42 protein-coding genes, 1 other RNA gene and 3 riboswitches (2 of these 46 cut by a window edge) are annotated in these 57671 nt (G+C 39.0%); of the genes, 15 read left to right on the top strand and 28 right to left on the bottom strand.

The window, feature by feature from the left end; translation table 11 throughout:
* On the top strand, positions 1-256 hold the final stretch of the coding sequence (katE2, locus tag AC27E9_RS15035; protein ID WP_487131560.1) for a catalase KatE2. It extends 1196 nt beyond the left edge of the window; 256 of the gene's 1452 nt are visible here — the last part of the coding sequence; its start codon lies off the left edge, out of view; its stop codon occupies positions 254-256.
* A gap of 141 nt (positions 257-397) precedes the next feature.
* Here katE2 and cobO read toward each other — a convergent pair whose 3' ends face one another.
* The 6 genes from cobO to AC27E9_RS15005 form a co-directional block, all read right to left on the bottom strand.
* Positions 398-1015, bottom strand: a complete 618-nt coding sequence (gene cobO, locus AC27E9_RS15030) for a cob(I)yrinic acid a,c-diamide adenosyltransferase (protein WP_487131558.1) — start codon at positions 1013-1015, stop codon at positions 398-400.
* Between the two features lie 14 nt (positions 1016-1029).
* Positions 1030-1359, bottom strand: coding sequence for a DUF2149 domain-containing protein (locus AC27E9_RS15025; RefSeq protein ID WP_487131556.1), 330 nt, complete (start codon positions 1357-1359; stop codon positions 1030-1032).
* Positions 1360-1368: 9 nt separating this feature from the next.
* Positions 1369-1884, bottom strand: a complete 516-nt coding sequence (locus AC27E9_RS15020) for a MotA/TolQ/ExbB proton channel family protein (protein ID WP_487131554.1) — start codon at positions 1882-1884, stop codon at positions 1369-1371.
* Position 1885: 1 nt separating this feature from the next.
* Entirely contained in the window at positions 1886-6454 is a 4569-nt protein-coding gene (locus tag AC27E9_RS15015; RefSeq protein ID WP_487131552.1) for a cobaltochelatase subunit CobN, read from the bottom strand.
* 107 nt (positions 6455-6561) lie between these two features.
* Complete coding sequence (locus AC27E9_RS15010) at positions 6562-8001, bottom strand: cobyrinic acid a,c-diamide synthase CobB (RefSeq protein WP_487131550.1); 1440 nt, start codon at positions 7999-8001, stop codon at positions 6562-6564.
* Between the two features lie 5 nt (positions 8002-8006).
* Positions 8007-8612, bottom strand: a complete 606-nt coding sequence (locus AC27E9_RS15005; RefSeq protein ID WP_487131548.1) for a hypothetical protein — start codon at positions 8610-8612, stop codon at positions 8007-8009.
* Positions 8613-8795: 183 nt separating this feature from the next.
* A riboswitch (cobalamin riboswitch) is annotated at positions 8796-9008 on the bottom strand.
* 205 nt (positions 9009-9213) lie between these two features.
* On the opposite strand from AC27E9_RS15005, the gene AC27E9_RS15000 reads away from it, so the two are divergent.
* Genes AC27E9_RS15000 through cobD form a run of 3 tightly spaced genes read left to right on the top strand, consistent with a single transcriptional unit; the run spans position 9214 to position 12016 of the window.
* Positions 9214-9804 carry a histidine phosphatase family protein gene (locus AC27E9_RS15000; RefSeq protein WP_487131546.1) on the top strand — a complete coding sequence of 197 codons (591 nt, stop codon included), beginning with the start codon at positions 9214-9216 and terminating at the stop codon, positions 9802-9804.
* A 59-nt stretch (positions 9805-9863) separates the two neighbouring features.
* Positions 9864-10898 (top strand): cobalamin biosynthesis protein CobD/CbiB, encoded by a 1035-nt coding sequence (locus tag AC27E9_RS14995; RefSeq protein WP_487131544.1) that lies wholly within the window; start codon positions 9864-9866, stop codon positions 10896-10898.
* A gap of 47 nt (positions 10899-10945) precedes the next feature.
* The gene (gene cobD, locus AC27E9_RS14990; protein ID WP_487131542.1) at positions 10946-12016 is read left to right on the top strand and encodes a threonine-phosphate decarboxylase CobD; all 1071 of its coding nucleotides are present in this window, start codon (positions 10946-10948) and stop codon (positions 12014-12016) included.
* 75 nt (positions 12017-12091) lie between these two features.
* On the opposite strand, the gene AC27E9_RS14985 is transcribed toward cobD, so the two are convergent.
* The 6 genes from AC27E9_RS14985 to AC27E9_RS14960 all read right to left on the bottom strand — a co-directional run bounded on the left by AC27E9_RS14985 (position 12092) and on the right by AC27E9_RS14960 (position 19440).
* Complete coding sequence (locus AC27E9_RS14985; protein ID WP_487131540.1) at positions 12092-13963, bottom strand: TonB-dependent receptor domain-containing protein; 1872 nt, start codon at positions 13961-13963, stop codon at positions 12092-12094.
* A gap of 51 nt (positions 13964-14014) precedes the next feature.
* Positions 14015-14167, bottom strand: a riboswitch (cobalamin riboswitch).
* Positions 14168-14250: 83 nt separating this feature from the next.
* Positions 14251-15774, bottom strand: a complete 1524-nt coding sequence (locus AC27E9_RS14980; protein WP_487131538.1) for a cobyric acid synthase — start codon at positions 15772-15774, stop codon at positions 14251-14253.
* A 4-nt stretch (positions 15775-15778) separates the two neighbouring features.
* A complete protein-coding gene (gene cobU, locus AC27E9_RS14975; protein WP_487131536.1) occupies positions 15779-16405 on the bottom strand; it encodes a bifunctional adenosylcobinamide kinase/adenosylcobinamide-phosphate guanylyltransferase in 627 nt (208 codons plus the stop codon).
* Positions 16405-17211, bottom strand: coding sequence for an adenosylcobinamide-GDP ribazoletransferase (locus tag AC27E9_RS14970; RefSeq protein ID WP_487131534.1), 807 nt, complete (start codon positions 17209-17211; stop codon positions 16405-16407). Before AC27E9_RS14970 ends, cobU begins: the two co-directional genes overlap by 1 nt.
* Positions 17201-18259 (bottom strand): nicotinate-nucleotide--dimethylbenzimidazole phosphoribosyltransferase, encoded by a 1059-nt coding sequence (gene cobT / locus AC27E9_RS14965; RefSeq protein ID WP_487131532.1) that lies wholly within the window; start codon positions 18257-18259, stop codon positions 17201-17203. Before cobT ends, AC27E9_RS14970 begins: the two co-directional genes overlap by 11 nt.
* Positions 18260-18419: 160 nt before the next feature.
* Positions 18420-18605: riboswitch (cobalamin riboswitch) on the bottom strand.
* A 193-nt stretch (positions 18606-18798) separates the two neighbouring features.
* On the bottom strand, positions 18799-19440 hold the full coding sequence (locus AC27E9_RS14960; RefSeq protein ID WP_487131531.1) for a histidine phosphatase family protein: 642 nt from the start codon (positions 19438-19440) through the stop codon (positions 18799-18801).
* Between the two features lie 229 nt (positions 19441-19669).
* On the opposite strand from AC27E9_RS14960, the gene AC27E9_RS14955 reads away from it, so the two are divergent.
* The 4 genes from AC27E9_RS14955 (at position 19670) to AC27E9_RS14940 (ending at position 27899) form a co-directional block, all read left to right on the top strand.
* Positions 19670-20488, top strand: coding sequence for a cobalamin-binding protein (locus AC27E9_RS14955; RefSeq protein ID WP_487131529.1), 819 nt, complete (start codon positions 19670-19672; stop codon positions 20486-20488).
* Positions 20489-20633: 145 nt separating this feature from the next.
* A complete protein-coding gene (locus AC27E9_RS14950; protein ID WP_487131527.1) occupies positions 20634-21674 on the top strand; it encodes an HD domain-containing phosphohydrolase in 1041 nt (346 codons plus the stop codon).
* 5 nt (positions 21675-21679) lie between these two features.
* Entirely contained in the window at positions 21680-27286 is a 5607-nt protein-coding gene (locus AC27E9_RS14945; RefSeq protein ID WP_487131525.1) for an ABC transporter substrate-binding protein, read from the top strand.
* 145 nt (positions 27287-27431) lie between these two features.
* Positions 27432-27899: a 2TM domain-containing protein gene (locus tag AC27E9_RS14940; RefSeq protein ID WP_487131523.1), complete on the top strand. Its 468-nt coding sequence runs from the start codon at positions 27432-27434 to the stop codon at positions 27897-27899.
* Between the two features lie 114 nt (positions 27900-28013).
* Here AC27E9_RS14940 and AC27E9_RS14935 read toward each other — a convergent pair whose 3' ends face one another.
* From AC27E9_RS14935 to AC27E9_RS14925, 3 genes are all read right to left on the bottom strand, one after another.
* A complete protein-coding gene (locus AC27E9_RS14935) occupies positions 28014-29735 on the bottom strand; it encodes an RluA family pseudouridine synthase (protein WP_487131521.1) in 1722 nt (573 codons plus the stop codon).
* A 307-nt stretch (positions 29736-30042) separates the two neighbouring features.
* Positions 30043-30876, bottom strand: coding sequence for a substrate-binding periplasmic protein (locus AC27E9_RS14930; RefSeq protein ID WP_487131519.1), 834 nt, complete (start codon positions 30874-30876; stop codon positions 30043-30045).
* Between the two features lie 18 nt (positions 30877-30894).
* Positions 30895-32064, bottom strand: a complete 1170-nt coding sequence (locus AC27E9_RS14925) for a porin (protein ID WP_487131517.1) — start codon at positions 32062-32064, stop codon at positions 30895-30897.
* 83 nt (positions 32065-32147) lie between these two features.
* Between AC27E9_RS14925 and AC27E9_RS14920 the strand changes: the two genes are divergently transcribed.
* On the top strand, positions 32148-34028 hold the full coding sequence (locus AC27E9_RS14920) for a methyl-accepting chemotaxis protein (RefSeq protein ID WP_487131515.1): 1881 nt from the start codon (positions 32148-32150) through the stop codon (positions 34026-34028).
* A gap of 9 nt (positions 34029-34037) precedes the next feature.
* Here AC27E9_RS14920 and AC27E9_RS14915 read toward each other — a convergent pair whose 3' ends face one another.
* The 9 genes from AC27E9_RS14915 to AC27E9_RS14875 form a co-directional block, all read right to left on the bottom strand.
* Positions 34038-35423 carry a sensor histidine kinase gene (locus AC27E9_RS14915; protein WP_487131513.1) on the bottom strand — a complete coding sequence of 462 codons (1386 nt, stop codon included), beginning with the start codon at positions 35421-35423 and terminating at the stop codon, positions 34038-34040.
* Positions 35410-36819, bottom strand: a complete 1410-nt coding sequence (locus AC27E9_RS14910; RefSeq protein WP_487131511.1) for a sigma-54-dependent transcriptional regulator — start codon at positions 36817-36819, stop codon at positions 35410-35412. The genes AC27E9_RS14915 and AC27E9_RS14910 overlap by 14 nt, the downstream gene beginning before the upstream one ends.
* Positions 36820-36921: 102 nt before the next feature.
* Entirely contained in the window at positions 36922-39345 is a 2424-nt protein-coding gene (locus AC27E9_RS14905; RefSeq protein WP_487131509.1) for an FtsX-like permease family protein, read from the bottom strand.
* 5 nt (positions 39346-39350) lie between these two features.
* A complete protein-coding gene (locus AC27E9_RS14900; protein ID WP_487131507.1) occupies positions 39351-40085 on the bottom strand; it encodes an ABC transporter ATP-binding protein in 735 nt (244 codons plus the stop codon).
* 40 nt (positions 40086-40125) lie between these two features.
* Positions 40126-41382 carry an efflux RND transporter periplasmic adaptor subunit gene (locus AC27E9_RS14895; protein WP_487131505.1) on the bottom strand — a complete coding sequence of 419 codons (1257 nt, stop codon included), beginning with the start codon at positions 41380-41382 and terminating at the stop codon, positions 40126-40128.
* Positions 41383-41986: 604 nt separating this feature from the next.
* Positions 41987-43150 (bottom strand): cytochrome-c peroxidase, encoded by a 1164-nt coding sequence (locus tag AC27E9_RS14890; protein ID WP_487131503.1) that lies wholly within the window; start codon positions 43148-43150, stop codon positions 41987-41989.
* Between the two features lie 2 nt (positions 43151-43152).
* Positions 43153-43389, bottom strand: a complete 237-nt coding sequence (locus tag AC27E9_RS14885) for a hypothetical protein (protein ID WP_487131501.1) — start codon at positions 43387-43389, stop codon at positions 43153-43155.
* Positions 43390-43397: 8 nt separating this feature from the next.
* Positions 43398-46145 (bottom strand): TonB-dependent receptor plug domain-containing protein, encoded by a 2748-nt coding sequence (locus AC27E9_RS14880; RefSeq protein ID WP_487131500.1) that lies wholly within the window; start codon positions 46143-46145, stop codon positions 43398-43400.
* Positions 46146-48941 (bottom strand): Ig-like domain-containing protein, encoded by a 2796-nt coding sequence (locus AC27E9_RS14875; RefSeq protein WP_487131498.1) that lies wholly within the window; start codon positions 48939-48941, stop codon positions 46146-46148. It lies immediately after the preceding gene.
* Between the two features lie 211 nt (positions 48942-49152).
* Between AC27E9_RS14875 and AC27E9_RS14870 the strand changes: the two genes are divergently transcribed.
* Together AC27E9_RS14870 and AC27E9_RS14865 are read left to right on the top strand one after the other, a co-directional pair.
* Positions 49153-49626, top strand: coding sequence for a DUF4920 domain-containing protein (locus tag AC27E9_RS14870; RefSeq protein WP_487131496.1), 474 nt, complete (start codon positions 49153-49155; stop codon positions 49624-49626).
* Positions 49626-50195: a PepSY-associated TM helix domain-containing protein gene (locus AC27E9_RS14865; protein ID WP_487131494.1), complete on the top strand. Its 570-nt coding sequence runs from the start codon at positions 49626-49628 to the stop codon at positions 50193-50195. The genes AC27E9_RS14870 and AC27E9_RS14865 overlap by 1 nt, the downstream gene beginning before the upstream one ends.
* Before the next feature lie 175 nt (positions 50196-50370).
* Here AC27E9_RS14865 and rnpB read toward each other — a convergent pair.
* Positions 50371-50754, bottom strand: an RNA gene (gene rnpB / locus AC27E9_RS14860) — RNase P RNA component class A.
* 63 nt (positions 50755-50817) lie between these two features.
* Positions 50818-51672: a 16S rRNA (cytidine(1402)-2'-O)-methyltransferase gene (gene rsmI / locus AC27E9_RS14855; protein ID WP_487131492.1), complete on the bottom strand. Its 855-nt coding sequence runs from the start codon at positions 51670-51672 to the stop codon at positions 50818-50820.
* A gap of 137 nt (positions 51673-51809) precedes the next feature.
* On the opposite strand from rsmI, the gene AC27E9_RS14850 reads away from it, so the two are divergent.
* The 4 genes from AC27E9_RS14850 to dolP are packed head-to-tail and all read left to right on the top strand — an operon-like array spanning position 51810 to position 55151.
* Positions 51810-53597 (top strand): penicillin-binding protein activator, encoded by a 1788-nt coding sequence (locus tag AC27E9_RS14850; RefSeq protein ID WP_487131491.1) that lies wholly within the window; start codon positions 51810-51812, stop codon positions 53595-53597.
* Positions 53584-53958 (top strand): YraN family protein, encoded by a 375-nt coding sequence (locus AC27E9_RS14845; protein WP_487131489.1) that lies wholly within the window; start codon positions 53584-53586, stop codon positions 53956-53958. The genes AC27E9_RS14850 and AC27E9_RS14845 overlap by 14 nt, the downstream gene beginning before the upstream one ends.
* A 28-nt stretch (positions 53959-53986) precedes the next feature.
* The gene (locus AC27E9_RS14840; RefSeq protein ID WP_487131487.1) at positions 53987-54577 is read left to right on the top strand and encodes a phosphoheptose isomerase; all 591 of its coding nucleotides are present in this window, start codon (positions 53987-53989) and stop codon (positions 54575-54577) included.
* Position 54578: 1 nt separating this feature from the next.
* Positions 54579-55151 carry a division/outer membrane stress-associated lipid-binding lipoprotein gene (dolP, locus tag AC27E9_RS14835; protein WP_487131485.1) on the top strand — a complete coding sequence of 191 codons (573 nt, stop codon included), beginning with the start codon at positions 54579-54581 and terminating at the stop codon, positions 55149-55151.
* Positions 55152-55380: 229 nt separating this feature from the next.
* Here dolP and AC27E9_RS14830 read toward each other — a convergent pair whose 3' ends face one another.
* Both AC27E9_RS14830 and mrcB read right to left on the bottom strand, forming a co-directional pair.
* Positions 55381-55812 carry a hypothetical protein gene (locus tag AC27E9_RS14830; protein WP_487131483.1) on the bottom strand — a complete coding sequence of 144 codons (432 nt, stop codon included), beginning with the start codon at positions 55810-55812 and terminating at the stop codon, positions 55381-55383.
* Between the two features lie 188 nt (positions 55813-56000).
* Positions 56001-57671 carry the 3' portion of a penicillin-binding protein 1B gene (mrcB, locus tag AC27E9_RS14825; RefSeq protein ID WP_487131481.1) on the bottom strand. 690 nt of this gene lie beyond the right edge of the window, so 1671 of the gene's 2361 nt are visible here — the last part of the coding sequence; its start codon lies beyond the right edge, outside the window — the gene reads right to left on this strand; it ends in the stop codon at positions 56001-56003.

The following is a 57671-nucleotide window of genomic DNA, read 5'->3' as shown; positions in this document are numbered from 1 at the left end:
TTTAAATTTAGATGGCGCAGCTGCGAACTGGGATCACCGTGAAGATGAAGACTACTTCTCACAGCCGGGTGATTTATTTCGCTTAATGACCACTGAGAAACAAAAAATCCTATTTGATAATACTGCGCGCAACTTGAATGGCGTTCCAAAAGAAATTCAATTACGTCACCTAAGGCACTGCTATAAGGCAGATCCTGCTTACGGTGAAGGCATAGGGAAATTACTTGATATTGATGTGAATGAATTTAACTCGTAATCAAAAAACCAATGGCAGATGACGACAATGGTCATCTGCTTTTTATTCTGTATTTTCTTATCGAATTTAAGAAAAAGTAAAAATGACAAATTTAAAAAAGCCGTTATTACTTAATAAGGTGAGTAACTTATTAAAACAACTTTACCAATCAAGGCCTTTTTGCGCTTTTACACCTGCTTTAAAAGCATGCTTTATCGGTTGAACTTCAGAAACCGTATCCGCTAATTCAATTAATCGACGGTGACAAGCACGCCCAGTGATCAGCACATGTTGCATTTTAGGGCGATTATTCAACGTCTCAATAATTTCATCAAGTTCAATATAGCCATACTTAACCATGTAGGTCATTTCGTCGAGTAGTACAATATCAAGCGTTTCATCGCTAAGCATTTCTTTGCTCTTTTGCCAAGCAACTTTTGCTGCGGCTTTATCGGTTTCAGTGCTTTGCGTTTCCCAAGTAAACCCTGTTCCCATGACATGATGTTTAACAGGAAATTGCTTTAAAATGTTCATTTCGCCACATTCCCATTTCGAGCCTTTGATAAACTGCACAATACCGGCTTTTTGGCCGTGACCAATAGCGCGTAAAACCGTACCAAAACCTGAAGTGCTTTTACCCTTACCGTTACCCGTTATTACCACTAAAACACCACGTTCTTCAGTCGCTTGAGCGACACGTTCAGCAACCTCAGCTTTAATTCTTTTTTGGCGCTCAACATGTTTTTGTTCTTTATTTGCCAATTTCTCTTCGTTGTTCATAACTTTACTCTTATTTATTCGTTACTAATTAAGATCAGTTTACCTGTTTCTGGGTCACGATAAACCTGTCCCATGGCTTGGTAACCTTCTTCGCTCTGTAATTTATTTTGTAATGTTTCTGGCGGCGAGGTCATTTCTTTACCAACCGAGTCAACAGGTTGAATCATGGCTTTATTATCTGCTTTATTCATTTGAAAGTGTTGTTCTAAATCCGGGCTTACCGCCACTAAAGCGGCAATTAAGCCACAGGCAAATACCAGCATAATATCAATCAAGTTAGCAAGCGGCCCTAACGGCTCTTGTTCTTGGCTGTCAAACTGGCTACTTCTCCATGCGTCACTCATTGGCATTCTCTAGGCTGTTTTTGCTGAAGCATTAACATCAACTGCTGGCGTTAGTTTAGCAGTATCGATAACAGCTTCTGTAATTTCTAATCGCTCTAATTCTCCAATCGCATTGTCGTACCAACGCCGGCGCATTCGTCCCAGTACAAAACCTATAACACCAGCAAATAAACCAATAATAGTGGTATCAAATGCGACCGTCATCGCGGTCGTCAAAATACTGATATCACCAGAGCCAAGTGCAGAAAGACCGGGCCCTAATGGAATAAGCGTGCCCATTAAACCTAACATAGGGGCAATGCGCGTGATAAAGTCGGCTCTTTCAATACGTTTTTTACCTTGGCTGATCAAGGCTTGCTTTTGCTTTGCTGCTTGTAATGCTGGTATCACCGAAAGCCGTTCACCTAATGCTAAGCCAAATTCATAAATCGCCAAGCCAGTAAAAAACAATAAGCCCCATACCACAGGCTGAAGCAACCAAGAGGTAATTAAATGCATAATATCTAATGAAAAACTATATAACATACTAACTTTCCTTCTCAACAACTGACAACTTAGGTAACTGACGTTGCGCTCGAATATAACCAAATAGTATTAGCAACAACACCACACTAATTAACCCAAGCATTAAAACTTTCTGCTCAAATGACTGAGCTTGTTCACCATCCTGACTAACAGTGCTTTCTTCAGTTGCAGGTGTACTATCGTTAGGTACAACTTCACTAGTTTTTAACGGCTTAGTTGTCGCGGTTATTTCTTGAATATGCTGAACACCAGAGCCTTGCTCCCCGGTAGGTGTGTGGTTTGCCGCAGCAAGCACCTGTTCGAGTTGCTTTTGTAACGGCGCAGATAGCATAGGTTTAATAAATGAATAAATAGGATGGTTGGCATGCGTATGGCCGCTGCCCGGAATACCATGTTTAACAATGTTTTGTGCAAATTGCTCAGCAAGTTCGGTTTGCGTTTGTTGGTTAGCTTGCCAAAAGCCTTTTTCAATAGCTACAAGCATCACTGCTAAAATATTACTTTGCACATGCACGTTATACTTTGCTTGTAAAAATTCATCAAGGCCAAGCGCTAAACTGTCATCAATATAAATGGCTTTTAGGTCTTGCCAAACCCAAGACTTAATAATTTCTGGGCTTGTTGCTTGCCAACCCCACAGGTTTTCAATGAACTCACTACCCATGGTTCTTGCGCCCGCATAACCTTGCTTCATCAGCGGTTGGATCCATTGTCGATTTAAAAAGCGCCCGCGTAACTCCGACAATAAAGCAGTTTGCAGAGGGTCTATCGACAACTGTTGATTATTTGCGTGCGATATAACAAAGCTATTAGGTTGTAGACCAGCAATGGTTTCAATCGCTAAATTTAAGCCACCTAAATAATCGTAGGCATCATTATTATCAATCAGGCCATACAAATTACTCGCACGCCCTAGGTAAGTATTATTAACATTAGCGAGTTGCTGGCGGAATAAACTTTGTACATTACTGCCCATCGCTGTATTTTCATTTGGCACTCCATAAGCATGACTCATACGCTTAATATACGCTTCGCCTAATTGCTTACGTTCCTGCCATGCGCCTGAGCGCTCTGCTAAACGGTTGATACCCGCACCATACGCACCCGGCGCAGTACCGAAAATTCGAAAACTTGCTTGACGGCCTAGTAGCTCAGCACTGATGCTGCTATTTGCTCGCAAGAGTGCTTGTGCTTCACGAAGCCAGTTACTAGCAACCATATTATCTTGTATGCTTTCGTCGAAGGGATGACTCTGTTGCGAAAGCATATGCTCAACCGGTGCTAATGCCGCATGCAAAGCACTGATGAGCGCGGGGTGATCACGTTCAATAACATTTTTACTGGCAGCTAATGCCAATAATACAGAACGATCTAACCACGCCAACTGCTGAGCATATAAATCTCGGAATAAACCAGAGGTGGTAAAAACGATATCTCGACGCTCTTTACGTGTTTTATCAAGCTCAATAAGTTTTAACGATTTTAAAATGCCGCGTCGATTCCAAACTGGTTGAACGCCAAGCATATCCATACCAAAAGCGATCATAGCCCCTTCATCACGTACCGCATCAGAAGCCCATAAAATTACTGCTTCTTTATGAGTTTTATCAATAATAGGGTTTTCTGCGCGCGCTTTAATTGCCAATTGTTGACCGGTATTAAAACCTAACTGAGACGGTATTAAACCGCCATCAAGCGCGTAAAAATTTCGTCCCGTTGGTAAGGCGTCAGGTGTTCTAATCGGATCATTACCTTTACCTGGCGCAACAAACCCGCCATTTAAGGCATTTAAAAACGCTGACATTTCACTGCTTGGTGATTTAATCAGGTTTTGCTCAATCTCATTACGTTTTTCATCGTCAAAGTCTAATTCGCCTTTTTCTATCGATGTCATCATGGTTTCAATAGCATCTTGTTGCCAGTCTTTACCATAAATATGCAAACCTAGCGGCATAAAGTCTTCTTGTAATTTGGTGAGATAATGCCCGACTTCATGCAGTAAAAAGTCATCATCAACCTCACCAAAACCAATGCCACGAACTTGCAACTCTTCATCCATACTGGCAACCAACTCATCGGTTAAATTCAGCACTTCAATTTTATGACGCAACGCTTTAATCGCTTTTTTCTTGGTATCGTCATTAGATGCTGCCTCAGCACTTTCAATGAGTTGACGTAACTGCAATAAGCCGTCATATAGCTCAGTGGTGGCCAAAGGTGGCGTTAAATGATCTAACATCACCGAAATACCGCGGCGCTTAGCTTGAATACCTTCACCGACGCCATCAACAATGTAAGGGTAAATACTTGGAATACTTTCGATAATTAGCGACGGGTAATCGCTTGCTGATAAGCCAACCGCACGTTTAGGTAAAAACTCGTAGGTTGAATGCCGGCCTAAATGCACTATGGCGTTGGCTTTAAAAAAGTCACGTAAATAATAATAAAAAGCCAAGTACTGATGCGGTGGTGGAAAAGTCATATTGGCATGTAACAATTCTTCATTTAACTCCCACCCTCTCGGCGGCTGAGGCCCTAAGAAAACATTACCAAACTGAACACCAGGTAATAGAATTTCATTATTCCACACCATGGTTTTCCCCGGCACATTTCCCCAACCACGAATGCCTTCAATTTGCATAGCAATGAGCGCATTTTTTAGTTTTTCTGCTGATTGCCATTGCTTAACGGCAATCTTGTTATTTGCCTGTTTTAATGAGATTAAATGACGGTATTGCTTGGTTAACTGTTCAAGTAAATTTAATGCGCGGGCACGCCCTTTGTGCCGAATTCCATCAAGTGCGTGATGTAAATCAACCGAGGTACTTTCAACATTGGCTAATAGCGCCTGCAAAACCTTATTACGCTCAACCGTTGAAAGCTGTGCTAGTTCAATTTGGCCTTGAGCAAAAAGATAAGTGTTAACTTGAGCATGTAAATGCCCTAACGGCCCCTCAATCATTTCAGCTTTAACAACATTAGGTAAGGTTTCGAAATACGCTTGGTAATCATTTACTGACATTTTATTGATCAGCGGTGACATTTTATTTAATGCTGTGGCATCTTGCGGTAAGTTCACCGCTTTTAATTGTAATATATCGAGCAGTTCTTCAGCTGAACCAGGGAAGTCAGCTTCAGCGCCCAAATCATAACCTTGCGCTTTTAATTGCTGCAATATTTGCCAAAGCGACTGTTGAACATCGAGGTTATCAGCACCTATATTGTGGCGACCCGGCGGATGATTATAATAAACAATGGCTACTTTTTTCTTCGCGTTTTCAGTTGTTCTTAGCGCTAGCCAAGCACTTACTCGAACTTGTAGTCGTGCAACTTCTTTTGTTAATACTTCACTTATAGATAAACTCGCACCGGTTAATGAGTCCAACTTAGCACTCGAAGCTAATGCCAATACATGTGGCTGTGAAACACCTTGTAGCTCAGGCATTGCCACCCGGTAATGTACACTGTCGCTCGGTAAACCTGTTGGCGAAAGTTGATATTCCAAAGTGCTCATTTCGGTTACTCGAATGCCTTTAAATATAGGAACGTTCAACTTTTCAAACTTCTGCGTAACTGGCTCGCGACCTTCACCACCACCAATAACAAAGTCTTGTAATGCGATAATAGCTAATGGCTGCGTAATTTTTAGATTACGCATTATTTCAATTGCTTGCTCACTCGGCTTCCCCCAACCAGCAAGCACAGAAACGCATTGCCATTGGCGCTGACATAATTGTTGATGTAGCTGCCATTGCCCAGGCTGATCACCGGTATCGTGATCAACAATAAACACTATGGGCTTATCTAAGTTTTTAGTTATATTATCTGCTAAATCAGCCTGACTGATCAGTTGCTCTTGCCAATAAAAACGTATCGGTTGCAAAGGCAGAATTTTTGGTGCTGCAGTTAAAACAGTTGAGTTAGCGTTTGCTTGAGTAATAGTTTCTAGCCAAGTAAATAAATGCCCTAAATTTTCTTTACCGCGATTTTGCCAATAAGCACGCGCTTGTAACCAATAAGCAAAGGCTGGCCATTGCTGTTGTTTAGCCTTGAGTGCAGACATGTAATCATTCTTATCCAAGGCCGCCATTAAACTTTGCAACTGTTGCTTTGACAAATTGGCGGTATTACCACCATTGGTATCTTGGTGTATTGCCATTAAACGTCGGTCGGTATTTAGCATCAACCGTGTTTGTCCTTCTGGGTAAGTTAACGCTAACAAACGTTCAACTGACTCGCCAAATACACCAGCAATAACTAACGCCTGATGTTGATTAATGAGCTGCTGTATTTCTTTGTTAGTCATAATATTTAACTGGCTAACACTGCGAATATTAATACTGCTAGATGTTTTATCGACACTTTGTGTCGCTAAAAACTGATGTCCACCCGCAACCATACTGGCAGCTGATCGATCAGACACCAACGCAAGCATTTTCATTTCATTGGCTTGTAAGCTGGCAGCACTTAAAAAGGTGGTTAGCCAAAAGGCCATCAAAAAAACTATATTTAAGTGACCTTTTTTAAGCAAAGGTTTTGTCGTGTGTTTGCTAACAATGGCGCTTGTCATGAGAACTCTCAAAAAACTAAATAAACTGTGCTCATTAAAAAATGCTAACTAAAGCATATTGGCGAAAATATTTTCATTTAATGAGCGATAGGTGCATTTTCAATCGATTAGAAACATCGATTTTTATTAAAAATACGTAAGGTTAAACCTGGGTTACTCGGGAAATACCAATGCATATAAGAGGCAAGTATATTGTTATGCTGATAAACATATTCGCCTGCTCGTTCGCTTGGATGATGGGTTGTTTGGCTAATCGGCGTTAAATCAATTTCGGCACAAGAATAATGAAAACTATGCCCGCGCATAATATTACTAGACATTTCACCTTGGTTTTCAGCAGAACTTTCAGGCTCAATGTTATCTTTATCTATCACAGATAAATCAACCCATTGCGAACCTATTGCCGAGAGCTTTTTCTGCATTGCGGCTTTACCTGGTATAAGGCCAAGCATTGCAATTTGTTGACCTGACATATCTGTTAGTTGCTCAAGTAAATACAGCATACCGCCACATTCAGCAATTATCGGTTTTTTACTGGCGGCAAAGTCTTTTACGTCATTGAGAAACGTATCATTGCTAACTAACTTTTCTGCGTACAACTCTGGATAGCCACCCGGAATATATAAAATATCTCCTTGCGGCAAATGAGCATCATTTAGTGCTGAACAGTAGATTATTTCCGCGCTAGCCTGTTCTAAAAAGGCAATGTTGGCAGCATAGATAAAACTAAAAGCATGATCACGCACAATAATAACGCGAGTGCCCACCAAAGCACGATGGATAAAGTCTTCTTGGCTGTCATGTTCCACAGCAAAAAACTCAACTTGTTCAGGTAATTCGGTCAAGTCAGTTTTAGCGATATGACTAGCAGCTTGGTCAAGTTGGCTATCTATATCAGCTAGCTCTTGTGCTTGCACTAAACCTAAATGGCGCTCAGGTAACGTGACACCGTCATCTTTTGGTAAACGTCCGTAAAAACGAAATTCTTCCGGCAAACTGGTGCTCAATAACTCAGCATGACGTTCGGTATTAACGCGATTGGCAATCACACCAGAAAACGGTAAATCCTCCCGTAGCTTAGCAAGGCCAAAGGTAACCGCAGCGAATGTTTGCGCCATGGCTTTGGCATCGATAACGCCAAGCACCGGAATATTAAAATATTGGGCCAAATCAGCACTACTTGGCGTGCCATCGAATAAGCCCATGACACCTTCAATAAGAATAAGATCAGACTCTAAAGCTGCACGATGAAGTAGTTCTTGGCAGCCCTTTTCACCAACTAACCATAAATCTAGTTGATAAACCAATTCACCACTGGCTTGGCGTAAAATCATAGGATCAATAAAATCAGGACCAACTTTAAACACCGTTACTTTACGTCCTTGATTACGATGATATCGAGCAAGCGCAGCGGTTACTGTGGTTTTCCCTGAGCCAGAGTGTGGCGCGGCAACAATTAAGGCTGAGCACATTGCACCACTGCCAGTTTGGCGCTCAAGTTTGCCATGAAAAGCAGGGATTGGTTTCGCTTTTTCTATCTGACTCATTGCCATTACACCTTATCTTGTGATGATTTGGCTAAACCTTTATCGGTCAAGAAGCGGCTGATGGTAAAATCAATCACAATTGCCGAAATCACATAAAATACCGGATTAGAAATTGAGCGGAAATAGTACTTATCAACACGCGTTGCATATTCAGCCCATGACAACTCTGGGAATTTTCCTGACAAGGCATAGTAACTGCCATTGGAAATGAAGAAGGCAATTGAACTAGCAACAAACAAGCCTAAAGCAACTTTAATAATGTTATTTTGCCATGCGCTTTGCTGCCAACTAGGTTTAGCGTAAAAGCCAGCCGAAAACATAACCCCATAACTCAATACTAGCGCAGGATAAGAGGTGGTAATACAGTCGCCAAATTGTCCGCGAAAATACGATGAGGCAAGGTCAATCACTAAGGTTAAGGTATAGAAAAACCAAAACGCTTTCATATTGCGTAAGTACATGCCCGCTAAAAAGAAAATAGCAATAGAAGCACTAGGTAAGTGATTTAAACTGGCAAAATGATGGGTGCGAGTTGCCAACATTAGCAAAGTTAATACTGCAAATATTGCAAAAAGTAAGCTAATTGGCGTTTTTTGGTTGACTGATTTCATAACATTCCCGTGTGCGATAAATATTTACGGAGTTGGAAATCAAAGTTGGTAAGTGCTTATAAAGTAAAAGTTTTACAGTAACAGCTAGGCTACTAAGTCATAAATCTTAAACTCATCACATTGTCTATTGGATAAGATAATGCAAAAAATCAGTTACTAAGCTCTGAATGACCGCCCACCGCAGTTGTCGAGTAATTTTAGGCCGGTCTCCGGACTCCTGTTCATCGCTTTTGCAACACCTTCCCATATTTATCAATACAGTGGTTTTGTTGCTGCTCACAGTTACCGTTGCGGGGGCAGTACTGGTTTCTCACCAGTTTCACGTTTCACCTTCAGTTCTTAAACTTCTCTCAAAAAGTAGAATAATGTGAAGACACCTAAATCAGCGCTGATGTTACGTGATGATGGCTATTTATTCAATCAATAACCAAATTATTAGCACTAAAGAACTAAGTGCGAGGTTTATACTCAATAAAGCAATTTCGACAACAACTTCATTTAATCATTTTTGCATTGAATCAGCGGAATGATTTGGTTATTCTGCGCTTCTACTTAACCACCCGTTTGTCAGCAACTTAGCGCAAACAGAGTAATATTAACAATGACTACACGCTTTTTTCTAGCTCGGCACGGACAAACACTGTGGAATAAAACGCAAAGGTTTCAAGGCCAGCTCGACAGCGAATTAACTGAGCAAGGCAAAATTCAAGCAACGAATATCGCCATAGCATTAGAAAATGAAAATATCGCTCGTATTATTTCGTCGCCGTTAGGCCGTGCAGTTAAAACTGCTGCTATTTGTCAAAACCATCTAGATGTTCCTGTCGATAACCACCCAGATTTAGCTGAGCGGAACTTGGGGAAATGGCAAGGAAAAAACGTAGAAAGTTTCAGCCAAGATGGAAGTTATCATGAGTTATTGCATCAGTTTACCCAACTCAAACCAGAAGGTGGAGAAAGCGCTATCGACTGTGGATTTAGGGTATATCAAGCATTAGAAAACTTTGCCAAGAAGTTCTCAAATCAAACCTTATTGGTAATATTTCATGGTGAAGCATTACGTTGCTTCTTAGCTAAATTAGGTGTGAATTCAGATAGTAATGCCTACGAGCTGTTCGACAACGGCTGCTTGTTTACTTTAAGCTACCAACAACAGCGCTTTCAACTTGAGAATCAGCAGGTGTCAGAATAAATATGAAAAGTAGTCATTTAATTTTCATACTTATTCTGGGCTAGGTTTTGGCAGCGGCAATGGATAGTCAATTTATTAATGAAATTGTTGAAAAAGCATTAATTTTAACGCCTGAGTTCTCCCTTGCAATTACCCTTTCACTTGCGCTTATTCTCGATAAATTACTGGGTGAAGCAAAACGTTTTCATTATTTAGTTGGCTTTGGTTGGCTCGCCAATCAATTAGAAGCATTGCTCAATTTTAGCCAGCAAAATTCAAGCGTTTTAACACATGTTAACACAGGTGAAAAGCCGATAAAAACAAAAGCACTTGGCACAATGGCATGGTGTTTATTGGTGCTGCCATTACCGATATTATATGTTTATTTTTTGCAGGATTTAGTTTGGTACTGGCAAGTATTTATCGATGCTATTGTGCTTTATTTAGCACTGGGATTAACCAGTTTAAAAGAACACGCGATGCAAATTTATCAACCGCTAAAATCGGGAGACTTAAAAACTACACGGCATTTTACGGGTTACATTGTTAGTAGAGAAACATCACAGCTTAGCGAACAAGAAATGTCGCGTGCCACGGTTGAGTCTATGCTTGAAAATGGTCACGACGCCGTTATTGCATCGCTGATTTACTATCTTATTGGCGGTGCACCACTGGTTATTTTGCATCGACTCGCCAATACGTTAGATGCGATGTGGGGCTATAAAAATTCACGCTTTATCAACTTTGGTTATGCAAGTGCTCGATTAGACGATTTACTAGGATTCATTTCAGGAAAGTGCTGTACGCTTTTATATGCAATACAAGGACTGAAGCAAAGGAATTTCATTCAAGCAATCGTTAATGCCTATCGTCAAGGCATGCAATATAAAAGTCATAATGGTGGCTGGGTAATGGCTGCTGGTGCAACTGTAATGAACCGAAAACTCGGCGGCAGCGCTCATTATCATGGCAAAGAAGTTAACTCAGTTACTTTAGGTAAAGGAAATAACGTTAGCAGTGATGATATTCCAGCAAGTTTAAGCCTCGTCAGCCGAGCCAGTTTACTGCTACTTATTGCGGTTTTCATTTTTCAATTAATCATCTATTTGAGATAATTCTGAATAACTCTACTGAGTAAATTCATAGCAGAAATAGGAACGAAATGGCATTAATTCATGGTGGTCAGCTTCAGCAAGTTGCTGAGAAATATAAAATCCCTATGGCTGACTGGCTCGACTTATCAACCGGAATTGCCCCGATAAGTTACCCTGTTCCTGATATTCCCTTAAGTGCGTGGCAACAACTACCACAACAAAAACCTGAGCTTATTGTCGCGGCAAAAAAGTATTACCAATGCGCACAATTAGTGGAAACTAATGGCAGCCAAGCAGTTATCAAAGCTTTGCCAGAATTATATCGCCAAGGTAATAAAGCAGCCCAAATAGTTTACTTGCCAGAACGAGGCTATAAAGAGCATGCGCAAGCATGGGAAATAGCAGGATTCACGCTACATTTTTACCATGATGTTTTACCTGATATAACAGAATTAGAGCCAAATAGTGTGTTTGTGATCATCAACCCGAATAACCCAACTGGGCAGTTTTTTCCTCGCGATATCATCAAACAATATCATCAAAGATTAAAACAACTTAATGGCTTGTTGGTTGTCGATGAAGCCTTTATTGACGTTATGCCTGACGAGCAGTCTTATTGTTCTGAAATTATTGTTGGTGGTGATTGTGAAGAAGATAGCCTGATAGTGCTACGTTCTTTTGGCAAATTTTTTGGTTTAGCCGGCATTCGCATTGGCTTTTTAGTAGCGGGGAAATATTGGTGCAAAAAATTTAGTGAACTGTTAGGCCCGTGGCAAGTAAATGGCCCTGCACAAATCATCGCAGAACACGCATTCAACGACAGAGCATGGCATAACCAGCAACGCGATAAATTACACGTGCTACGCACACAACAAGAAGCATTGTTATGGCAGGTATTTTCTTCTGAATTAGTTAGCGCCATTGAAGGTTGTGATTTATTTCTCACCTTGAGCTTTCATCAAGCTAATAATGCGAAAGCGATTTATCACTTATTATGTCAGCAAGGCGTTTATTGCCGACTTTCAGATGAACTCGACACACTAAGGTTTGGCATTGCTTTAGAGTCTGAAATGACCAGACTTCAAGCAGCATGTATCAATGCACTAACACAATTAAGCTCCGCTAATTTAACTAAGTAATATTCTAAAGCAAATCGAAAATAATAAAGGCACCAAATTTGGTGCCCTTTAAACGAGTAAAAATTATCTAATTAACTAGTTTTGATAAGTAATACCAAAATAAGCAACACGTTCTTGAGTAAAGTAAGCACTTGAAGTTTGGTAATTTTCATTAAATGCGTTATTCACCTTTGCTTGCAGCTTAACATTGTCAGAAACTGGGTAGCTAACGCCTAAGTTCACCAATGAATAGCTATCAAGCTTCACAACTGCGCCGCCAAAAAGGTAGTCATAACGCTTACCTTTATATTGAATTTCAGCATATACGTCCGCGTTACCAATTGTTGTATCAAATTGATAGCTAACGTGCTCTTTTGCACGACGGCCTAACTGCTTACCTGTTGATACATCTTCAGCTTCGATATAGCTAACATTAAACTGATGTACGCCACCAAAGCCCTGATAATTTGCACCAATTTCAGCACCTTTAATTTCAACATCGTCAACATTTATAGGAGTTACATTATTATCTGCATCAGTACCACTCCAATCAATTAAGTCTTCGATGTCTGTTTGATAAAGGTTAAAGGCAACTGATAAAGCATTGAATTGGCTTTTAACACTAAATTCATAACTTGTTGAAGTTTCTGATACGAGATCTTTATTGCCAACATAACCCCAATTTAATGGGTAATATAAGTCATTGAACGTAGGAGCTTTAAAACCAGTACCTGCAGAAAAACTTACTTGTGTGCTCTCTGTTACTTGGTAACCAACGCTGGTGTTGAAAGTAGTTTCAGAGTCAATACCTTCAACATCATCATAACGTGCAGCTAATTCATAAGATAGCTTGCCTTCGTTAAACATAGCATGAGCAAAGACACCTGTGGTATCACGTTCTTTTTCGTCATACTCGTTACTACCTTTAAGCTCCTCTTGAATTAAATCTGCACCCAAGTTCAATAACCATTGCGAAGAAAGATCACTACTATTCAACAATGAGTATTGGTTACGACGAGTATCATATTGCGTACCTTCACTTTTACTGGTGCCATTGCCATGAGCTATATTAGAGGTGCGGCTTTGGCTAATATTAAATTGTGTGATGTTATTAATATTATTAGCTTGCCATTTATAGTTAGCACCTATTTGCCAAACGTGGTTATTAACTTCACTTTCATTGGCGCCAAAAGAGCTATCGTATTCGGTGTCACCTTGATCCAATTGCGCTAACCAATTTAAGCGTAAGTCTTTGCTAACCTGCTGCTGCCCATTGATTGCAAATGAGTCAAAACTGTAACCATCATCATCAGTTTCAGTATCGTCTTTCGCATCAAAGCCATCACTTTCTTCATGTTCAACACTTAGACTGGTAAAACCATCACCATGCTCAATACCAATACCACCATTAAGCATACTGTAGCCTTCGCTACCAACATTGGCGCTAACAAAATGTTCACCGCTATTTAGTTTACGCGTAAAGATTTGGATAACACCACCAATAGCATCAGAACCCCATAAAGCTGCGCGGGGCCCTTTAACGATTTCGATACGCTCAATAAGTTCTGGGGCAATATTTTGCACATTGGTAGAACCTAGGCTTGCGGAACTAATACGAACACCGTTCAATAAAACTAAAGTGTGACCAGAGTTAGCGCCACGCATATATACTGATGAAGTTTGACCACGACCACCAGATGTTGAAATATCGAGACCAGCAACAGTTGATAATATATCTAATACTGATTTAGGCTGAATACGATCTATATCAGCACGAGTAATCACAACTTGACTCGCTAGCGAATCTGCAATACTCATTGGAGTACGTGATGCGGTTACCGAAATAATTTCCATGTCGTCAACAGTTTCATCAGCATTCGCTGAAGCAGTGAACGATGCCGACATAGCACCAGCAATCGCTAGTGATAAAAATGATTTTTTGAAAAAGTTATTTTGCTTAATGTTCATATGACCTCATTAACGATGCCCACCGCACCATATGTATTACTGCGTAAACACAGTGTGAATTAAGCAAGTTCAAGTGCTCGGACTTATGTAGCGATGAGTTTCACCGCTATAATTACCGTTGCGGGGGCAGTGAAGGCGTCTCACCTTCTTCCCTCGAACTTGCTATGTTAAACAGTAACTAAGAAATTTACTTACTGTCGCTTATTTAAATTTTTTTCATTGCTAAATCGAATACTTTTATTAGCTAGTTTTATTGCTGTTAGCATCAACAGCTTCAGAATTTAGGCTTAACCATTACCGCGTGGCGTATCAACACCTTGTGCAATAATACTTTGAATTTTTTCCATATCTAGATGCTGCTTGCAGATATCTGCCAAGCGCTCTAACTGCTCTTCTCGGTGCTGGTTAATATCGACAACGGATTGTACTAAATCCTTAATACCTAACCAATCGAGTACCGCTTGTGTTGGCTCCGGGCAATCGAAAAAGCCATGTAGGTACGTGGCAATTATTTGATTGTCTTCAGAGATACAGCCGTCAGAAACACAGCCATCCGGTGTATATTGCTTTTTGCCTAAACCATCACTTTCAATATGTAGTAGTGGTTTAGATAACGCTGGCCCTGTTGAAACACCACAATGAATTTCATAACCAGTTAACTGACAGGTTTCACCGTTAAACGCCATACTCGCACTTACTTGCGTTAAGGTTTTTTCTCGAGTTAACGTGGTGGTAAAATCCAACAAACCTAAACCTGATACTTGCTCAACATGAGATTCAATATGCTCAGGGTCAAATATTTGCTTACCTAACATTTGATAGCCGCCACAAATGCCCATGACCTTACCGCCATAACGAAGATGCTGCTCAATTTCTTGCTGCCAACCTTGTTGCTTAAGAAAGGCTAAATCTGAAGTAACATTTTTACTTCCTGGCAAAATAATTAAATCTGCCCCTTGCAGTGATTGGCCAATTTTTACATATTGCAGATCAATATTAGGCTGTAATCGCAGCGGGTCAAAATCAGTGTGGTTACTCATATGTGGCAGCAGCGGAACAAATATTTTAACTTTTGCTTCAGTAACTTTGTTATCAAGCTCGACGGCATCTTCAGCATCTAACGCTAAATCATGCAAATATGGCAACACACCTAAAACTGGCTTACCTGTGCGCTGTTCAAGCCAATCTAAGCCAGGTTCTAATAGCTTAATGTCGCCGCGAAAACGATTGATGATGAAACCTTTAACTCGCTCTTGCTCTGATTCCGACAATAATTCAAGCGTCCCCACTAAATGGGCAAATACACCACCGCGGTCAATATCTGCCACTAAAATAACTGGACAATCCACTTTTTCGGCATAGCCCATGTTGGCAATATCATGAGCACGCAAGTTAATTTCTGCTGGGCTTCCTGCTCCTTCCACTAGCAGTACATCATGTTCGTTTGCCAAACGTTGATGAGACTCAACAACCGCTTGCATCGCTACTTTTTTGTAGTCGTGATACTTGCCCGCCTCCATGTTTGATAGTGCCTTACCATGCACTATCACTTGCGCGCCAGTGTCACTATTTGGCTTTAGTAAAATAGGATTAAAATCAACGCGTGCCTCAACTTTTGCCGCGATTGCTTGTAATGCTTGTGCTCGGCCTATTTCACCACCATCTTTTGTAACTGCACTATTTAATGCCATATTTTGTGGTTTGAACGGCGCAACATTAATGCCAGCATTAACGAGAACCCGACATAAACCAGCAACTAGCGTACTTTTTCCAGCGTCTGAGGTTGTGCCTTGTATCATTAGCGTTTTCATTGGCTTACCTAGCTCCTGCTGACTTTAAAGTGAGTGGCAAACCCGCCATAACAAATTCAACATTATCTGCAACTTTAGCAATGGCTTGATGTAACCAGCCAGCTTGATCAACAAACTGCCTAGATAGCTCCCCCATCGGCACAATGCCATGGCCAACTTCGTTACTTACTAAGATAATGTGCAAATATTTTTGCTGTTGAATATCATTTAACAGTGCAAGCAATTGCTGTTTTTCTTGTTGCCAATAATTGAGGTTTATTTCTTCGTTATCAGTATTTTGCTCATCACCTGAATAACACAAACAGTTACTCAGCCATAACGTTAAGCAATCTACTAGCAGTGCGGATTTCTCTTGTTTTTCTTGTGCCTTTAATAGTTCACTTGCTAACGTTTTAGCCAACAGTAGTGGTGACTCAATAAGTTGCCAATGTACTGGTCTTTGCTGCTGATGCTGTTTTATTCTCTGCTCCATCTCCGCATCAAAGGCTTGTCCTGTTGCTAAGTAAGTTACCGGCATATTTAACGCCGCAGCATACTGTTCGGCGAGAGAACTTTTACCTGATCGAGCGCCACCAAGTATCAACTGAACTTTCGCTTGATGATGACTAGCTTTTTCATCATTAATATTCATTACAACGACTCCGGCAATAAGACAAAAAGTGATAAATAAATAATGATTTCGCTGAGTTGTTGGGCAGCTCCTAAACAATCACCGGTATATCCGCCTAATTGCTTCATAAACCACTTTTTAATACACCAACGCAATAACAGCAAAACACCAACAAGTTGAACGGTCGTCATTAGTGGTAAAAACAGTAAAAGAACAATTAAACCAGTAGCTAACAAAACTAAGAAACTGTTCACTGATAAATCTTGCGCAAGAGGCTTAACTTTCGAAGTAGCGTCTTCACTGACGTAAGGCATATCTGCAATCAAGCTTGTTGCGATAACTCGGCTCAGGCAGTGTCCTAATATAAAAATAGCTAATACCGATATGCTATTGGCGAGCATTGGTTCAATTAGCACCAGTAACGCTTGGTATTTTAATAACAAAATAAAAAATAACGCAGCAGCACCATAAGTGCCCAATCGACTATCTTTCATTATGTTCAGTTTATTTTCAACACTCCAACCACCACCAAAGCCATCCCAGACATCGGCCCAACCATCTTCATGAAATGCACCAGTAAGCAACACGCTCGCTACCATAGCAAACAGTAAGGCAATATTTGCCGGCAAGAATAACTCAAATAAATAAAATGCGAGCGCTGAACAAGTACCTATCAAAATACCAATTAACGCAAAATAACGACTGGCATTATTTAACATTTCAGCATCAACTTCTGCTCTAATATTTACGGGAATGCGCGTGAAGAAACTTAATGCCAATAACATTAAATTTATCTCTTTATTAACAATTTTAGCGCTAAGTAACATCTGTTACCTCAGCGTCAGAAAAGCTTGCCATGTCATTATAAAATGCGACAGCAGCTTGTAACAAAGGTAAAGACAAGGCTGCACCTGTTCCTTCACCTAAGCGTAAGCCTAAATTAAGTAATGGTTCAACTTGCAACCAATCTAGCATTTTCTGATGCCCTTGCTCACCAGAACAATGAGCAAAAACCATATAATCTTTAACATTTTTATTAATTGCTATCGCCAGCATGGCACTTGCCGTACAAATAAAGCCATCAACAGCAATTAACATTTTATGTTCTGCGGCAGCTAACATCGCAGCAGTAATCTGCGCTACTTCAAAGCCACCTAGGCAGCGCAAAATAGCTTCAGCATCGGTCAGTTGCTCTTTATGAAGAGCAAGTGCTTGCTCGATAACTTTTTGCTTCTTTAAAACCACTTCATCAGAAACACCGGTACCGCGGCCTACAACATCAGAGGCAGGTAGTTGCATTATGGCTGCCATAATTGCGGATGCTATCGTGGTATTACCTATGCCCATTTCACCAAACGCAATGACATTACAACCGGTATTGCTTACCTTTTTTATGTGCTGACTTGCATATTCAAAAGCTTGTAATAATTGCGCTTCTGTTAGGGCCGCATGTTCATTTATTGCTTGGGTTATGTTGCCTAAACGCTGATCGATAACATCCAGTGATGACTCTACTCGATGCAGAATACCGGCATCGACCACATTAAGTTGCCAGCCAAATTGTTGGCAAAACACATTGATTGCTGCACCACCATGCGCAAAATTCGCTACCATCTGGCTGGTAACATCACTTGGAGCTATGGAAACACCTTGGCTTGCAACACCATGGTCTCCAGCAAAAACAGTAAGATGAGGTTTAGTGATTTTCAGTTTAGTTAGGTCAATGTTGGCACAATTAGCCGTTAACTGTACTTTAGCAATTTTCAACGCTAACGTTTCAAGCTCACCCAAGGCGCCCAATGGTTTAGTTTTTCCATCAATTTTAGCTTGAATTGTTTTTGTGTGTTGTTCTGTAACCACTTCAATATCAAACATACCATCACCTTTAGTTTGGCCAAGCTCGTAAATAGCAGGCCATCAAACTATGATTAACGTCGATTAACTAAAGCGGAGTTTTAGGGAGCATGTCAAGTATGAAAAATATAGCTCATACCGAGAAAAATGATAAATGCTCGAGTAACCCGCTCGACGTAGCAATTAATGACATCATTCACCTGGTATCCTGACTTACAGCGTCTAGATATATCCCTTCCCAAAGTGTCAGTTTACTTTAGTGGTTAATACATCGCTCTGTTTACAGTTGCGGGTACAGTTGTGGACTTTCACCACATTCCCAGTATTACTTTCCTCTTCACTAGTTATTAAACCATTAGAATAGCTTCAATAGATGCTGAAAAAGTAAAATAGAATTAGACATTATTAAATTAATGGCGCGATTATCAACAGCTAAGACAAAATAGCAAGGTTTATTTTTATCTCAGTTATAACCTAACTACATAAAAATCTTTTAAATCAATTTATTGTCAAAAATGTTGTTTTTAGCTTCATACTAAAGGACTAAAAGATCGTACCAGTTACAGCATTAGTTTAGGCCAAGCCTTACCATTATTATCAACAAAAATTTTAATATGAATTAGCGCTCCATACGGCACATCGATTTGTGTCATGTGTGATGTACCCGGCAAAGGTAGATTTAAGATTTTAGCCAAAATATAACGAATAACTCCACCATGACTAATCACTAAAAAGTTTTGGGGCTTCTCTGAGTCTTGGCTAACAGAAACACCCTGCTGTAACAACAATTGCCAAATTGCATCAACCCTGACCGCAAAGTCCGTCATAGTTTCACCGTTTGGTGGCGAGCACTGCCATGGGTTTTGCCAAAAATCACCTAATGAAGGTATAGCCTCAGCTAACTTGGCATTTTGTTGCCATAAAGTTTGGTAATTTTCTCCGTCCCAATCACCAAAGTTCATTTCCGCTAATTGCTCAATAACCTGTAATGGAATTTTTTGTTGCTGGCAAAACTGTTGTGCAAATACTTGGCAGCGAATAAGTGGAGAACTAAAGCAATGAGAAATTATTGGCAGCTTAGATGTTGCATCAATTAGTTGCTGTTTTCCACGCTCAGAAAGCTCAATATCCGTACGCCCACATAAAATACCTGACTTAACAAGTTCACCATGACGCAATAAATAGATACTAATTTCTGACAATTGACTCTTCCTAACATCAATACAATTTTATTAAGTTAGTCTATCAAATATGTTCATAAGATTAATGAGTTAAATCTTATTTTTCGATCTATTGTATCGTTATCATAAGTAAGATTGCTCCTTGTGTCTGCACGTAGGAAAATGCTAAAACAATGTTTATTCTTCAAAAGTGTGTATACATAAGCACGATAAAACTAAATTTTTCAACGATAAATTTACAAGGGAAAACATGTTCTCAATTACTGAGCCCAAATGGCCTGAACGCATAATCTGTTTGACAGAAGAAACCACCGAAGCACTGTACATGATGGAAGAAGACCATCGTATAATCGGTATATCAGCATACACTATGCGCCCTGAACGAGCTCGTAAAGAAAAAACTAAAGTAAGTGCTTACATTACAGCAAGAACCGAAAAAATAATGGAACTAAAGCCAGATTTAGTTTTAGCTTTCTCAGATATGCAAGCAGATATTGTCGCTGACTTAATAAAAGAAGGTATTCAAGTACATTGCTTTAACCATCGCAGTATCAGTGAAACCCTACAAATGATCCGCACACTGTCAGCATTAATTGGCCAGCCAGAAAAGGGCGAAAAGCTAGTTAAGCAAATGCAAAACAATTTGCAGCAAGTAAAACAGCAGGCTGAACTATTGCCTAAAAAACCTAAGGTATATTTTGAAGAATGGTTTGATCCAATCATAACTGGTATTGGTTGGGTCAGTGAATTAATTGAAATTGCAGGAGGTGTTGATTGCTATCAAGAGTTTTCAAAGCAATCTCTCGCTAAAAATCGTATTGTCGCTGATGCCAGCGACGTTATAGCTAAGCAACCTGACATTTATATTGCATCTTGGTGCGGGAGAAAGTTCGACAAAGAAAAAGTTGTGACCCGATCAGGTTGGCAACAAATACCTGCCATTAAAAATAATGACATATACGAGATAAATTCAACCGATATTTTGCAACCAGGTCCTGCAGCACTAACTGATGGCGTTGCTGAATTAGCTCGTATCATCAAGCAATGGTCAACACAGCAAGTACCATAGCTCAGATAACAAAATTATTAATGACTATACACTCAACTAGCAACTAAAAAACAATCAACAAATTATAGGGAAATTATTGTCTGAAAAGAGAGTTACTGCTATGTTTTAATTATAGATTATTTATATTCTCACAATGGAACTTGGCATGAGAGATAGCGCGACAATATTAGTTGTTGATGATGCACCTGAAAACATTGATGTTTTGGTAGGCATATTAAAACCAAACTATCAGCTTAAGGTAGCACGCGATGGAGAAATGGCTATAAAAATAGCCAATATTCAGCCTCGCCCTGATTTAATATTATTAGATATTATGATGCCAGGTATCGATGGCTACGAAACCTGTAAGCGTTTAAAACTTGATATTGCAACGCGTGATATTCCTATCATTTTTATAACCGCCAAAATTTCAGTTGAAGACGAAGCCAGAGGGCTTAGTTTAGGTGCGGTTGACTATATAGCGAAACCAGTTAATCCAGCCATTGTAATGCAACGGGTAAAAACACATTTAGCATTGAGCGACCAGAAGCGAGAACTGTACCAAAAAGTAAAAATGCAAACACAAGAACTCATCAATACCCGTTACAATATTATTCAAAAATTAGGCCGCGCAGCAGAATTTAAAGACAATGAAACAGGGAATCACGTTCAACGTATGAGTAAGTATGCCTATATTCTTGCCATTGCTTGTGGCATGGGTGAAGAAAACGCTGACTTATTAATGAATGCTGCCCCGATGCACGATATTGGCAAAATAGGCGTACCTGATCATATTCTTAAAAAGTCAGGAAAACTCGATGACGATGAATGGAAAATAATGAAAGAACACGCCGCCTTTGGGGCAGAAATTCTTGATGAAAAAAATCCATCACAGTTAATGAAAACGGCTAAAACAGTGGCTGTAACACACCATGAGAAATGGGATGGCAGTGGCTACCCCAATGGTTTAAAAGCGGAAGAAATTCCACTAGAAGGCAGAATAATTGCCATAGCAGATGTGTTTGACGCATTAACTTCACAGCGCCCATATAAGCCGGCCTGGACCATTGAAAGCACAATAGAGTTAATCAAAAATGAATCAGGGAAGCACTTCGATCCCCAATTAGTAGAATACTTTATTGATAATTTAGACGAAATCCTTGCTGTTAAAGCGCAGTTTTCTGAAGAATCCGCACAGAGTACATAAACTATATGTTAAGTTTTTTTCGCATTACCACTAAATTTACTCACTTCTTATCAGCACTATTGATGCTTATCTGCACTACAAGCTTGGCTGCAGAAACAGAAAAAGTAACTATTCAGCTTAATTGGACACACCAATTTCAATTTGCTGGCTACTACGCTGCCATTGAACAAGGATACTATCAGGAGTTAGGCATAGATGTTGAATTACGAGAATTTAACGGTGATGGCGCGATTGAAGATTACGTCGTAAATGGCAATGCAGATTACGGCATTAATAATTCCAGTTTAATTGTCGCGAAAAACAATGGCAAGCCGGTGGTTATTGTTGCGCAAATATTTCAGCACTCCCCTTCTACACTTGCCACCTTAAGTTCATCAAATATTACCACGCCGTTTGATTTAATAGGTAAACGAATTATGGTTGACTCAAGTAGTGAAAACTACGCATCAATCATAGCTATGCTTAAACAAGCTCAACCAGAAACCTCAGGCTTTATATGGCAAGAACAAAGTTATAACTTTTCTGCTTTAGCTAATGGTGAAAGTGACGCTATGTTAATTTATCGCACTGATGAACCTTTTAAATTTGCCAAAGAAAACATTGATATATTCATCATTGACCCACGTGACTACGGTATAGACTTCTATGGTGACAACCTATTTACCAGCGAAGAAGAAGTAAAAAATCACCCACAACGTGTACAAGCTATTCGCCAAGCAACGATCAAAGGCTGGCAATATGCTTTAAACAATAAGCAAGAAATTATCTCGCTAATTGAAAAAAAATATAATAGTCAAAATAAAACTCACGAACATCTCGTTTTTGAAGCAGAAGAAATCAACAAAGTTATTCTAGCCAAGTTTATTCCTATTGGTTCAATTGCTCGTACTCGCATGGAAAAAATCACTGAAACCTATTACCAACTAGGTATGGTTTCTTCGCCTGTTTTACCAGACAACATCTTGCTAGAAGATGCCTTAGCACAGTTTTCTCCAAAACAAATGAACCATGATAAAAGCATTTCATTGATCATCATTATGGTAGTTATTTCATTATTGCTAATTTCTTCAACACTCTTACTACCTAAATTGATCACAGCAAAACGTCTTGCTATTTTTATGGCCTCAAGAAGATTTCCCGTTATTGTTCACTCCATATCTATTCTTAATATTGCCATAATATTTACGGTGATTTATTTAACATTGCAAGATAATGAAGAAAGCACCCAAGCCAGCATGAAAAAGAACTTAGAGTTTGTTGTAGGGGCAACAAAATCAAGGCTAAATGACTGGATAATGGATCAAGAAAACTTGTTAAAACAAATCAGTAATGATGACGAGGTAGTTAATTTAACTCAAGAATTATTATTGCAGCCAACATTAAAAGCTTCGCTCTTAACATCAAATCCATTACAAAATATACGCGAGTATTTTCGTCAAAGCAGTGTTGATGGCCAAGGGTTCTTTATCATCAATCAAGACTATATCAATATTGGCTCAAGCCGAAATGAAAACTTAGGCCAAATCAATTTAATTGCTAAGCAACAGCCAGATATATTACCCGCGGTATTCGCAGGTGAAACCCATTTTGTATCGCCGATAAAGTCAGATGTCAGCTTAAGCTTTGGCAACACGCGCAGTCCAATAGACCAATACAGTATGTTTATCGTGACACCAATAAAAGACCATGAAGAGAATGTCATTGCTGCACTAACCTTGCGCGTGCAAGCAAGTGGCCATATCTCCAACATTCTCCAGCAAGGTCGCATTGGCGCATCAGGTGAAAGCTACTTGGTAAATACACTAGGAGAAATGCTATCTAAAAGCCGTTTTGAAGCTGATCTTTCATCAATAGCTTACTTTAAAAACTTAAACAAAAACGAACAACTCATTTCACTAAACGCGCCTAAGGTCGATATTACCCTAGCAAATAGTGCTGAGGTCGATGTTAGGCAACAGCCATTTACTTTTATGGCTAATGATTTAATTAATAATGTTCGACCTGATAGTCAAAACATATTAAATAAAAACAAAGTAGCCTCGAATGTTATTGGCTATAACGATTATCGTGGCATAAGCGTATATGGTGCTTGGGTTTGGGATAGCAAACTTGGGTTTGGTATCGCGACTGAAATCGATGCAGCAGAGGCTATGCATGGAGTTAGCTCACTAAGAAACAAACTCATGCTAATTTCATTTGTAACCTTATTGCTCACGTTAACTTCTAACATTTTTACAGTCACGGTAGGACAACGCTCAACAAAATATATGCGCCGCTCAAAAGAAGAGTTGGAAAAAATTGTTGAACAGCGCACACAAGAGTTACAGCAACGTGAACGCGCAATGTGGGAGTTATATGAACATGCGCCTGTTGCCTATGCAACATTAAATCCTAAAGGTGAATTTATTAAGCACAACTGTGCGTTTGCTCATTTATTTAAACGCCCGCGAGAAATATTCACTTCACTGAACTGGCAAGAGTTTGTAGCTGAGGAATATTACGTCCATAAAATATTTTTGACCAAATCTCACTTATTAGAATGTGAAATTCCCGTAGAAATAAGCAATACACAAACAATAGATACCATGATGTCAGCTTTGCCGGTATATGATGAAAATGAACAACTTAGTGAAGTGCGTTTAACCTTAATTGATGTAACCCAACAAAATGCAGCAAAAGCACAATTTGCCGCATTAATGGAATCAGCGCCGGATGCGATTATTTTACTCGATAAACATCGCGAACATAGTTTAGTCAATTCACAAGTTCTCTCAATGTTTGGCTATGAAAAATCAGAACTCATCGGTCAGAAAATTGAACGTTTGTTGCCAGAAGAAGCAAGTTCACATGTCTTCGAGCAATTAATTCACCAAAAAGAGCCACAAAAACAGTTAATAGAACTTACAGGAAAGCGAAAAAACAATAGCGAATTCTCCGCTGAAGTAACCGTAAGTTCTCTCGACATCCACAACGATAGATTTATTGTCGCGATTATTCGTGATATTACCGAAAGAAAACTAAACGATGCAGCACTAACAGAGCAAGTGCTCTTTCAACAAGCATTAGCTGATACCATTCCATATCCTATTTTTGTTAAGGGGCCAGACGCTAGATTTATCAATGTGAACACTGCTTATGAGCAAACCTTTAATGTTAAAAGAGAAGATATTATTGGCAAAACGGTGCTCGATTTAGAATATATACCACTTGCCGAGCGACAAGCATTTCAGAAAGAAGACCTTGAAGTTATCGCTTCAATTGGCATGGTAAAAAAAGAGTTATCAATGGTTTATGGTGATGGTCTAGAACATAACACCATGTATTGGGTAAAAGGCTTCGAAAAAGCCGATGGCAGTGTTGGCGGCTTGCTAGGAACTTTTGTTGATATCAGCGAACAAAAAATGGCAGAGCAGGCACTCGCTCATGCGAAATCTCTTGCCGAAGATGCCGCCAAAGCCAAATCAAATTTCTTAGCGAATATGTCACATGAAATACGTACACCAATGAATGCTATTATCGGCATGTCATCTCTTGCACTTAAAACACAGTTATCTCCCCAGCAAGAAAATTATATATTTAAAGTTAATCGAGCGGCGGAATCATTACTTGGCATTATTAATGATATTTTAGACTTTTCCAAAATTGAAGCTGATAAGCTCGACATTGAATCAATTCCATTCTCCTTAGACGATATTCTCGACAATCTCAGTAACATGCTGATCGACAAGCTCACAGAAAAAAGAACTGAACTGATATTTGATGTTGAGCAAAACGTACCGATTGATCTTATCGGTGATCCGCTGCGCTTAGGACAAATACTCACTAACTTAGGTAGCAATGCGGCAAAATTTACCGAGCATGGTGAAATAAGAATCAACATTTCATGTGTTAACAAGCATGATGAAAGCGTCACCTTGAAGTTTTCTATTTGCGATACTGGAATAGGAATGAGTGCCGAGCAACAAGAAAAGTTATTTCAATCTTTCAATCAGGCCGATGCATCAACAACGCGAAAATATGGTGGTACTGGCTTAGGGTTAGCAATATGTAAACGCTTAATTGAACTATTAGGTGGTGAAATTTGGTTAGAAAGTGAAGAAAACATTGGTAGCCAATTTCATTTCACCATCAGTTATCAAACACAATCAGCAGAACAAGCAAAGGCAAACAAACCTCATTTATCTTCTATTCAAGGACTAAAACTTGCCTTAATAGAAGATAACGACACCTACAAATCAATTTTACAGCGTATCTTAAAGTCATTTGGCTTTATTGTTGAAAACTATAATTCTGTTATTGAGGCTTTGCCTGAGCTTAGCCAACAAGCTAATGCATTTGACGCATTAATTTTTGACGTAACTAAATGCAGTGATAACCAAAACTGTGCTGACATTTATTCAATTCGCGATGCTTGCCCAACACTTCCAATTTTGCATATCTTGCCAAACCGCAGAGAGCTACCGATAGAAGCATTGAACGAAGGTGATAATTACTACGTTACCTGTAAACCGATTACCTCTTCCAATTTGCTCGATAGTTTATTAATTACTTTAGGCCAAGAAAACTTAAGAAACCTAAAATACAAAGTCATGCCATTAGAAGAGCAAGCAGCTATTGACGCATTACAAGGAGCCAAAATCCTTCTTGTTGAGGATAATGAAATTAATCAGGAGCTTGCAACCGAGCTGTTAACGCACCACAACATCCTTGTTTATGTTGCCAATAATGGTCAAGAAGCTATTGACTTCCTTGATAACGAAACCGTTGATGGCGTATTAATGGATTGCCAAATGCCCGTTAAAGATGGTTATACCGCCACCAGAGAATTACGACAAGATGCACGCTTTACCAATTTACCCATAATTGCCATGACAGCTAATGTGATGGCAGGCGATAGAGAAAAAGCTCTGCGCAGTGGCATGAATGAGCACATAGGTAAACCCATTAATACCAGTGAATTATTTACTAAATTGGCGCAATGGGTTACCCCTAGTGATCATAGTGCAACAGCAAGCTCGGCAACGACTGGCAGTAGTGACGGTGAAATGATTCCTGAGCTTTATGGTATTGATACCAAAGCAGGTTTAGCAATTACACAACAAAACACCGCTCTTTATCATCGCTTATTAGTTAAATTTAAAGACAATTATGCAGACGCTATCACTCCTATTGCCACGGCACTTGCACAAGGTGACTTCTCAACGGTGGAATACTTGGCTCATACACTAAAGGGAGTTGCAGGCAATATTGGCGCGACAAAACTTTATAAATTGGCAGACAATATTGAAAATGCAGCGATAAAAGAAATAGGAGACCCTGACTCTATTGCTCAAGCAACTCATGAACTTATGCAAATACAGCATGATTTGGTTAAAATTAAACCCGCTCAAGATAAAAGTTCGACTTTTAATCCCGAGCTTTGTAAAAAGCACCTAAAACAATTACAAAATGAAATTGAAAACTATGATGTTGCAGCACTAGATACCATTCAAGCACTGCTGCCTATGGTAGAACATCAGCAATCTAAAAAAACATTATCACAAGTGATGGAAAAAATTGAAATTTATGATTTTGACGAAGCCGTATTACTCCTTAATAATGTAGATTTTTAGATAGATAAACAAACTCTCTGGAATTAAAATTACACTGTAAGCTATTGATAATAAAAGACTGTCGCACTTTTGTCAGATAGAAGTCGTAACACATTCACGTTAATTTATTAGATAGTAATACTCGAACAGCAACAAGGAATGTCAAATGATAGTAAGAAAACTTAGACTTAAGCGAGCTTGGTCTCAGGAACAATTAGCACAACTAAGTGGCCTAAATATTCGCACAATTCAACGTATTGAACGCGGCCAAAAAGCTGGTTTAGAATCATTAAAATCCCTTGCAGCAGTTTTCGAAGTTGAACTTGATGAATTGTTAATGGAGGATACGATGAATAACTCAGAAAAAGTTACTGAAGAAGAAAGTAGAGTTATAGAGCACGTTAAAGATATCAAAGGTTTTTATAGCCATTTAATTAATTATGCTGTGGTGGTTTTAGGGTTATTTATTGTCAACTTTCTTACCAGCCCCGAATATTACTGGGCATGGTGGGCAGCTTTTGGTTGGGGTATAGGTTTAGTATCACATGGCATTAGTGTTTTTGAAGTATTTAGTTTCTTTGATGCTGACTGGGAGAAGCAACAGGTTGAAAAGCGCTTAGGAAAAAAGCTATAACTTGCGAGTCTCATTATTTGCTCAAGTCGCTCATAGAAGAGCGACTTGAGAATGTTCTTATTAGCTAGTTATTTAAGTTGCTATATAGAATTTTTTCATTGGTACATTTAACGTTCACGTTAATGAAAAATCAGCAGCAACCTCAAAAACCATCTCACGATGTGTTATCGGATGTTTAAGCGCCAAGTACTCCGCATGTAAATGTAATCGTTCAGCCTTTACACCATAATGATCATCGCCAACAATGGGGGCCTGCAAGCCCTGATGATGAGCACAATGTACGCGTAATTGGTGAGTTCGACCCGTAACAGGAAATAAATGTACTAGGCTTTGCTTAGTATTTTTTTCAATAACCTTCCAATGAGTTAAGGCCTTCTTGCCATATTCAAAACACACCAATTGTCTTGGTTTATCATCTAAATCTAACCGCAAGGGTAAATCAATAACACCGCTGTCTTCTTTAAGCTCACGATTCACAAGGGCGATGTAACGCTTTTTAACCGTACGTTCAATAAATTGCTTTTGTAATGCTTTATGAGCGCGCTTATTTAATGCAATTGCTAATAAGCCAGATGTTGACATATCAAGCCGATGTACAATGAGTGGGCCACTGGCATGAGGAAATTGATTTTTGATCCGTAAATATACTGAGTCTTCGATATTTTTACCGGGTACCGATAAAAATTCAGCCGGCTTATTAATCACCAAAAGATCATCATCCTGATAAACAATACTCAGATCTTTGCCCTGTGCAGGATTTATTAACAATGGGTTTGCTTCAACATCTAAACCTTTCAGCATATGACCTAATATTGGCTGACATTTGCTATAGCATGACGGGTAGTAATGGCCATGGTGGCGAATAGCCGATTTAGGCGCAGCCCCCCACCAAAATTCAGCCATGGTAATTGGTTCTAAATTGTTTTGATAAGCAAATTGCAATAGCTTAGGCGCTGCACAATCACCTGAGCCCGCCGGAGGTGTTCTATCAGGTATTTCAGCAAAGATCTTATTAAGATCTTTAACCTCGTTGTTAGCATTTAAAAACTGATATTGTGCAAAGAGTTTCTTTTGTAAGTTTTTCGACCGTGACTTTCGCTGTTTCTTCAATAACAGAATATTCGTATTTATTGCATCAACTGCCGATTGAATTAGCGCTATTTTCTCTGACCATACAGATTTAAGTGCTTGTAGTTGCTTCTTTTGCTCAATACTCTGTCCCGCTAGCTGTGCCTTTAAGACACCAAATTCTTCAGCTGTTAAAACTTCACTCGCTGACTGCCGCTCAAGTTTGCGCTGCTTTCTACTTGCTACCATCAATACTTGCTGAGCAGTGAGTTCTTCTTGATAAGTAGTATTAGCTTTATTAAGTTTTTCTTGTAATTGCGCAAGCTCATCACTTGAGACTAGCTGTTCAATCTCACTGTTTATTACATTAATTTGCTGTTGTTCTTTTAAAAACAACTCATCTCGCAGCTGCATTGCAGAAACAGCAGGTACAAAAGTTAAGGTTTCAGGTGCGCCTTCAAATTGCCCCGAATATGCGCTTAAATAGCCCAATTGTTGCTGTGCATTTTGCACCACCAAAACACCAAACATTTTACCAGTATTTTTTCCTGAACGATTTACAGTACCAGCATTATTTGTATTGCTTTTATCGACACCACAGACCTGACGCCATTGCTTGTTAGTGTTTAGCTTTGCTTGTAGCTCATTACAAGCGATAACCGCAAGCTGATCAGGTTGGTAATAAAATGGAAAAGTAAATTGTTGAGGAATTGCCAAACCATCAATGTTAGAACTAAATTTGGTAAAACAGTGCTGAGAAAAACTCATATAAAAGAGGATATTTAAAAAGTGCTAGGAGTATCGCTATCTTAACATACTTTCTTAGTTATTTTTCTAGGTACAGTTTCCTATGATTTCAATAGAGACGCCAAACTCTTAGCATAAATTTAAATGCTTAAACGCAATAATACTTAGATAGAGTTTAACTTTCTTTGCGCCTTATTTTAAGCTGTTCTGCTATATGCTCACACATATTTTGTTCACTATTTCAGCAAAAAAGACTACATCAACGTTTAAAATTAAAAGTATTTTTCTAGATGTAGTTAAAATTCAATTCTGTATATTTTAAAAATAACTATCGCTGTAAGTAATTATTAATAATTTCAGTATACTGCTGAGACTCAATTACGCGTTGCAATGCATCATCCATACGATTAACAAAATCATTTTTATAAGAAAACTGTTGTTTGTCACTAATGCTGTAACCTATATGGGCTGTTTGTGACATAACAATAAGTGATTCAGCAACGTCATCGAAATTCAATTGCTGGCTTTTCTTAAGCGTTAACAATTCATATTGTATTGCTAATCGATCATTTAAATAGCAATCAAGGCGTTTAGATTGTAACTTCATAATATTAGCCTCAGTACTCTTATTCTCCCAAACCATCATGCGCTTATCAGCTACTGCGGCTTTAATTTCTGCGCTGAAAATCATATAACCAGAATTAATACCTATATTTAATACTGGTAACGACTTGAACTTATGCTCATCAAAATAATCAATAATATTAATACTTTTTTGACAGTAAGCTACCACCGTTTCGCTCATAATAGCCAGAGAATAAGGCCAAATATATTCACGTTCCTCTATACGTTTATAAGGGGGTAATATTGCTAAAACCTCCCCATTTTCAACTTTCATTAACGCCCGCTTCCATGGCATCCCTTGCAAGTTAACTTGATAATGCTCACTTATCAACTCAGCAGCGGCTCTAACAATATCGACATAAATCCCTTTTAACTGGTTATTTTCAATATAGGAATAAGGCGGGTAACTGTCATCGGCTAAAATCATTACCTGCGGAATTGTGCGCCCCTGAGCTGCCCGAACACCTGATAACAGAAGTACCATAAACAAACTAGATAAGAAAAAAATTTGACGCCATTTGATGTCAATATTATTCATAGCTCTATTCACGCCAGCTTAATATTGCCATTGCTGACTAAAGTCATAGCGAAAGCCAACTGATAATGAAGAAAAGTCATCTAAATAATCAAAGTCCCTTTGCAAATATTCAACATGAAACCTTAACCAAGGTTTTGGTACCCACTCAAGGGTAGTGTTAAAGCCATTAAAGTCTTGTGTTAAACCGTTAGTATGGCCATCGGAAAAGTCGAAATAGCCTACTTTCAAGCGATATTCTTTAGCCAACCAGTAAGCTGCAGAAAGATCAAGCGTATGACCACTTCTATCGAGATCACCATTAGTTCTTTGGTAATCCTTATCTTGATAGCCAAGTGCTAAGTATAATCCGCTATCAAAATCATAAGCCAACGCCGCAGCATAAGTTTCATCATCTCCAACATCTACATTAGCTACATTCGCTTGCTGGCTGAGGTAAGTCGCAGCAGCATGCAATCCGTCTTTATCATAACTCACACCAACATTAACTAAGTCACTATAGTTATTGCCATCGTCACCATTAAACTGCGCTGCTGCCATCCAAGTGACTTCTTGATATTTATACTTATAGGTCAATAAATTATCGACAAAAAATATGCTTTCTGGATCATATGCAAACGGGCTACTCGCATGATTAAAAATATCAACATACTCAGCAACAAATAAATAATTTACTGGCCTTTGCTTGCCGATGCCTACCGTCCCGATTGGACTTGTAAGAGCAGCGTAAACTTGTCTTGCTTTGCCAAAGTCACCATTATTAGACAAGTCAATTCCCCACTCTCCATGCAAGGTCGCACTCCAATTTTCATCCCACTCACTGGTGGCTTTAAAGCCGGCATGAGAAAGTGCATCTCTAACATCCATTTGCTTAGAGTCATCTTCATCAATATAACCTAAAGTAGGCCGAACAGTGGCATAAAGTTTAACTTTGTTTGTTGAACTGCCAGCAGGCAATTTTTCTGTCTTTTTAGGTTCTTTAGCAACACTTTTTGAAAGCGGTTTAGCAATATTAATCACGGACTGTGTATTAGCGGTTTGCTGCTTCTCTAATAACTCAATGCGCTTTTTTAATACCTCTAGTTGCTGCTTTAATTCACTGATAGTTATATTTTCATCTGCAAAAGAACCTGGACTTAAAAGCAACAAAGCTAATATCGAAGAATTTGCAAACTCTTTAATTTTTATCATAAAAAATCACTTTCAATTTTCACTTTTCTTAAAGTGTAGACTATATATTAAAGCGTATCGTTTTTTTAATTATGGGTTTGAATATGAATATCAGAACAAAGTTTTCGGTAGCATCTGGAGTGGTTGTGTTTATTATTGTTTCACTACTTTCTCTGTCCAGTTATATGTTAATCAGTAATTCGCTACAGGAAAAAACTCAAGCCTATGTTGAAGACAACTCATCATTACTTGCACAAGGTATTAGTAATTGGTTAACCAGTAAAACTTCCCAGATAAATGTACTGAGAAATATGGTTGAGAGTGACTATTCTCCTGAAAATTTTCAAAAAGCATTAGAACTATCATCTCTCACCACTGACTTTTCTTTAATGTTCGGCACCCTAGCAAATGAAACCCAATTACGTTCAAATGATCCGAATAGAGAAAACCCAGCTGGTGTCGACTTTCGAGACCGACCTTGGTTTGAATTAGCCCAACGTAGTAATGGCGTAGTTTTCACTGCTCCTTACATAGACGCAGCAACAAAAGAGTTATTACTATCAGTGGTTGCTCCCATTGAAAACAACTCTAAATTTCAAGGTGTTATTGGTGGAGATTTAAGCCTTGATAGTATTGCAACAAGTGTAAATACCATTAATTTCAATAACACTGGTTTAGCATTTATTGCTGATGAAAATGGCAATATCATTACCCACCCTGATGCAAGTTTAAACGGTAAAAATACCAGTTCTGTTTACAATACATCGCCGAATAACAATCGCAAAATCATCACTATTGAACATGATGATAAAGAAAAATTAATCTACTTTTTTCCTTTAAAAAAACAGTTTGGCATGAGCTGGAGTTTAGGAGTTTTATTAGAAAAAGATAAAGTTTATCAATCACTTTCAAGTTTAACTAATCAAACCATTTTATTTGCCATTATTGGCATTGCTATTTGTATTTTTTCTTTGCGACAACTTGCTAAAAAGTTATTACAGCCACTAAATGAACTAGAAGCTGCGATTGCCGAAATAGCATCAGGTGGTGGCGACTTAACTCAACGCTTAACCATTAAGAACAATGACGAGTGCGGTGCTGTCGCAAGTAACTTCAACAAGTTTCTCGATACCTTACAACAGCTAGTTAAAGACATTAAACAAAAAGCTGGGGTTGTTGTTGATAATAGTAATAACGCCACAGAATTAGCCAATGAGTCGAGTACCAAATTAGGCGAACAAGGAATGCTGGTTGAAGGATTAGCAACAGCTATGAATGAAATGAGCCAAACTTCGATGGATATTGCCGCCAGCGCACAAGATGCTGCCACCTCAATTTCTTCAGTTAACGAGCGGGCAGATGAGGGACGTTCATTATTTAGCAAAACCAGTAATGATGTTGTCGGGTTATCACAAACTATTTCATCTTCGCAGGAGTTAAGTAATCAACTGGCCGAATACAGTAACAATATTGAACAAGTACTTTCAGTGATCAACGGCGTTGCCGAGCAAACTAATTTACTTGCTCTAAATGCAGCAATCGAAGCAGCTCGTGCCGGTGAACAAGGTCGAGGATTTGCCGTTGTTGCTGATGAAGTGCGAACTTTGGCCTCACGCACCCAAGAGTCGACAACTGAAATTAAAACTATGATTGAGCAAATTCAAGAGTCTTCAGGGCAAGTGCAGTTATCAATGAATGAAAGTCGTGAAATGGCAGAGGCTTGTGTCGAAAATACTCAAGTTGCCAATCAAACACTAGAGAATATATCAGACTCTGTTAAAGATATTATGGATAGGAATATTCAAATTGCCGCAGCAATTGAAGAGCAAAGCGTTGTTATTGAAGAAATTAATAAGAACACCACACATATTAATGATATCAGTATACAGGTTGGTGACTTCTCTCAAGAACAAGTCGGTACAAATGAAGCCTTGGTCGACGAAGTTAACCAACAACAATTATTGTTAGAAAAGTTTGTCGTTTAAATAATCAATTTATGCGGGTAAAGACAATATAACTTGTGCACCTGATGTATGCGGGCTATTTTTCAGCTTTATTTGGCCGCCATGACTAAACATAATTTGTCGACAAAGAGCTAAGCCAATGCCGCTACCGTTTGGTTTAGTAGTATAAAATGGCACAAATAAGTTTTCAGTGTTTGCTAGGCCGCAACCATTATCTGTAATAACTATTTTTTGCCATTGCTGCTCGATAAAATAATCAATTTTGATTATTTTATTTACTCTTTCTTCCATTGCATCCATAGCATTCTTAAACAAGTTTATCAGCACTTGTTCAAATTGCTTTTTATCAACTGACAACTCAGTATTGGTGTTTTCAGCAATTATAAACTGACAATTTGGAAATAGCGGCATCAGCTTTTTAATAAGAGAGTTTAGATTTATCGGTGCAAAAATTGGTTTAGGTAAGTGTGCCAGCTGGCTATAACTCGCTATAAAATCACTTAAAGAATCGGCTCGTTCATTAATAATGTTAATACCAGCAACTAAGCTTTTGTGACTTTCCAGTTTTTCAGTCTCAATAGTGCCTTGTAGCTTATGTTGTATTGACTGACTAATTGTTGAAATTGGGGTTAAAGAGTTATTAATTTCATGACTAAGCACCCTTAACACGCTTTGCCAAGCACTGCGCTCTTTCTCCATGAGCAACCGTTCCGCATTAGTTAATAAATATAACTGGTGCGGTTGCCCATCTCTTATAAAACTCTCTTTATGTAGAAAGAAATCACCATCAAATTCAGCATCTGAAAGACCTAGTTCTTGACTGGCAGATTTAAACTCAATAATACCTGAGCTTGCCTGTTGTAATTTTCCTCCCACAGCTAAGTCATTTAGTAGCATACCACTATAATTATCAACATCATTAAGTAGTAAGGCTTTCGCGGATGCATTTGCCATAACCAACTTACCAGTTTGATCTGTCGCTAATACCATAGCATCCATTTGCTCGACAATTAACTCAAGGAGAACTCGTGACTCTTTTGCCGATATTTTATGTAGTGCCAATGTTTCTGAAAGGCTATTTATTAATACTAATAACTCTTGAAAAGCTTGGTTGCTTTTCAATCGGCCACGTAAGGAGTAGTCCCCGTCTATCATTGATTCGATTAAGTTAGCTAAAGTTCTTACTTGGTACTGAGCATGTTTACGGCTGGCAATAACAACATAGCTTGAAAGTAAACATAAACAGATAATAATAAAAGCAATAAAGTAGGGAGAAGTATTGGTACTAAATAAGGCTATTGTTGTAATAAAAAAGCAAGGTAAAACCGCTAATAAAATTAACTTATCTTGTTGCTCTATTTGATAATGCTGCGCACTCTGCTTAACACACTGCCAAATTTTTCTAATCCAATTCATATTTACTTATTCGACGGTAATAGCCACTGCGACTCAATCCGAGCGACTTAGCTGTTTCTGTCGCATTATTATTGTGTATTTTTAAGCGCTCAACAATGATATTTTTTTCAACTTCATCAAGCGTTAAATGGTTAAATTCTAGGTCATGACTATTAAAATTGTCACTTTTCAATGTCGTTAAAACAATATCTTCGGCATGAATCACCTCTTGGTTACATGTAAACAATAACCGCTCCATAGTGTGGCTCAATTCACGAATATTACCCGGCCAATGATAATCTTGTAACTTAGTAATTGCAGCAGCAGATATTGATGGGGTATTTTTGTGATACTTACGACTAAAGGTTGCTAAAAAACTTTGAGCCAAATCCGCTATATCCTCTACTCGTTCAGATAAAGATGGAATACGCAACTCTATGGTATTTAACCGAAAATAAAGGTCTTGGCGAAATTTATTATTGATAATATCCGCTTGTAAATCACTATTCGTTGCAGAAATAACCCGTACATTAGCATGCAAAGATTTACTACTTCCTACAGCTTCAAACTTTTGCTCTTCCAATACCCTTAATAATTTTGCTTGTTGTTCAATTGGAATATTGGCTAACTCATCTAAAAATAGTGTGCCATTTTCTGCCATTTCAAAACGGCCAATACGATTTTCTTTCGCATCAGTAAATGCTCCTTTAACATGACCAAACATTTCACTTTCAAATAAGCTTGCCGGTATTGCTCCCATATTCACAGGGACAAATGAATTTTTGGCACGACGAGAAACTTTATGTACGTATGCGGCAAGCATGCTTTTACCAGTACCGTTATCTCCGGTCAGTAAAATACTCATGTCGCTTTTTGCTAAATTATCTAAGGTCGCTAATAAATCTTGCATCACTTTTGAATTAGCAATAATACCATCGCGGTTTTCAGGGTGAGATTGCGCCGTAAGCAACCTATTTTGCTGTGATAGTCGTTCAGCATTTTTGCAAGAATTAGCTAATGCAATCTGAGTTTCAATGGCATTAATAATTCGCTCATTTTTCCAAGGTTTTTGCACAAAATCATTGGCGCCGGCTTGCATAGCTTCAACCGCAATATCGATTGTTGCCCAGCCAGTCATCACAATAATTGGAATATTCAGATTTAGCGCAGTAATGCTTTTAACAAGCTCAATGCCCTCTCGGCCAGATGTGGTGTCTTGTTGAAAGTTCATATCAAGCAACACCAACTCAACTGATTGGCTTTTTAAACACTCAATTGCCGCCAGAGGAGTAGTAACAGCGAGCGTTTCAAAACCAAAATCAGCTAGTAAGTATTTAAGGCCAGCGATGATATTAATGTCATCATCGGCAACGAGTATTTTTTTTGTATTTACAAAGTCATTCACAATTGAATTCAAAAACTCTCATTATATTGATTAAAACAAGCAGCAAATAAAGTACATTGCTGCTACATTCGCGTAGCATAACCTGTTAGCTACGTTATTGTTTGCATTAAATATTTACTCATACCGTAATGCCATACTTGGCTCCATAGTAACAGCTTTTTTACTCGGCAAATATATCGCCAACATAACAACAACCGTTAAACCGAAAACGACTGTTAACGCTTGCGAAAAGTAAATATAAACTGGAAATATACCTTCAGTAAACTTATGAAAACCAAAAGAAATTAATGCAAATATTAGTAATGCCAAACTAAGTCCAATAATTAGCTGCTTACCACCTTGTTTCAAAAACATACGCAATATATCTCCGTCAGAAGCACCAACTGCCCGTCGAATACCGACTTCATGTGTACGTTGTGCGACTGAATTCGCTGTTAAGCCATAAATTCCAACCATAGCTAAAAGAAGAGAGAAAAAGCCGGTACCAAAAGTAATTTCAGACATCAGCCCCATAGATTCTCGCATTTTATTTCGATTCTCACTGGCTCCCTGTACAGAATAAGTGAGCTCAATACTGCGATCTATAGCAAACATGGCTTGATAGAAAATTTCTTCTGGTTGCTGCGTATTTGGCAAAGTCTTGTAAAGAAGAATTTGGTACGGGTCGAAAAACTGTAAACCTGATAAATAAATTTCGTCTGCACTATCTCTACTACCAAACATCGCACTAGCGTTCATGCGGTTAGTCACGACACCAACAATAAAAACCCTTTCATCGATATCATTAATATTCACCGTAAAGCTCTTCTCTAAGGGCGATTCTCCAGGCCAATAACGTTTCGCCATTGATTGACTGATAATTGCAGTTTTACGATTGCCACTTTTATCTAAATGAGTAAATTGACGCCCTGCAACTAAATTCACCCCAACGGTTGCACTATCACCAATTAGCGATGCAACATCGATAATTAGTTTATCCTCTTCAGAGAGATATTCGTGGCCCTCTAGCATCACTTTCGATGCACCAATCCAATTATGGTTGATCACGCCAACTAAATTGGGGTGCTGCTCTAACTTCGCTATTAATGATTGCATCAAGGCTATTTGCTGTTGTGGCTCTGGATATTTCTTTTCTGGCACGCTAAAACGAGCAGTCATAACATTAGAGTAATCATCACCCATTTCAAGATTAATAAATTTATGAGAAATGAATGCCGTTATTGAGCCTATTAACATTAATAACGCCACTAAAAAAACTTGAGTTGTTACCAATATTCTAGAAACTCGCCCCGCTTTTTTGCTTTGTGCACCGCGAGTGCCATCCCTTAACGTGCTATTAATATCTTGATGCGCAGAACGCCAAGCCGGAAAAAATGCAGATAATAAAATGGTTATTAAGGTAAACACCACCGCCATCAATAAGGTTGCGCCGTCCATACCATAATGCCACCAAAAAGATCCGCCACCAGGTAACCAAGAATGTATTGCAACTTCAGTATAATCTAGCGCAGCTCCCACGAGTAATACGGACAGTAAGCCACCAACACTGGCAATAATTACTCCTTCCCACAGTAGTTGACTCACTAAACGAGCTGTTTTTGCACCAAGTGCAGCCCGAATTGCCGTTTCTTTTTGACGTTCAATAGAGCGTGCCAGCAGTAAATTACCAACATTAATACAAGCAAGTAATAAAATTAAGAATGAAATTGTCATTAAGCCCGCAAACGCAACCGCACCGTCGTTACCCGTTTGCGCCATTTGAAAAGTTAGTAATTTGACGTGTTTTTCTACTTTCGGTAAATCAAACAATTTCACATTTCGCTGATAAATTTGATTAATTTTCTGGGTTAACTCTTGTTCAGCGTCTTTAATGTTCACGCCGGCTTTAAGCCGCGCATAGCCATACAAATACTCACTATGTTGCGGCGACTCCAATAACACACTATTCAATAAAGGCAGCCAAACTTTAGACATATTTGGAAAGCGGTAATCTTTTGGCATCACACCAATAATATCGGTATTTATACCATCAACCTTGATGCTTCGCGTTAATATATTTTCATTACCCTGATATTCGCTTTGCCATACTTCATAACTAATCACAGCAACTGCTGGCGCCCCGACTAAAGTATCATTCTCACTTATTGTACGCCCTAAAATGGGCTTTATGCGACTAAATTCAAAAAAGCCAGCCCTTACATAGCTACCATAATAGCTCTTACCAGACTCCTTGATATTAATACGCATGTCACCTGTATCATAAACACCAAACTCAGCAAAACTTGCTACATTGTCTTTAATCGCCTGGTATTCGAAACTTCGGATATAACGGTACTTTCCATCTTCAAACACAGCCAAAGCTTTTGCCGTTTCTCCTTCTGGGATAGGTAAAGGTTTATAAATTGAGGTATACAAGAATGAAAAAGTAAATAAACTAATCGACAAGCCACCAATTAACACCCCCAGAGTCATTGCGGTAAATTTTGGTGCGTTAAATAAAAGGCGTAATGCATATTTAATATCTAACCATATAGACATAGTAACTACCCCGCCGCTACTTCTAGTGTAGAAACAGCATTATTTTTTATCGTGCTATTTATACTGTCTTTTATTAGCCGCCCATCAAACATCTCCAAGCAACGGCTCGCTCTTTTCGCTGAAGCGGGGTCATGCGTTACCATACAAATGGTTGCTCCTTCTCGATGCAATTGTTCGAATAACTGCAATACCGACTCGGCATTTTTTGAGTCTAAGTTACCTGTTGGTTCATCGGCTAAAATAATTTTAGGCTCATTAACTAACGCTCTAGCAACAGCGACTCGCTGTTGTTGCCCGCCTGAAAGTTGTGATGGAAAGTGATTTTTACGATGACCCATTTCTACTTTTTCAAGCACCGCTTTTGCACGAGTTTCGATTACTGCTTTTGATAGCCCTGATTGATAAGTCAGTGGCAACATAACATTTTCTAGTACGGTCAAATCTGAAATTAGGTTAAACGATTGGAAAACAAACCCAATCTCTTTACTGCGAATTTCCGCGCGTTGATTTCTACTCAGTGAAGAAACATCATTATCCGCCAACCAATATTGCCCTGCTGTTGGTGAATCAAGTAAGCCCAACAAAGATAGTAAAGTTGACTTTCCACACCCAGATTGACCACTTAACGCGACATATTCGCCTTTATTTATTTCTAAGCTGATGTCATTTATTGCTTTAGTTTCAATATCTTCAGTTAAGAATGTTTTACTAACATCGTTCAACTTTAATAATGCTTTCATAATGTATCCTTTAAGACGTTTATTGTTATATAAGCGATAATTAATTTATTAATACTTGTTGGTGTTCTTGCCAATCACTGGTATCTGAAATAATAATTTCATCGCCAACAGTTAAGCCAGAAAGCACCTGAATTTTGTTAACTGAACTTTGCCCAAGACTGACCTGCTTTTTTTCAGCGAACTGTTGATCTACAGTGAGCTTAAACAAATCCACTTGGCTATCTCGTGGTGCAAAAACAGGGCGGTTTACAAACAAGGCGTTTTCAATATTGCTAATTTCTATCAAGCCATCAACCGTGAGTTCAGGACGCACTTCACTCGGTAAATTACCGATAAGTTTAACATCTACCTGAACCATACCCGATTTCACGGCAGGGTCGATACGACTAACCTTGCCAGCAATTTGACTAGTACGAGTATCTATATGCACTACTTGTCCTACTTTAATATCTTTCACTCGCACTTCCTGTACTTGCAGCTCAGCAAACAGCGAGCTTTGATCAGCAATAAGGGCAACACTACTACCTATCTGTGTTCGCTCTCCTAATTCGAGTGATACTTGTTGAATGATGCCTGACGTTGATGCGGTAACCGATAATGCCTCAACTTGTGCTAATACCCGTTGATAATTATTCTCCATCAAGCCTAAACGCGCCTGTTGTGCTGTTTTAGTTGCCGCCATTGTTAATTTCATTTTCGCAACTTTTTGTTGTTGCGCTTGCCAATATTGCAGTTGTTGTTTAACGGCAAGCTGGCTTTTTTGATAATCTAATGCTGATACTGTTGCATTACCTTGTTCCATCAAAGCGGTTTCGGCATCTAACTTTAGCTTTGCTGATAAATAGCTATATTCAGACGCCACCACAGCATTTTCAATATCGACTAGCTGTGACTCTAATGACACATATGCCGCGTTACTTTCTGCTTTATTTGCCTTTAACTCCCAACTAACTTTTTCTAATTCACGCTCAAGTTCAGGATTGCTAAGTTTAACGAGCACATCCCCTAGGTTAACTTTCGCTCCTGGCTTAACAAAAACTTGCTCAATTCGGCCGGCAACTTGCGCAGAAACCCAACGAATATTTTCTGGTTTTAACAATCCTGTAGCGCGTACATTAACTAAAAATAAGCCTTGTTCAACTTTAGCTGTTACTAACTTTTCATGATCAACCATATAAGAGGCATCACCTAGTGTTTGAGTCAAACGCCAAGCTAGAAAAACAAATAACATTGCCGGTATAACAAACCAGTACTTTTTCCATAATGTTTGCTTTGGCTTAATTCGTTGCGTATCCATTATTTTCCTTGCGCTTTATAACTTTACCTCTGTTATTACAAGATAAGTGCCAACAGCAAAAGAAAAATAAACACTTAATAAACAACATATTAAAACAAGACATTACATAGAGAAATGGTACTGTAGCGAAATCGACACAATACAATGTAGCAATAATGGAACACTAATAACGAGGCAAGTATTTTGAATTAACCTCTAAGAGATACTGGGCAGCAAATATTACTATCAATACTGATGGTAAAATTATCCCGCACGTTGCAACTTACATTCAACAGGAGAGGATAGTCATGAAGAATACTTTTGGAAAAGGAAATGGCTATCGTTTCACCATCGAAGTAATAGGTAACGAAGGAAAATAAGGCGAAGATAAATCAAATCAAACGTTAACATTTGGGCTGGACAGCAGATGAGAGCTATTTACCACAATGCCGATATTAAAAAGTACAGTGAAAGTAGCACTTAAAACAGATACCTAAATACTCACCTTACTTTATTTAATGTAAGAAGTTCTACAAATTAAAAGGCTGTAAGTAAACTTCAGCCTTTTAATATTCAACAAAGTCCTTTCATATTAACAAACAAGAACCTAACTATGGAAAGCCTATTACTTGAGGTATTTATGTGGCGAGTCTAACGCTGGAGGCGCAGTAATCGCCTGTAAAAATGCTACCAGTGCTTCTATTTCATCATTCGTTAAGCGTAAAGGTTGCAATAACCTCGATGTCTGAGGAGATAATGGATCATTAATATCTTTTTCAATCAAAACGCCGCCGGCATCATAGAAATTGAGTAACCCTCTCATATCAGCAAATAAACCATTGTGCATCCAAGGCTTTGAGTTTAATACACCTCGCAAGCCTGGTGTTTTAAATTTACCAACATCACTGGCTTGCTTGGTATAATGATAACGACCTAGGTCTTGATACTCTCTTTTATAATAGGTTAACCCCAAATTATGAAATTTTTCATCCGAAAAGGTTGAACCATAATGACAGTTCATACAGCGTGCTTTCGTGCGAAATAAATGTAAGCCAAAAATCGCTTTATCTGACATAGCTGCTCGGTAAATATTTTGAAGCTTTGCTGTTTTTTGCTGTGAAGCTAATAAAAATCGATCGAAGTCACTACGTCTAGAGGTCAACGTTCGTTGATACGTTGCCAATGCCATTGCTATTTTTTTTGCAGTGACCTCTTCGTTACCAAAGGCTGACTTAAATAACAAAGCGTAGTCAGGTTCTTGTGCTATTCTCGCTTCTAATTCAGGAAGCGTAAAGTTCATCTCAAGCGGGTCTTGAATTGGCATTAACGCCTGTTGTTCTAACGTTTTCGCTCTGCCATCCCAAAAGAAGCTATCACCATAAGCAACATTTTCAATTGCAGGCGCATTTCTTCTGCCCGTTTGTCTGTTGTGCCCGAACGAAGTTCTTTTTCCATCTGCCCAGCCTAGGTCGCGGTCATGACAACTTGCACAAGCAATTTGCTTTGAACGAGACAATTTACCATCATGAAACAATCGCTTTCCAAGTTGGTATTTTTCCAATGTAAAAGGGTTGTCACTGGGAAATAGGACTGGCTTCAACAGTCCTATTTCATCAGCATTAACGTCTTCGTCCACTTCGGCTTTCGGCCAAAGGTTTTGAGGCTGGCTATACGCTGCTCTCAAGGCGTCAAAATCTACCGAAGCACAAGTATAACTAGTAAAAACAAGTGCTATAACAACTGTTTTTACTAGCGTAAAACGCCTAGCAAAAGGTTTGCTAGTTATCATAATTATTGACTAAAGGTTAGTGTATTACCTGTAGAGTCCATACTGACTAACATCGTGGCTTCTTGTAATTGTTTATCACCTTTTACTGTCCAACATTGTGACTGTTTTCGCGCCATCGCTTGCTTTAATACTGGCTGATAATAATTCGCTAAGCGCATAAACTCACCAGAGTTTATATCGTTTTCTGCGTTGTAACAAAACTGTCCTAAGCTAACACTTGCTGCTAATAATATACTCATAATATCTCCTAATGATCATAACTTATGCCCAGCCAAAACCGTCTTCCTAATTCTAGGCCGGTAGTGAATGGGCTTACTTGATAGGTGCGTTTATTCAATAAATTTTCACCATCAAAACTTAAGGTAATGCTGCTATCATCAGACAAGGTCCAATTATAACGAACACTACCACTTAATAACCAAAACGCCGGGCGCTTTGATAAACGATAAACTGGGTATTCTCTTTTATTTGGCGCACAGCCATCGCAAATTGATTTGGCTTCTTTAATTGAATTAACTTCGCCGGTAGGATAGATGGCGTCTTGCTTGCCATTAAATCGTGCATATGCTGACAATTGCCAGTTTTGCCAATTGGCCGCCCAACTAACATTGGCAATAATTGGCCGATTAGCGTCTTGTCGTTCTAGATTAATGTCATGGCGTGTAACCAGTGTATAATTAGCTTTTAATTCACCTTTATCATTTGCCTCATCAGTGCGCAAAAACACCAATTCTTTATCATCGTAACTATAATTTAAGGTTTCAGTGTTTTCGCCATTACTTTGACCCGGAATGGTGGTGTTACCATCGAAGTTTTTACGGCTGGTTTTATTACTAGCCCGTGACAAGTTAAACTCAACATGTTGATTCTGGTATTGCGCCATCCACGACAATGACCAACGCCTATAATCACTAGAGCCATCGTTACCGGCATATAAAATTGCCTCACCATTTTCGTTGTAACCTTTAATGCGGTTAATTGCGTCTTTGTTGGCTCTGTTAATCCACTTCAGTTCAACAGTACCGCCAAACAAAGGCTGCCTGTATGCCGCCGTTAGCTCGTCACTAAACGGTGTTTTCGTACCTTTATATTCATACCTATAACCGCTCGTTAACAATGCTGCCTGCCATTTCTGCGGGCGATTGTTTAATGTTGAGCGCACTTCGTTATGCACAGGTTGCATCGCTTGATTTAATTTATAGTCAGCTAAGTCACTTTGATAATATCGATTAGCGCCAACAATAAATTGGTAATTATCAATAAATTCATAACTCAAACGCAGTCTTGGCGCGACATTATGGTTTTTAAAAAAATCATTAAAGTCATAACGAACACCCGCGGAAAGTTGTATATTTTCAACGCTAATATCATCTTCTAAATACATTGAAAAATATGCAATATCAGCTTGCGCACGAGATTTAGGTGATACTTGTCGCAATTGAAAGTATTGCCCGGTCGTTAATAAGTTATCTTGATAAAGCGCAAAATCTGCTGGCTGCGTCAAATCTAGCGGCCTACCTAATTCTGCTTCAATTTCTTCCAGTGGCCTACTAAAGCTTGTTTCAATGCAATCGTTAATATAACCATTGCAGTGAATGTCAGGTGAGACTACTGCGCCGTTATAAACCACAGAATCTTCTAAGCGATCAAAAACCGTTTGTTGATGTTCAAGTTGATAACCAAATGACAGCTCATGTTCGCCCAATCCCTGCAAAATATTTGGCAAGGTGTAGTCTTGTTTAAAGCTATAGGTATTTTGTGTTTTCTCGATATCGCCATAGCCCCCCTCTAAACTTGAGGTGGCTCCATCATAATTGCCCCAACTTTTACCCGGTGCACTTGCCCATATAAACCAGTCAGACCCAGTATTTTTGCTATTTTGACTTTGGCGCCAATCAAACTGGGTGTCCATATAGCCCCATTGACGATCCGCCTGCCATTGCGCAAGTATAGATTGCCCACCGCCATCAACATCGTAGTCGCTATTAATGGCATTAACATCAAAATACTGTCCTTGATAAGGCGCGTTTAAATAGCGAAAAACCAACTCATCTTCAGGAGTAACGCTATAGTGATATTTTATCAAAGCGTTATAATTAGTTTGTGTTTGTAAGCGTAAGTTACCTAACTGATTAAGTGATTCTTCAGACTTTAATACTTGAACTTGAGCAACAATACCGCTGTTGTCAGTTAACGGCATTGACAAATAAGCGTTAAAATCCTGCTTATTAAAGGTTGCGGTATCGAGTATTTCACCGCCGTCAAAATCAGGTGCATAAAACTTGTGATATTCAACAAATTCATCAGCAGTTTGACGATAACTAAAGCCAAAATGAGTTTTACTGCCAGCCGTTTGTGTTTTCGCTAACACTAAACCACCCGAAAACTGACCATATTTAGCAGGAATATTACTGTCGTAAACTTCAAGTTGGTCTAAAATTTTCACATTAACGAAAACTTCCTGGCTATGCCCAGGTACGTCATGTGCTAAATTGGCACCACTTTGACCACCACCTGTACTGAGTCGCGAGTTATTACTCACGCCATCAATTTGATAACCCGACTGATAACCTTGCGCGCCAGAAATAGACACTTCACTCGGTTTAATGTTGGTAACTTGGTTTGCAGCATAGGCTGATTCACCAAATTGCACACCAGGCAAAATACCCAGCACATCATTTAAATTACCGTTACCAAATAAGTATTCTCTGAGCATTTGTTTATCTAGGGTATACACCCCTTCTGCCGAGGTTGATATCGGTGTGATATTCCTCCCAATAACTTCGATATGCTCTATATCATCACAATTTTCATCATTTTTATTACAGGTATTAGGTTTATTGGTAACAATGTCCTTATCGTTACTTGCGCTAACAGTTGCTGTCGGCGTTGCTTTATTGTCTAAAGTAAGGTCCTTAACATTTAGCGTTTGTGAGTGGGCGATTGGCATGGCCAGCAAAATGCTGACCATGCCTAGCAATGAATAAAGCTTCATTTATTGCTGAGTTTCGTCTAATGGATAAGCATCTAATTCGTCATTAACGCCGTCATTATCGCTGTCTTCATCAAGTGAAATTCCAGCGTTTGCAATATCGTCTTCAGTGGCTGCGCCAAGGAAGAAGTTCGCTTTACCGTCACCGTCGGTATCAACACTGGCCACTAAGGTTTGTTTAAAGTGATCTTGAACACTTAAACTATTTGCCACTTCAGTAATAATGGATTCTTTTTCCACCACGCCCAGTGCTTCATTGTTTGCAAGTTCAAGCGCTTTATCATGCTCTCCTAAACGCATATATTGATTAGCATAACCAGCTAAGTAGGTCAGTTTTTGCTGGTCGGCACCTTCAGAAAGTTCTGCTAAGCGCTCATCAATGACTTTATTCCATGCAGCATACGCTGCTTCTTTAATCTGAGGATAGTCAGTAAGAATGCCAGCTTGCTTTTCAATAGCATTAAGATAGTCAGAATAATCAGAATCACTTCTGCTACCATAATTAAAAAATTCAGCCGTTTCTTGGCCCACTTCTTCAACTAATTGAGTACTTTCAAGCAATGCCAATTGCGCAATTGCGCGATCATAATATGCTTGCGCCTGTGTAAAATCACCACCTTGGGTTAGCGCCATACCAACACTTTGCAATCGCTCTGTTAACGTTGCATAGTACTGAGTATCTATATTGTTAATATTATTTTCTATATTGCTAAGCAATGTCGGAATCTCATCACTAATATTTAAATTATTAGCAAATACTAAAAATCGTGAGTGTGCTCTAATTGCTTCATCAATTTCAACATCACTGCCATCAGTGCCTTGGGCATAATGGTTCTTAGCAATGTTAATACAGATATCAATAGTGGTTTGAGCTTGTGTCTTATAACTTGCCTCATCAGTTAATCGATGTAACTCAAGAAACTCTTCTACCACCATCTGACAACCAGTTTGGCCAGTAACAAATGCCTCTGTATCAAGATTTTGTGCTATATATTCAGGGGTGTTGAGCACTTTCAGCCCTTCCGAAAGGAACTTTTCGGCAGCAACATAATTACCTTGCTTGCGCAAATAAATAGCGCCGCCAGGGTTACTGGAATTAAACGCTGTTAAGTTGGTAAAATGATTTCTTAATTTACTGGCATCCTTTTCAGCAATAACCAGTTCAAGTGCAGCATTTTTATCTGCCATATTACGCACTCGCGCCATTAATAAGGCATCTGCAGCATCTTGCGAGGCAAATCCTCCCCAAAAGCTACCTTCCGGAAAAGCAGACAAAATCGGCTCTAGCGCTGCATCAGGGTAAAGTACAACGAAGTTTTTTATAATGTCATATAAACCATACTCATATTCAACACGTGTAACTTCTGCATATTCATTTGGTGTTCTAGGGTAATTATCATCAAGACCCACTACACCATATAACGCTAACGTATCGTGTATCACTTCTTTAGCGTTATCAAAATCATTTAGCTCCATATAGAAGTCGGTTACGTAAGACAAAGCCACTTGGCGAATACTGTAATATGGCTTACCTTCATTGCCATTACGGTCATTACCAACAAAACCATTGCTAATAAAATTCGCATAAGTGTGTAAGCGCGCAGTCATAGAGCTTGCAAGATCTAAATCAGCTTGTTTTTGACTGTATTGCCATTTTTCAACTGCTGTTTCAACTAAACGGCTATACGAAAAATAGGTTCGTAAGGCGCTCGTGGTGCTGTTATCATCAAGCGCTGTGGCAAATAATAAATCTAAAATCCCTAAAACTTGCTGGGCTTTGTCTGTATCTCCCACAGCTTGGTAACTTTGTGATAAATCTTGAAAAAATATCGCATCATCACTGCCAAATGTAGTGATACCTTTAGAGGCTACATATTGCGTATATAGCGTATTTGCCAACGTTCTATATTCATCAGCTTTTTCGACTAAACCCAATGCATTATATTTAAATGAAACATCTAACAGCGTACGTGCGCGCATTTCATCACGAACAATTTGCTCTTCACTGACTAATCGCGTCACTTGTTCAGTTAAGCCTGCTTCAGCATAGCCAACCGCTAAATTATTAAAAACTAAACCTTGGTTAATATCGTTATTTAACGAGGTAATATGTTGTTCTGCTTGCTTTAAGTGCGAACGCTCATTGGCATAGTAATAATATGATCTATCTGCATTAGTGGCTAAACTCGCTTTAATGGTTAATTCTTTGGTTAGCTCGCCGCCATTACCGTCGCTAATCAATACCGTAAAGCTATCATTTACATCAATTAACGCCTGAGGTTTATAAGTAACTTCACCCGTTATTGCATCAATGGTTAAATCACCATTTTTAGTTGTTGCGGTTATGGAAAAACTTAGGGCATCACCGTCAATATCTGTTGCCGTGATAAGCCCCTTTTTAGTTTCACCACCAGAAACTAAAACCTCGGTAGCATTAACTTCTGGAATATCATTCACAGCTTCAACAGAAACATTTACCGTGACAGCAACGGTTTCATCACCATCTGTTGCGCTAACTTGAAAGCTATCTTGACCATTAAAATTAGGATTGGGTTGGTAATTAATGACGCCCGTTGAGTTATTAATATCGATCGCTGCATTGGCTGATGCATTCGCTAAACCGTATGTAACGGCTGTTTTGTCGGTTGCAACAACTGTTATTGTTGTTGCTTGATCTTCAGTTGTCGCTAACTGATAACTTGCCTGTTCGAAAACTGGCGCTTGATTGCTGCTTGAGCCACCGCCACAAGCAGCTAATGCTGTCGCAGTTAGTAAAATTAAAGCACTATTTTGTTTCATGATGTCTTCCTTAAAAAATGCGAACCGGATCTTAATGCTAACGATTCTCATTTGCAACTGATAAAATAAAAGATTATCATGCGCTGGTAAAAATTAGTTAAATCAAGCTATTTAGTACGAAATAACGGGGGGTAAACTTCCTGTTCAGTGCCAAATAAATTCTAATTTTAACTAACTTTGTAATTAACTTAATCGCAACAAGGTAACAAAAATGTCACGACTTAAAATCTCTTTTTTCATACTGTTAAGCGCTTTCTCCACAGCAATAAATGCCCAAGCCGCAGAGCAAAAATTTGGCGACGGAGCGAACATGAAACAACTCGTCGAAATATCAGAAGTTTTGGCCTCTCCTAATAAGTTTTTAGACACTCCCATAACAGTTGAAGGCAGTATCGTTAAAGTGTGTAAAAAGCGTGGCTGCTGGGTGGAATTAGCGTCTGACAAGAAGTTTCAATCCTTGCGCATTAAGGTGCGAGATGGTGACATGGTATTCCCAATGACAGCATTGGGGAAAACCGCCTACGCAACTGGAAAACTGCAGGCATTGCCGCTTAGCTTGGCGCAGTCTAAAAGATATTTAGCTTACACAGCACAAGAGCAACAAGAAGCGTTTGATGTAAATTCCGTTACAGAAGCGATTACGGTTTACCAAGTATTACCTACAGGTGTCACTATTGCAGACTAATGGCTATTAAAATAAATTGGTTTAAGTTAAACCGCAGTTTGCACCGAGATATTGGTTATTTTTGCATTGGTTTAACATTAGTTTTTGCCATATCGGGCATAGCGCTCAATCATGTTGATGACTGGAACCCTAACTATCAAGTAACGCAAGAAAAATACTTTATCGACGATCTTCAAGGCAAAATTGATACTGAAAATTTTGAAGTATGGTTACTAAAACAACTTAACATTGACGCTCAAATTAAAGCGAGATTTTGGCAGTCGCCGAAGCAATACAAGCTGTTTACCAAACAAAACCATACTCTGATTATTGACACTGACGAGAATAGTGTAATTTTACAGAAGATATCACCACGTTTCTTATTAAAAAGTTTCAATTCTTTGCACCTAAATGAAGCTAAAAGCGCATGGACATATTATTCTGATTTTTATGCTGTGATGCTTATTTATTTAGCAATATCAGCATTGTTTATGGTGAAAGGTAAAAAAGGGGTTAAAAGCTTTAGAAGTTTATTGGTAGTTGCAGGTTTTCTTTTGCCTGCTGCTTTTGTTATAGGCTATTCATATTAATCATTAAAACCTTAGTACAAAGTAAACTTTAGGTTTATTAGATAGTTTTAGTGTTATAGTTCGCAAATACCTAATGTAAAAAATTACCTAGCACCAAAATTTAAGCCATTGAAAAAAAGAATCATTTACAGGGATAAAATAGAAAACCCTCGCATTACTGCGAGGGTTTGTAGAATAAGTGAGTTGACGCATAAGCCGGGTTTTGTATCTTTCAAAGAAAGTGACAATCATTCGTCTAGGCTATAAATCGCTCTATAGCTCAAGCAACCTACCCGGTTTCAACGCGAGCCACGCCATATGAAACCCTATTTGGTCTTGCTCCGGGTGGAGTTTACCCTGCAATTACTGTTACCAGCAATCCGGTGCGCTCTTACCGCACCCTTTCAGCCTTACCTGTTCCGCAAGCGGTCATCGGCGGTCTTCTCTCTGCTGCACTTGTCGTCGGCTCACGCCGCCCAGGTGTTACCTGGCACCCTGCTCATTGGAGCCCGGACTTTCCTCCCCTTCATCTGTCTACCCGAAAGTACAACGATGAAGCAGCGATTGTCTCGTCAACTCGGGGCGCATTCTACGTGATATTACCAAGCTTTAAAAGCGCAACGCGACTATATTCAGAAGTATCTTAAGAATCTTTCATTGCCAAGGCATATTCATATAGGGCATTTTTCTTCACGCCATGAATTTCCGCCGCGATTGCACAAGCTTTTTTAGGCTTCATTTCAGATAATAGTAACTTTAATGTTGCTACAACATGGGCAGGAATATCATTTGGGTCAACTTTATGCCCTTCAATTATCAGTACCATTTCACCTTTTAGCTGATTTGGATCTTCTTGTAGCCAAGCCAATAAGTTTTCAGCACTGTCAGAATGAATGGTTTCAAAGGTTTTGGTTAATTCTCTAGCCATCACTACATAGCGCTCGCCACCAAGGGTTTTAACAATATCAGCCACGGTATCAATAGCGCGGCGTGGGGCATCATAAAACACCATAGTACGTGTTTCGTTAGCTAATTCGGTTAATGTTGCTTGCCGAGCACCAGACTTTGACGGTAAAAAGCCTTCAAATGTAAACCTGTCTGTAGGCAAACCAGCAACGGAAAGCGCAGAAATAGCAGCACATGCGCCAGGAATAGGTGACACACTTAACCCCAGTTGTCGGCAATGGCGCACTAAATGAAAACCTGGATCGCTAATCAGTGGTGTGCCCGCATCTGACACTAACGCGACACTTTTTCCTTCTTGTAATAGTGAAGAAATTTGCTCTTGCCGCTGTCGCTCATTGTGATCATGCATCGACATTGTTCTGTTTTTAATACTAAAAGCAGACAATAACCGCTGAGTATGTCGGGTATCTTCACAAGCAATAACATCAACATGAGCTAATACATCTAATGCTCGTTGGCTGATATCAGCTAAGTTGCCAATTGGAGTGGCAACAATATAAAGAGTACTGGGCTGAATAATTTGTTCCGACATATTAAAATACTTGTGTTGAGACTGAAGAGGATGAAGTTTATTATAAAGCTATCTTAAAAAGTACGGATTTCTTAACTTTGATAATGACAAATTGTTTTTCAGCTCGAAAAAGTACACTTATAACCATAATTAGCTTGATGGTTTTAGCTAGTTGTTCAACAACGAAACCAAGCAAGCCCGGAAAAGTACTCCCCAAAAAAGCCGAAATCATAGAAACTGTTAAGACAACATTTAGCGCTGATGAACTAGTCGCGCAAGCTATTACTCAAGAAAACAACCAAGCGGTAAATACCTTTATACAAGCCAGCTCATTATATCTAGTAGAAGCTAAGCCTCATAAAGCATTGTGGTTAGCAACTCAAACCAAACCTTTAACTCAAAGCCTACTAAATCAATATCATTTGGCTGTGATCAGTGCGCAAAGCCTATTAGCATTAGAGCGCTTTGACAAAGCGCAAGAAGCACTTAACAATGCTAATGAAATAAAGAAAAATATAACGAACTCACATAGTTTTGACTACTATCAAACACTCGCTGTAGTGCAATTAAAACGCAATTTACCAATAGCAGCTCTAGACGCAAGCTTAAGAGCATTTGCAAAGAATCTCGATGCAACAAACGCTGATATTGAGATAATTTGGCAGCAACTATGCCAATTATCTCAATGGCAGCATCAACAATTACGAAAAATGGCGGCACCGAACGTTGATGGCTGGAGCAAACTACTGACATTCGCCAACAAATTTGGTGATGACAATGCTCGTCTGAAACACTATTTAGTCCAGTGGCAGCGTGATTTTAGCACCCACCCGGCACAAGTTATTGTTGCACAATTACAACAAACACAAGCAACACTTATTAATGAAAATAATAATGTTGCGGTCATCATTCCGCTATCGGGAAAACAGGTACGTGCCGGTAAAGTAGCTCAACAAGGCGTATTGGCTGCATATAATAACAATACTGCGAAAATACATTTCATCGACTCAAACAACTTAGAGATGGCAACACTAGCGACTAAATTAGAAGAGCTAAATATTGATTATGTTATTGGTCCGCTACTAAAAGAGAATGTTAAAAATTATTTAGCGCAAACCGACATTTTAACACCAACATTATTACTTAATCTGCCAGGAAATATCGTGTTAAAGCCACACCAGGTAGCATTATCTATGCGTCCGGAAGATGAAGCTATACAGGCTGCCACTACCTTAAGCCGTCAGCAATACCAAAAGCCACTTATTTTAAGCCATCAAGACAAAGCGAGCCGTCGTATTGCTCAAACTTTTAGTCAGCAATGGCAACATATCACTGGGCAGCAACCTGAAACGGTATTTTTTAATGGCGACGCAAAAATGCAGAATCAGCTTAAAGCTAGCCTCAGTGTTGATGCAAGCCAAGAACGAACGAAAGAATTAAATAGCCGTATTAAGTATTCAATTAAAAGTGAGCTACGCAATCGCCGCGATATTGATATGATTTATATTGTCGGCATGCCGTTAGAAACTAAATTACTGAAACCTTACATTGACGTTAATACCAGTCCATTTGCTGATATTATCCCGATATATGCTAGCTCTCGAAGCCATAGTGCTAAAAATGATAAAAGCGATAATCGCGACTTATCTGGCTTAGTATTTACCGAAATGCCATGGCAATTATCGGGAAAACAACAAAATAAAGCATTAGCCGCACAAGCGAAAAAGCTATGGCCAAACCGCAGCGATAGTTTACAAACTATTTTTGCCATGGGTTTTGATAGTTTAGCGCTGGTCGATAAACTTTCTGCCATGAAAGATAAAACTTATCTTAGACATTATGGTCAAACCGGCATATTACAGTTAGCAGACAACAATATATTAAAACGCAGTTTGGTTTGGGGTAAATACAGCCGAAACAAGGTGCAAGAAATTGCCATCGACTAATGATGAGAGTTCAATTTCAATAGGAAAAGTGACCGAGCAATTAGCGGCCAACTTTTTAGAGACGCAAGGGCTAGTATTAAAAACGCGTAATTTTCATAATCGTCGTGGTGAACTCGACCTGATTATGACCGAAGCAGACACTTGGGTGTTTATTGAAGTAAAATATCGCCAACATTCACACTTTGGCGGTGCTATTTCTGCCATTTCTGCTTCAAAACAGCAAAAAATTAAACAATGTGCAGCATATTACCTGCAACAAGCAGGATTAAATGAATATAATACCAGCTGCCGATTCGATGTTATTGCCTTGCAAGGTAATATCAACAACCCAGAGATTACTTGGCTGAAAAACGCCTTTTGATGAATAAAACAACGGAGCTACATCCAATATGTTAGAACGGATAAAAAGCAATTTTACTGAAAGTATTCAAACTAAAATTGCCGCAAGCGAACTTTTGGCTGGGCCAATAGAACAAGCGGGCATGATCATGGTACAGAGCCTACTTGCTGGCAACAAAATTTTAGCTTGTGGTAACGGCGGCTCAGCAGGCGATGCTCAGCACTTTTCTGCAGAATTACTTAACCGCTATGAAACAGAGCGTCCGCCACTACCTGCAATTGCCTTAACGACCGATAGCTCAACAATCACTTCCATTGGTAACGACTATCATTTTGATGAAATATTTTCTAAACAAGTGCGAGCTTTAGGTAATAATGGTGACGTGCTGTTGGCTATTTCAACCAGTGGTAACTCTCGCAACGTAATAAAAGCAATAGAAACAGCCGTTTCTCGTGATATGCCAATTATTGCGCTAACTGGCGGTGACGGTGGCGATATTGCTGGTTTATTAGGTGAAAATGACGTTGAAATTCGCGTGCCATCAAGCCGCACAGCACGTATTCAAGAAGTACATTTAGTGGTTATTCACTGCCTATGTGACATTATTGACACCACACTATTTCCACAAGCCGAGGACTAGTATGTCAGTAAAATCATTATTAAGTGTTGTTGCAGTTGCAGCACTTTTGCAAGGCTGTGTAGCTGCTGCAGTTGTTGGGGTTGTTGGCGGCGCGAGCGTTGCGACAGACAATCGCTCTTTAGGTAATCAAATTGATGATCAGAAAATCGAAATAGATGCTCATGCAAAACTCGCTGCAAGTGAAGCCCTAAGTGATAACACAAATTTACAAGTAGTCAGCGTAAATGGAAGTGTCTTGGTTGTTGGTCAAGCACCTAACAGTTACCTGCGTGATCAAGCAATTAAGATACTTAATGACATCAATGGTGTTAAGCAGCTTCACAATCAAATTCGCATCAGCAATACCACTGCATTTACCACCAAAACTAATGACGTTTGGCTAACATCTAAAGTAAAAACAGCATTATTTAGTAGTGATGAATTAGATGCCACAAATATTAAGGTAGTCACCGAGAACGGTGAAGTATTTTTAATGGGCTTAGTCACCAAGTCGCAAGCAAATAATGCTGTTGATATTGCTCGTAATGTTGGTGGTGTAAATCGAGTATTTAAAATATTTGAGTATATTGATTAACACAAAATAACCCAACAAAATTAAAGATGTCCGTGGCAAAAAGCGATGAAGTATTGAGATTTTTTGAAGCAGAAACTGACAGTTTTTACTGACTATGACATACTGTTCTTCTTGAACATCACCATTTATTCACATCCTTGTGACCATGGTATACTGTTCGTCCTGAACATAAAAAAAGCAAACCATAGGGTTTGCTTTTTTCATTCTGTCATATTAATTTTTTACACACCTAATAATTAGGCTCACCCTCAAATAAGTTACTCACTTCTTGCTGTTTATCTGATAATAATTCTTGCTCTAACCACGTCAATGCCTGCTGCCAACCAAGCTCTAAACCCGAAAACAATTGGCTATTCCAATTATCGTGAGCACGCTTTTCATTAAGCTCTTCAACCAGAGTTTTGCATTCATCGGTATAATATACGAATGCTATTGCTTTTAACCCCTGATATGAACCGATAGATAACTGAGCTTCATAACTATAAGAATACTCATTAATACGGTTTATCAACATGCCGAAGTCGCCAAAAATATGAGCTTTAAAAAAGTCATCACACTCTTCAATCATTTCAAGTGATAATTCAACACCATCATCAATACACACTTCAACAATATTTTCAGCAAGTAAAGTAAAGTAACCAAAACTCAACCTATGTTTCATTTGCCCTCTCTAACTAGGTAATAGAATGGATATTTCCTTTACTGCAGCATTGCTTCCTTTGCTATTTTTATTAACAACCTTGTAAATTTAGCTACCTATTAACCATAGGTTTATTAGCTAACTTATTCAAATGCTCATATGCTAAAGCTGAGCAATTATTGCTTTAGTGCATTGAATTAATTATTAAATTATTCTCCAAATATTTTTTCAAACCATGATTTCTTTTTCTTAGGCTGCGTTGCATCGCGTTCACATTGCCCTTGGTATATTAAGCCGTTGGTTACCGCTGGTAAAAGTTGAGAATTTGCACACTCTTGACTTACCGCTCGGCCACTTTTGTTGTCAAAATGCACTAACTCCACACTTTCGGGTATATCAGCGTGCCTACTAGTTGCACCAGCTCTTTTCATAAAATCAGCAAATAGCACTAATGCACCACTACTACCGGTTAGTTTTGTCGGCTTATTATCATCCCGGCCTACCCAAGTGGTTACTAAAAGTTCATTATCATAGCCAACAAACCAACTATCACGTTGCTCATTGGTGGTGCCAGTTTTACCCGCCAGGGTTTTATTTTTCAAACGCCATGATAATGATCGAGCGGTGCCTGAAGCTGTTACTTTAGTCAACGCATAATCAAGCAAGTAAGCCGCTTGCGTCGACATTAACTGTTGTGCTTGATCTTCAAATAACCATAAGGTTTCCCCTTTGGCGTTAACCACGCGCTCAATTGCATGCGACTGCTGACCTGAGCCGTAATTAGCCAATGGTAAATACAGTTGATTTACCTCCATTGGCGACATATTTAACGCACCTAACAACATCGAAGGACGCGTAACAATGTCACCCGAGTAGCCTAACAAATGAATTGCTTGTGCAATATTGTCTAGCCCAAGTTCCATACCTAAATTTACAGTTGGAATATTTAAACTAGAAGATAATGCGTCCACTAAATGCACTTGACCTCGATACTTGCCATCATAATTCTTTGGCGTCCACGCTTGTCCATCTTCACTTGACAGAGTGATTGCTTTGTCATCAATTAAGCTGGCTAAATTAAAGCGCTGGTAACGCTCTAATGCCGCCAAATACACAGCCGGTTTAATTAATGAACCTATCGGCCTTTTGGCATGTAAGGCTCGATTAAAACCAGCATACCCGGCTTCCTTACCTCCCACTAAAGCGCGAACGCTACCGGTACTGAAGTCTGAAACCACCATAGCTACTTGTAACCCAGAGCCTGTTTGTTTTTCTAAAAGTGGCATTTGTTGGTCGATGCTAGATTGAATTGCCAATTGTTGAGCAATTGAGAAACCGGTAAAAACTCTTACACCTGATTGCTGCTCATATTCAGATAAGTGTCGAGATAGCTCCGCTTTTACCAATTGTAAATAAGAAGGAAATTTTTGCTGTGCTAGTCGACGTTGCTGACGAATAGATAACGGCGACTCAACTGCACGTTCAAATTCAGCTTGAGCGATAATTTCTTGCTGATACATTAAACGCAACACTAGATCTCGGCGCTTTAATGTACGCTCGGGAAAGCGCCAAGGGTCATAATAGCTTGGCCCTTTAATTTGCCCGATAAGCATCGCCATTTGTTCGGTATCTAGTGATTGAATAGATTTACCAAAATAAAACTCTGCCGCCAAACCAAAACCATAAATACCATTAGCGTAATGCTGTCCTAAATAAACTTCATTAATATAGGCTTCAAGGAGCTGATCCTTGCTATATCGATACTCTAAAATTAACGACATTATCGCTTCGTTGACTTTACGCCATAGCGTTTTATCGCGAGTCAAAAACATATTTTTAACTAGCTGCTGTGTTAACGTACTACCACCTTGAACCGTTCT

The sequence above is a fragment of the Colwellia meonggei genome (assembly GCF_057537295.1).
Note: the sequence above shows the minus strand (reverse complement) of the source record. Positions and strands in the feature narration are given on the sequence as shown.

What these genes read in the sequence shown, in the direction of transcription:
- AC27E9_RS15000 (WP_487131546.1), top strand. Translation starts at nt 9,214, where the DNA reads ATGACTACACGCTTTTTTCTAGCTCGGCACGGACAAACACTGTGGAAT.
- AC27E9_RS14955 (WP_487131529.1), top strand. Translation starts at nt 19,670, where the DNA reads ATGTTCTCAATTACTGAGCCCAAATGGCCTGAACGCATAATCTGTTTG.
- AC27E9_RS14895 (WP_487131505.1), bottom strand. Translation starts at nt 41,382, where the DNA reads ATGGATACGCAACGAATTAAGCCAAAGCAAACATTATGGAAAAAGTAC.
- AC27E9_RS14830 (WP_487131483.1), bottom strand. Translation starts at nt 55,812, where the DNA reads ATGAAACATAGGTTGAGTTTTGGTTACTTTACTTTACTTGCTGAAAAT.
- AC27E9_RS14995 (WP_487131544.1), top strand. Translation starts at nt 9,864, where the DNA reads ATGGATAGTCAATTTATTAATGAAATTGTTGAAAAAGCATTAATTTTA.
- AC27E9_RS15015 (WP_487131552.1), bottom strand. Translation starts at nt 6,454, where the DNA reads ATGACAAGCGCCATTGTTAGCAAACACACGACAAAACCTTTGCTTAAA.
- dolP (WP_487131485.1), top strand. Translation starts at nt 54,579, where the DNA reads ATGTCAGTAAAATCATTATTAAGTGTTGTTGCAGTTGCAGCACTTTTG.
- AC27E9_RS14940 (WP_487131523.1), top strand. Translation starts at nt 27,432, where the DNA reads ATGATAGTAAGAAAACTTAGACTTAAGCGAGCTTGGTCTCAGGAACAA.
- AC27E9_RS14890 (WP_487131503.1), bottom strand. Translation starts at nt 43,150, where the DNA reads ATGATAACTAGCAAACCTTTTGCTAGGCGTTTTACGCTAGTAAAAACA.
- rsmI (WP_487131492.1), bottom strand. Translation starts at nt 51,672, where the DNA reads ATGTCGGAACAAATTATTCAGCCCAGTACTCTTTATATTGTTGCCACT.
- cobD (WP_487131542.1), top strand. Translation starts at nt 10,946, where the DNA reads ATGGCATTAATTCATGGTGGTCAGCTTCAGCAAGTTGCTGAGAAATAT.
- cobO (WP_487131558.1), bottom strand. Translation starts at nt 1,015, where the DNA reads ATGAACAACGAAGAGAAATTGGCAAATAAAGAACAAAAACATGTTGAG.
- AC27E9_RS14950 (WP_487131527.1), top strand. Translation starts at nt 20,634, where the DNA reads ATGAGAGATAGCGCGACAATATTAGTTGTTGATGATGCACCTGAAAAC.
- AC27E9_RS15020 (WP_487131554.1), bottom strand. Translation starts at nt 1,884, where the DNA reads ATGTTATATAGTTTTTCATTAGATATTATGCATTTAATTACCTCTTGG.
- AC27E9_RS14935 (WP_487131521.1), bottom strand. Translation starts at nt 29,735, where the DNA reads ATGAGTTTTTCTCAGCACTGTTTTACCAAATTTAGTTCTAACATTGAT.
- AC27E9_RS14930 (WP_487131519.1), bottom strand. Translation starts at nt 30,876, where the DNA reads ATGAATAATATTGACATCAAATGGCGTCAAATTTTTTTCTTATCTAGT.
- AC27E9_RS14915 (WP_487131513.1), bottom strand. Translation starts at nt 35,423, where the DNA reads ATGAATTGGATTAGAAAAATTTGGCAGTGTGTTAAGCAGAGTGCGCAG.
- AC27E9_RS14880 (WP_487131500.1), bottom strand. Translation starts at nt 46,145, where the DNA reads ATGAAGCTTTATTCATTGCTAGGCATGGTCAGCATTTTGCTGGCCATG.
- cobU (WP_487131536.1), bottom strand. Translation starts at nt 16,405, where the DNA reads ATGAATATTAATGATGAAAAAGCTAGTCATCATCAAGCGAAAGTTCAG.
- AC27E9_RS14875 (WP_487131498.1), bottom strand. Translation starts at nt 48,941, where the DNA reads ATGAAACAAAATAGTGCTTTAATTTTACTAACTGCGACAGCATTAGCT.
- AC27E9_RS14850 (WP_487131491.1), top strand. Translation starts at nt 51,810, where the DNA reads ATGGTTTTAGCTAGTTGTTCAACAACGAAACCAAGCAAGCCCGGAAAA.
- AC27E9_RS14840 (WP_487131487.1), top strand. Translation starts at nt 53,987, where the DNA reads ATGTTAGAACGGATAAAAAGCAATTTTACTGAAAGTATTCAAACTAAA.
- AC27E9_RS14925 (WP_487131517.1), bottom strand. Translation starts at nt 32,064, where the DNA reads ATGATAAAAATTAAAGAGTTTGCAAATTCTTCGATATTAGCTTTGTTG.
- AC27E9_RS14865 (WP_487131494.1), top strand. Translation starts at nt 49,626, where the DNA reads ATGGCTATTAAAATAAATTGGTTTAAGTTAAACCGCAGTTTGCACCGA.
- AC27E9_RS15025 (WP_487131556.1), bottom strand. Translation starts at nt 1,359, where the DNA reads ATGAGTGACGCATGGAGAAGTAGCCAGTTTGACAGCCAAGAACAAGAG.
- AC27E9_RS14980 (WP_487131538.1), bottom strand. Translation starts at nt 15,774, where the DNA reads ATGAAAACGCTAATGATACAAGGCACAACCTCAGACGCTGGAAAAAGT.
- AC27E9_RS14905 (WP_487131509.1), bottom strand. Translation starts at nt 39,345, where the DNA reads ATGTCTATATGGTTAGATATTAAATATGCATTACGCCTTTTATTTAAC.
- AC27E9_RS15010 (WP_487131550.1), bottom strand. Translation starts at nt 8,001, where the DNA reads ATGAGTCAGATAGAAAAAGCGAAACCAATCCCTGCTTTTCATGGCAAA.
- AC27E9_RS14970 (WP_487131534.1), bottom strand. Translation starts at nt 17,211, where the DNA reads ATGTTACTTAGCGCTAAAATTGTTAATAAAGAGATAAATTTAATGTTA.
- AC27E9_RS14900 (WP_487131507.1), bottom strand. Translation starts at nt 40,085, where the DNA reads ATGAAAGCATTATTAAAGTTGAACGATGTTAGTAAAACATTCTTAACT.
- AC27E9_RS14885 (WP_487131501.1), bottom strand. Translation starts at nt 43,389, where the DNA reads ATGAGTATATTATTAGCAGCAAGTGTTAGCTTAGGACAGTTTTGTTAC.
- AC27E9_RS15005 (WP_487131548.1), bottom strand. Translation starts at nt 8,612, where the DNA reads ATGAAATCAGTCAACCAAAAAACGCCAATTAGCTTACTTTTTGCAATA.
- AC27E9_RS14870 (WP_487131496.1), top strand. Translation starts at nt 49,153, where the DNA reads ATGTCACGACTTAAAATCTCTTTTTTCATACTGTTAAGCGCTTTCTCC.
- AC27E9_RS14945 (WP_487131525.1), top strand. Translation starts at nt 21,680, where the DNA reads ATGTTAAGTTTTTTTCGCATTACCACTAAATTTACTCACTTCTTATCA.
- AC27E9_RS14985 (WP_487131540.1), bottom strand. Translation starts at nt 13,963, where the DNA reads ATGAACATTAAGCAAAATAACTTTTTCAAAAAATCATTTTTATCACTA.
- AC27E9_RS14920 (WP_487131515.1), top strand. Translation starts at nt 32,148, where the DNA reads ATGAATATCAGAACAAAGTTTTCGGTAGCATCTGGAGTGGTTGTGTTT.
- cobT (WP_487131532.1), bottom strand. Translation starts at nt 18,259, where the DNA reads ATGTTTGATATTGAAGTGGTTACAGAACAACACACAAAAACAATTCAA.